Annotated in this window: 52 protein-coding genes and 1 pseudogene (2 of these 53 running past the window's edge); 42 read left to right on the top strand and 11 right to left on the bottom strand. The window is 45.9% G+C overall.

The window, feature by feature from the left end:
• The 9 genes from dnaB to B9T62_RS31815 form a co-directional block, all read left to right on the top strand.
• On the top strand, window positions 1–26 hold the final stretch of the coding sequence (dnaB, locus tag B9T62_RS31855; protein WP_087918937.1) for a replicative DNA helicase. The gene continues 1,336 nt to the left of window position 1, outside the view; the window shows 26 of its 1,362 coding nt (coding positions 1,337–1,362); its start codon lies off the left edge, out of view; the stop codon is at window positions 24–26.
• 211 nt (window positions 27–237) lie between these two features.
• Window positions 238–1,524: an adenylosuccinate synthase gene (locus B9T62_RS31850; RefSeq protein WP_087918936.1), complete on the top strand. Its 1,287-nt coding sequence runs from the start codon at window positions 238–240 to the stop codon at window positions 1,522–1,524.
• A 120-nt stretch (window positions 1,525–1,644) separates the two neighbouring features.
• Window positions 1,645–2,289: a hypothetical protein gene (locus tag B9T62_RS31845; RefSeq protein ID WP_087918935.1), complete on the top strand. Its 645-nt coding sequence runs from the start codon at window positions 1,645–1,647 to the stop codon at window positions 2,287–2,289.
• Between the two features lie 309 nt (window positions 2,290–2,598).
• Window positions 2,599–4,155: a M23 family metallopeptidase gene (locus tag B9T62_RS31840; RefSeq protein ID WP_087918934.1), complete on the top strand. Its 1,557-nt coding sequence runs from the start codon at window positions 2,599–2,601 to the stop codon at window positions 4,153–4,155.
• Window positions 4,156–4,426: 271 nt separating this feature from the next.
• Window positions 4,427–5,158, top strand: coding sequence for a response regulator YycF (gene yycF, locus B9T62_RS31835; RefSeq protein WP_087918933.1), 732 nt, complete (start codon window positions 4,427–4,429; stop codon window positions 5,156–5,158).
• Window positions 5,158–6,987 (top strand): cell wall metabolism sensor histidine kinase WalK, encoded by a 1,830-nt coding sequence (gene walK, locus B9T62_RS31830; protein WP_087918932.1) that lies wholly within the window; start codon window positions 5,158–5,160, stop codon window positions 6,985–6,987. The genes yycF and walK overlap by 1 nt, the downstream gene beginning before the upstream one ends.
• Window positions 6,984–8,276 carry a YycH family regulatory protein gene (locus B9T62_RS31825; RefSeq protein WP_087918931.1) on the top strand — a complete coding sequence of 431 codons (1,293 nt, stop codon included), beginning with the start codon at window positions 6,984–6,986 and terminating at the stop codon, window positions 8,274–8,276. The genes walK and B9T62_RS31825 overlap by 4 nt, the downstream gene beginning before the upstream one ends.
• 81 nt (window positions 8,277–8,357) lie before the next feature.
• A complete protein-coding gene (gene yycI, locus B9T62_RS31820) occupies window positions 8,358–9,098 on the top strand; it encodes a two-component system regulatory protein YycI (RefSeq protein WP_087918930.1) in 741 nt (246 codons plus the stop codon).
• 14 nt (window positions 9,099–9,112) lie between these two features.
• Window positions 9,113–9,919, top strand: coding sequence for an MBL fold metallo-hydrolase (locus B9T62_RS31815; protein WP_087918929.1), 807 nt, complete (start codon window positions 9,113–9,115; stop codon window positions 9,917–9,919).
• Here B9T62_RS31815 and B9T62_RS31810 read toward each other — a convergent pair.
• Window positions 9,888–10,094 carry a hypothetical protein gene (locus tag B9T62_RS31810; RefSeq protein ID WP_087918928.1) on the bottom strand — a complete coding sequence of 69 codons (207 nt, stop codon included), beginning with the start codon at window positions 10,092–10,094 and terminating at the stop codon, window positions 9,888–9,890. The genes B9T62_RS31815 and B9T62_RS31810 overlap by 32 nt on opposite strands.
• 361 nt (window positions 10,095–10,455) lie before the next feature.
• Between B9T62_RS31810 and B9T62_RS31805 the strand changes: the two genes are divergently transcribed.
• The 10 genes from B9T62_RS31805 (at window position 10,456) to B9T62_RS31760 (ending at window position 21,477) form a co-directional block, all read left to right on the top strand.
• A complete protein-coding gene (locus B9T62_RS31805) occupies window positions 10,456–11,700 on the top strand; it encodes a S1C family serine protease (RefSeq protein ID WP_087918927.1) in 1,245 nt (414 codons plus the stop codon).
• A 287-nt stretch (window positions 11,701–11,987) separates the two neighbouring features.
• A complete protein-coding gene (locus B9T62_RS31800; RefSeq protein ID WP_019914582.1) occupies window positions 11,988–12,188 on the top strand; it encodes a cold-shock protein in 201 nt (66 codons plus the stop codon).
• A 165-nt stretch (window positions 12,189–12,353) separates the two neighbouring features.
• Entirely contained in the window at window positions 12,354–12,584 is a 231-nt protein-coding gene (locus B9T62_RS31795; RefSeq protein WP_087918926.1) for a cold-shock protein, read from the top strand.
• A gap of 226 nt (window positions 12,585–12,810) precedes the next feature.
• Window positions 12,811–14,214, top strand: a complete 1,404-nt coding sequence (locus tag B9T62_RS31790) for a cytochrome ubiquinol oxidase subunit I (protein ID WP_087918925.1) — start codon at window positions 12,811–12,813, stop codon at window positions 14,212–14,214.
• Window positions 14,204–15,217, top strand: a complete 1,014-nt coding sequence (gene cydB, locus B9T62_RS31785) for a cytochrome d ubiquinol oxidase subunit II (protein WP_087918924.1) — start codon at window positions 14,204–14,206, stop codon at window positions 15,215–15,217. Before B9T62_RS31790 ends, cydB begins: the two co-directional genes overlap by 11 nt.
• Window positions 15,217–16,980: a thiol reductant ABC exporter subunit CydD gene (gene cydD, locus B9T62_RS31780; RefSeq protein ID WP_087918923.1), complete on the top strand. Its 1,764-nt coding sequence runs from the start codon at window positions 15,217–15,219 to the stop codon at window positions 16,978–16,980. The genes cydB and cydD overlap by 1 nt, the downstream gene beginning before the upstream one ends.
• Window positions 16,977–18,818: a thiol reductant ABC exporter subunit CydC gene (cydC, locus tag B9T62_RS31775; protein ID WP_087918922.1), complete on the top strand. Its 1,842-nt coding sequence runs from the start codon at window positions 16,977–16,979 to the stop codon at window positions 18,816–18,818. Before cydD ends, cydC begins: the two co-directional genes overlap by 4 nt.
• Before the next feature lie 189 nt (window positions 18,819–19,007).
• Window positions 19,008–19,175: a CxxH/CxxC protein gene (locus tag B9T62_RS31770; RefSeq protein ID WP_087920500.1), complete on the top strand. Its 168-nt coding sequence runs from the start codon at window positions 19,008–19,010 to the stop codon at window positions 19,173–19,175.
• Between the two features lie 596 nt (window positions 19,176–19,771).
• Window positions 19,772–20,332 carry a riboflavin biosynthesis intermediates N-glycosidase gene (locus tag B9T62_RS31765; protein ID WP_087918921.1) on the top strand — a complete coding sequence of 187 codons (561 nt, stop codon included), beginning with the start codon at window positions 19,772–19,774 and terminating at the stop codon, window positions 20,330–20,332.
• A gap of 140 nt (window positions 20,333–20,472) precedes the next feature.
• The gene (locus B9T62_RS31760; RefSeq protein ID WP_087918920.1) at window positions 20,473–21,477 is read left to right on the top strand and encodes a TIGR02452 family protein; all 1,005 of its coding nucleotides are present in this window, start codon (window positions 20,473–20,475) and stop codon (window positions 21,475–21,477) included.
• A 325-nt stretch (window positions 21,478–21,802) separates the two neighbouring features.
• Here B9T62_RS31760 and B9T62_RS31750 read toward each other — a convergent pair whose 3' ends face one another.
• Window positions 21,803–22,912, bottom strand: coding sequence for a competence protein CoiA family protein (locus B9T62_RS31750; protein ID WP_087918919.1), 1,110 nt, complete (start codon window positions 22,910–22,912; stop codon window positions 21,803–21,805).
• 247 nt (window positions 22,913–23,159) lie between these two features.
• Between B9T62_RS31750 and B9T62_RS31745 the strand changes: the two genes are divergently transcribed.
• The 4 genes from B9T62_RS31745 (at window position 23,160) to B9T62_RS31730 (ending at window position 26,704) form a co-directional block, all read left to right on the top strand.
• Window positions 23,160–23,453: a hypothetical protein gene (locus tag B9T62_RS31745; RefSeq protein WP_087918918.1), complete on the top strand. Its 294-nt coding sequence runs from the start codon at window positions 23,160–23,162 to the stop codon at window positions 23,451–23,453.
• Between the two features lie 152 nt (window positions 23,454–23,605).
• Window positions 23,606–24,148: a hypothetical protein gene (locus B9T62_RS31740; protein ID WP_087918917.1), complete on the top strand. Its 543-nt coding sequence runs from the start codon at window positions 23,606–23,608 to the stop codon at window positions 24,146–24,148.
• A gap of 40 nt (window positions 24,149–24,188) precedes the next feature.
• On the top strand, window positions 24,189–25,856 hold the full coding sequence (locus tag B9T62_RS31735) for a recombinase family protein (protein WP_087918916.1): 1,668 nt from the start codon (window positions 24,189–24,191) through the stop codon (window positions 25,854–25,856).
• 80 nt (window positions 25,857–25,936) lie between these two features.
• Complete coding sequence (locus B9T62_RS31730) at window positions 25,937–26,704, top strand: hypothetical protein (protein ID WP_087918915.1); 768 nt, start codon at window positions 25,937–25,939, stop codon at window positions 26,702–26,704.
• A 411-nt stretch (window positions 26,705–27,115) separates the two neighbouring features.
• On the opposite strand, the gene B9T62_RS31720 is transcribed toward B9T62_RS31730, so the two are convergent.
• Window positions 27,116–27,316, bottom strand: coding sequence for a YjzC family protein (locus tag B9T62_RS31720; protein WP_087918913.1), 201 nt, complete (start codon window positions 27,314–27,316; stop codon window positions 27,116–27,118).
• Between the two features lie 478 nt (window positions 27,317–27,794).
• Here B9T62_RS31720 and B9T62_RS31715 point away from each other — a divergent pair, with 478 nt between their 5' ends.
• Together B9T62_RS31715 and B9T62_RS31710 are read left to right on the top strand one after the other, a co-directional pair.
• Complete coding sequence (locus B9T62_RS31715) at window positions 27,795–29,156, top strand: reverse transcriptase domain-containing protein (protein ID WP_245864184.1); 1,362 nt, start codon at window positions 27,795–27,797, stop codon at window positions 29,154–29,156.
• A gap of 523 nt (window positions 29,157–29,679) precedes the next feature.
• Window positions 29,680–30,060 carry a hypothetical protein gene (locus B9T62_RS31710; protein ID WP_087918912.1) on the top strand — a complete coding sequence of 127 codons (381 nt, stop codon included), beginning with the start codon at window positions 29,680–29,682 and terminating at the stop codon, window positions 30,058–30,060.
• Window positions 30,061–30,173: 113 nt separating this feature from the next.
• Here the strand turns inward: B9T62_RS31710 and B9T62_RS31705 are convergent.
• Window positions 30,174–30,827, bottom strand: a pseudogene (locus tag B9T62_RS31705) (MATE family efflux transporter); the annotation flags it as partial.
• Between the two features lie 223 nt (window positions 30,828–31,050).
• Here B9T62_RS31705 and B9T62_RS31700 point away from each other — a divergent pair.
• The 8 genes from B9T62_RS31700 to B9T62_RS31660 all read left to right on the top strand — a co-directional run bounded on the left by B9T62_RS31700 (window position 31,051) and on the right by B9T62_RS31660 (window position 44,681).
• Window positions 31,051–33,471, top strand: a complete 2,421-nt coding sequence (locus tag B9T62_RS31700; protein ID WP_087918911.1) for a hemoblobin-interacting domain-containing protein — start codon at window positions 31,051–31,053, stop codon at window positions 33,469–33,471.
• Between the two features lie 121 nt (window positions 33,472–33,592).
• The gene (locus tag B9T62_RS39640) at window positions 33,593–35,413 is read left to right on the top strand and encodes an S-layer homology domain-containing protein (protein ID WP_169834464.1); all 1,821 of its coding nucleotides are present in this window, start codon (window positions 33,593–33,595) and stop codon (window positions 35,411–35,413) included.
• Between the two features lie 217 nt (window positions 35,414–35,630).
• Window positions 35,631–37,931 carry an S-layer homology domain-containing protein gene (locus B9T62_RS31685; RefSeq protein ID WP_169834463.1) on the top strand — a complete coding sequence of 767 codons (2,301 nt, stop codon included), beginning with the start codon at window positions 35,631–35,633 and terminating at the stop codon, window positions 37,929–37,931.
• A 230-nt stretch (window positions 37,932–38,161) separates the two neighbouring features.
• The gene (locus B9T62_RS31680; protein ID WP_169834462.1) at window positions 38,162–39,970 is read left to right on the top strand and encodes a sensor histidine kinase; all 1,809 of its coding nucleotides are present in this window, start codon (window positions 38,162–38,164) and stop codon (window positions 39,968–39,970) included.
• Window positions 39,967–41,100, top strand: a complete 1,134-nt coding sequence (locus tag B9T62_RS31675; RefSeq protein ID WP_087918906.1) for a response regulator — start codon at window positions 39,967–39,969, stop codon at window positions 41,098–41,100. The genes B9T62_RS31680 and B9T62_RS31675 overlap by 4 nt, the downstream gene beginning before the upstream one ends.
• A 178-nt stretch (window positions 41,101–41,278) precedes the next feature.
• Window positions 41,279–41,758 carry a 23S rRNA (pseudouridine(1915)-N(3))-methyltransferase RlmH gene (gene rlmH, locus B9T62_RS31670; protein WP_087918905.1) on the top strand — a complete coding sequence of 160 codons (480 nt, stop codon included), beginning with the start codon at window positions 41,279–41,281 and terminating at the stop codon, window positions 41,756–41,758.
• Window positions 41,759–42,019: 261 nt separating this feature from the next.
• Window positions 42,020–43,360: a DNA methyltransferase gene (locus tag B9T62_RS31665; RefSeq protein ID WP_157794091.1), complete on the top strand. Its 1,341-nt coding sequence runs from the start codon at window positions 42,020–42,022 to the stop codon at window positions 43,358–43,360.
• 16 nt (window positions 43,361–43,376) lie between these two features.
• Window positions 43,377–44,681 (top strand): DNA methyltransferase, encoded by a 1,305-nt coding sequence (locus tag B9T62_RS31660; protein ID WP_169834461.1) that lies wholly within the window; start codon window positions 43,377–43,379, stop codon window positions 44,679–44,681.
• Window positions 44,682–44,729: 48 nt separating this feature from the next.
• Here the strand turns inward: B9T62_RS31660 and B9T62_RS31655 are convergent, their stop codons facing one another.
• The 5 genes from B9T62_RS31655 to B9T62_RS31635 form a co-directional block, all read right to left on the bottom strand.
• Window positions 44,730–45,920: a hypothetical protein gene (locus B9T62_RS31655; RefSeq protein WP_157794090.1), complete on the bottom strand. Its 1,191-nt coding sequence runs from the start codon at window positions 45,918–45,920 to the stop codon at window positions 44,730–44,732.
• A gap of 105 nt (window positions 45,921–46,025) precedes the next feature.
• Complete coding sequence (locus B9T62_RS31650; RefSeq protein ID WP_087918901.1) at window positions 46,026–47,051, bottom strand: AAA family ATPase; 1,026 nt, start codon at window positions 47,049–47,051, stop codon at window positions 46,026–46,028.
• Between the two features lie 27 nt (window positions 47,052–47,078).
• Entirely contained in the window at window positions 47,079–47,558 is a 480-nt protein-coding gene (locus B9T62_RS31645; protein ID WP_087918900.1) for a hypothetical protein, read from the bottom strand.
• Window positions 47,551–48,423, bottom strand: a complete 873-nt coding sequence (locus B9T62_RS31640; protein ID WP_087918899.1) for a hypothetical protein — start codon at window positions 48,421–48,423, stop codon at window positions 47,551–47,553. Before B9T62_RS31640 ends, B9T62_RS31645 begins: the two co-directional genes overlap by 8 nt.
• Before the next feature lie 62 nt (window positions 48,424–48,485).
• Window positions 48,486–48,956, bottom strand: a complete 471-nt coding sequence (locus B9T62_RS31635) for a hypothetical protein (protein WP_245864183.1) — start codon at window positions 48,954–48,956, stop codon at window positions 48,486–48,488.
• 577 nt (window positions 48,957–49,533) lie between these two features.
• On the opposite strand from B9T62_RS31635, the gene B9T62_RS31630 reads away from it, so the two are divergent.
• Complete coding sequence (locus B9T62_RS31630) at window positions 49,534–49,911, top strand: hypothetical protein (protein ID WP_087918898.1); 378 nt, start codon at window positions 49,534–49,536, stop codon at window positions 49,909–49,911.
• A gap of 6 nt (window positions 49,912–49,917) precedes the next feature.
• Window positions 49,918–50,178 carry a hypothetical protein gene (locus tag B9T62_RS31625; protein ID WP_087918897.1) on the top strand — a complete coding sequence of 87 codons (261 nt, stop codon included), beginning with the start codon at window positions 49,918–49,920 and terminating at the stop codon, window positions 50,176–50,178.
• A 13-nt stretch (window positions 50,179–50,191) separates the two neighbouring features.
• Here the strand turns inward: B9T62_RS31625 and B9T62_RS31620 are convergent, their stop codons facing one another.
• Together B9T62_RS31620 and B9T62_RS31615 are read right to left on the bottom strand one after the other, a co-directional pair.
• Window positions 50,192–50,497 (bottom strand): hypothetical protein, encoded by a 306-nt coding sequence (locus tag B9T62_RS31620; RefSeq protein WP_087918896.1) that lies wholly within the window; start codon window positions 50,495–50,497, stop codon window positions 50,192–50,194.
• 50 nt (window positions 50,498–50,547) lie between these two features.
• Window positions 50,548–50,886: a helix-turn-helix domain-containing protein gene (locus B9T62_RS31615; protein WP_087918895.1), complete on the bottom strand. Its 339-nt coding sequence runs from the start codon at window positions 50,884–50,886 to the stop codon at window positions 50,548–50,550.
• A 217-nt stretch (window positions 50,887–51,103) separates the two neighbouring features.
• On the opposite strand from B9T62_RS31615, the gene B9T62_RS31610 reads away from it, so the two are divergent.
• The 7 genes from B9T62_RS31610 to B9T62_RS31575 all read left to right on the top strand — a co-directional run.
• Window positions 51,104–52,501 carry a stalk domain-containing protein gene (locus tag B9T62_RS31610; protein WP_087918894.1) on the top strand — a complete coding sequence of 466 codons (1,398 nt, stop codon included), beginning with the start codon at window positions 51,104–51,106 and terminating at the stop codon, window positions 52,499–52,501.
• Between the two features lie 90 nt (window positions 52,502–52,591).
• On the top strand, window positions 52,592–53,065 hold the full coding sequence (locus B9T62_RS31605) for a hypothetical protein (RefSeq protein WP_087918893.1): 474 nt from the start codon (window positions 52,592–52,594) through the stop codon (window positions 53,063–53,065).
• 313 nt (window positions 53,066–53,378) lie between these two features.
• Window positions 53,379–54,227 carry a hypothetical protein gene (locus B9T62_RS31600; protein ID WP_157794089.1) on the top strand — a complete coding sequence of 283 codons (849 nt, stop codon included), beginning with the start codon at window positions 53,379–53,381 and terminating at the stop codon, window positions 54,225–54,227.
• A 191-nt stretch (window positions 54,228–54,418) separates the two neighbouring features.
• Window positions 54,419–54,901: a hypothetical protein gene (locus B9T62_RS31595; RefSeq protein ID WP_087918891.1), complete on the top strand. Its 483-nt coding sequence runs from the start codon at window positions 54,419–54,421 to the stop codon at window positions 54,899–54,901.
• An 84-nt stretch (window positions 54,902–54,985) separates the two neighbouring features.
• Complete coding sequence (locus B9T62_RS31590; protein ID WP_087918890.1) at window positions 54,986–55,522, top strand: hypothetical protein; 537 nt, start codon at window positions 54,986–54,988, stop codon at window positions 55,520–55,522.
• A gap of 110 nt (window positions 55,523–55,632) precedes the next feature.
• The gene (locus B9T62_RS31585) at window positions 55,633–56,658 is read left to right on the top strand and encodes a DNA primase family protein (protein ID WP_157794088.1); all 1,026 of its coding nucleotides are present in this window, start codon (window positions 55,633–55,635) and stop codon (window positions 56,656–56,658) included.
• 676 nt (window positions 56,659–57,334) lie between these two features.
• Window positions 57,335–57,671, top strand: partial view of a hypothetical protein gene (locus tag B9T62_RS31575; RefSeq protein WP_087918887.1) — the 5' portion only. Its footprint extends 251 nt past the window's final position; the window shows 337 of its 588 coding nt (coding positions 1–337); its start codon is at window positions 57,335–57,337; its stop codon lies beyond the right edge, outside the window.

Raw genomic sequence — 57,671 nt, 5'->3', positions numbered from 1 at the left:
CACATGCAGAACCTTTTGCCGGATAAGCTAAATGCGACAATTTCCGAACGATTGCACTTTCAAGGGTGTAATCGTTCGTTTTTATTTGACTTTGAAAATAGCGGCTGTTACACTGGGTATTGTGCTTTAGCGGGTTAAACCGCGTGGGCATCCGGAGGGCTGCGTACATAAGGATCACGTACAGGGCCCATATTATAGAAAATAATGGTGCGCTCAAGCACCTGCGGAGGAATGAACATGTCAACGGTAGTCGTCGTGGGAACACAATGGGGAGACGAAGGCAAAGGTAAAATCACTGACTTTTTGGCGGAGAGCGCGGATGTGGTCGCCCGTTATCAAGGAGGCAACAATGCCGGTCACACGATTCTGATTGATGGCAAGAAATTTAAGCTCAGCTTAATCCCGTCCGGTGTATTTTATAAAGAGAAGACTTGTGTCATTGGTAACGGAATGGTTATTAATCCCGAAGCACTGATTCAAGAAATTAACTATATTCATGAGAATGGTTTCGATACGAAGAACCTGATTATCAGCGACCGTGCCCATGTCATTATGCCTTATCATATGCTGCTGGACGCGCTGGAGGAAGACCGCAAGGGACCGAACAAGATCGGCACTACCCGTAAAGGGATTGGTCCTTGTTATATGGATAAGGCTGCACGCAACGGTATCCGGATTGCCGATCTGATGGATGCCGAGGAATTCGAGCTGCGCCTGCGCCATCTGATGGGTGAGAAGAATCAGGTTATTACTCAGGTCTATGGCGCGGAAGCGCTGGATGTGGAGCAGATTCTGACGCAATATCTGGAGTATGCCGAAGTGCTGCGCCATTATGTCACCGATACTTCAGTCGTGCTGAATGATGCGATTGATGAGGAGAAAAGAGTACTGTTCGAGGGTGCGCAAGGAGTCATGCTGGACATTGACCAAGGCACGTATCCTTACGTGACTTCATCCAATCCATCGGCAGGCGGCGTCTGCATCGGCTCGGGCGTTGGCCCTTCCAAGATCAAGCAGGTTATCGGAGTTGCCAAGGCTTATACGACCCGTGTCGGCGATGGACCGTTCCCTACCGAGCTCAATGATGCCACCGGAGACTACATCCGCGAAACTGGCCATGAATATGGCACGGTTACCGGCCGCGCCCGCCGTGTAGGCTGGTTCGACAGCGTGGTAGTGCGCCATGCTCGCCGCGTTAGCGGTTTGACTGGACTGTCGCTGAACTCGCTGGATGTGCTCAGCGGACTAGAAACCGTCAAGATCTGTACCGGCTACAAGTTCCGCGGTGAGGTGATCACCCATTACCCTGCCAGTCTCAAGATGCTGGGTGAATGTGAAGCGGTCTATGAGGAGCTTCCAGGCTGGAGTGAGGATATCACAGGAGCCAAGACACTGGCTGATCTGCCGGAGAATACCCGCAGATATGTAGAGCGTGTATCCGAGCTGACCGGCATTCCCATTGCCATCTTCTCGGTGGGACGCAATCGTGAGCAGACGAACCAGGTTATGCCTATCTATATCTAAATAAGAATGATTTATCGGGGAGCCTCCATGAGGCTCTTTTTGCTATGTCCATCCAGCCATGCCCAGGTTTCCAGCAGTGAATTCTGGTCAATACTGGGAGGATGGAGGGAGAGAACAACTATGAATCTATTCAAGCGTGCGCTTGGCGTATGTCTGATTGTAGTGCTGGCAAGCACGTTATCGATTCTGACCACCGGTGTAGTCGTGAACGCCTATATCCAGTCTGTGCTGGCAAGCTTTGATATACAGCTGGACACGCCGGCGCCAGGCTTCAGCGGGATGATTCGCACCCTGACCGGGGCGGGAGCCCGCAATACCGTAGGCAGTGACAAGAGCAGCAATAAGGCTGAGTCTGGCAGCCCAAAACCTGGGACCGGCACTAATTCCAACCAACCATCCGGCAGCACAGATGAACCTGTAGAAGAAACGGTCCCGGAGAATTCTCTGCCCGTAATGGGTGAGATTTCAACCGGCGGGGATGAAGCCGCAGAACAAGACGGGGATCCTGCGGATCAGCAGCTGGTGATGACACCGGAGGCTTTGGGTGATTGGAAGGACCAGCTGCCTTCTGTGGAAAAGGTTAATATTTTCAACATATTAATGTCCAAATTACCCCAGGATGAGATGTTAAAGATTTCCACAGCAATGGAAGACGGATTGACGGAGAATGAGGTGAAAGAGCTGCAGCAGGTAATTGCCAAATACGTAGAGCCAGACGAGTATGATGCTCTAATGAAAATGCTTACAACCAGCAGTGAGCCATAGGCATTGTCTGGAAAAATTAGTTGATTTTCAGACACAAAATAGCTGTTGAAAATCCATATTTATGTAATAAACCCGCGAAAGAGGCGGGTTTTGTCGTTTTTAGAAAGTTGAAATTTTTCTCCTAGCTATGTTACAGTAAACAAGGATCGTAATGGGTTAATTTTTTGTAACCTTTTAGAGCGCCATATTATATATAAATTCATACTAATGCAGACAGAATATTCTAGGCGGCAGAACGATAGATCAGTGCACTTACAATAAGCTTGGCAGCTCTTAACGGGTGATGAGTAGATTGAAAGGGAGAGTTTCATGAGAAAATTCAAGATCATGAACCGGGTGGGGAAACTGGAGGGCAGTGAGCAGGCTGCCACAGAATCCGGTACAGAGCATCAGCGGCATGAGGAATCTTCCGGTGAATCCCGGGGGTTCTTGCAGCTTACCGGCTCGCGGCGATTCCGCCGCTCCTGGATTGCCGCAGCCGCAGGGGTTATCCTGCTGGGTGCTGTGGTGGTTGGTGCGCAGAAGAAATATGTCGGAGCAAATACGGTATCATATTACCGCGTAATGGTTCAAGGCCAGGAGATCGGAACCCTGGAGCAGGAGGCTCAGCTGAAACAGCTGTTTGATGCCAAACAGCAGGAGTACCAGCGCAAGTATCCGGATTCGGTGATGGTGCTGCAGACGGAAGGCATCTCTACCGAGAAGCAGCGTGCCTACAAGCCGGAGATCAATAGCGAATCCACGCTGGACAAGCTGGACGGTATGCTGAAGGCTTATGCAGTTGGCGTACAATTGACTGTTGACGGCAAAGCGATAGGCATCGTAAAGGATCAGGAAACGGCAAATGCCGTACTGCAAGGGGTGAAAGCGCATTACATACCGCAGACTGAGGCCTCTAAGGACAGCAGTATACTGAAACGAACGGCGGCATCTGGCTCGGCCATGGCAGTAGCGGCAGCAGGAGCTGAGCAGATCAAGTCGGTACAGATCCGCGAGCAGATCGCAGTGGTTCCAGTCAAGGCAGATCCCAACAAAGTGTTGAATGTGGAAGAAGCTGTAACGGTGCTTACCGAAGGCAAGGAGGCTCCGCTGCTCTATTCCGTGCAGGAAGGCGACACCTTATCGGGCATCGCAACGCAGTTTGAGCTCTCGCAGGCCGAGATCAAACGCAATAATCCTGAGGCGAAGGAGCTGAGCCTGCAGATTGGCGATCAGCTGCAGTTAACAGTACCGCAGCCTGATGTTACGGTAGTCAGCGTGGAGCAGGTCAGCGAGCAGGTGGTGACCGAGCCGGAGATTATCGTGCGTGAGAGCGATCAATTGCCGGCAGGCAAACGTAAGGTTGTCCGTCCGGGGCAGCCCGGTCTTAAGAGCATGCAATACCGCCTGACCAAGGAGAACGGACAGGTCGTGCAGGAAGAGTGGCTTGGCCAGACCGTGCTGAAGGCCTCACTGCCTGAAGTGGTGTACCGAGGCACTAAGGTGGTTGGCGAAGGGACAGGCAGCATCGCCTGGCCAGTAAGCGCGGCGAGAATTACGAGCAGCTTCGGAGAGCGCTGGGGCCGTGCCCATAAGGGCCTGGATATGGTATCCAGCGACCGCACGATCAAAGCAGCGGACGCCGGAACGGTCAGCTTCGCCGGAGTCAAAAGCGGATACGGCAATGTGGTCATTATCGATCACCGCAATGGATATGAGACCTATTACGGACATCTAAGCAGTATTGCGGTTACTTCAGGCCAGCGCCTGGAGCAAGGAGCCAAGATAGGTGTGATGGGGAATACAGGCCGCTCCACCGGCACACATCTGCACTTTGAAATCCGCAAGAATGGCACAGCTATCAATCCAATGAAGATTCTGAAATAGCATCTGCTTACCCTCTCGGCCGCCCGGACTTGTTCGGGCGGTTTTCTGTTTAAATATAAGAATTTATATGCTTCGCGCAATAAATTATCCTTCTATTTCTCGCTGAAACGGGTACCGTCCTTTTAAGGACGGCGTAGCCGTTTCTACTTGGTTGAAATATTTTATCTGTGCTCACGGGTTGTGCGCCGCAGCTGGGATGTTAGCCCGGGACAGGTATGTTAAAATAAAGGAATGAACCTTAAAGCAAAGATAGAAGGGTGAAGCGAAAGAGATGCAGATGGGAACGATTCTGGTAGTAGACGATGAACAGCCTATTGCTGATATATTGAAGTTTAATCTTGAAAAAGAAGGCTACGAGGTGATCTGCGCCTTCGACGGCAACAGTGCAGTCGAGCTGGCCTTGTCCAAACGGCCGGATCTGATGCTGCTGGATCTGATGCTGCCCGGCAAGGATGGAATGGATGTATGCCGCGAGATCCGCTCGGCCCATCTGGATATTCCGATCATTATGCTCACCGCAAAGGATGGCGAGATCGATAAGGTGCTGGGGCTGGAGCTGGGAGCGGATGATTATGTGACCAAGCCCTTCAGCACAAGAGAGCTGCTGGCGAGAGTCAAGGCGCAGATGCGGCGGCAGCATAAACCGGCGGCGGCCGATGCGGCAAACGAGCCTGCGGCGGGCAAGCAGGGGGTCCAGCATTTCGGCCTGTTCATTGATACGGATATGTATCTGGTGTACAAGGATGGCGAACCACTAGATCTGACCCATCGGGAATATGAGCTGCTGTATTATATGATCCGTCATGCCGGGAAGGTAATGACGCGGGAGCATCTGCTGCAGGCCGTATGGGGATTCGAATATTTCGGCGATGTACGGACCGTAGATGTCACGATCCGGCGTCTAAGAGAGAAAATTGAGGAGAATCCCAGCAAGCCGGAATATATTTTTACGCGGCGCGGGCTTGGTTATTTGATGCATAATCCCAAAAGCGGAGGGCTGTGATGAAGGGACTGTCCTTTTTTCGGACGATTCAGGCCAAGCTTATTATTATCTACGTGCTGCTGATTCTGATTGCGATGCAGCTGATCGGTGTGTATTTCGTCAGCTCCATGAAAAATTCACTCACAGACAACTTCACTAAGGACCTCAAAGCCCGTGCCGAGATGTTATCCATTCTAACGGCCGATAAATTCGGCAGTGAAGCGGGAACCGCTGATGAAGAAACTGCGGTGGAGAGCCTGCGCGGTATGGTGAACAATCTGTACATCAACGGGGCAGAGATTCAGGTACTCGATGCCAGCGGCAAAATCATCACCACTTCGGTGCCCTCGCAGAATGATTATGTGGGCCAGCGGAATACCCAGACTGTAGTCAGCCGTGCCCTGCAGGGTATCAGTGATAATGAGGAGTACATTATTGCCGATGACAATGTGCGCAAGAAGGTGGTGGCGAAGCCGGTCCTTTCGGGTGATAAGGTAGTAGGAGCGATCTATATTGCCGCCGACATGAAGGATCTGTATGCCACGATGAGCCGGATAAACAGTGTATTCATCTCGGGGCTGCTGCTGGCGCTGGCACTTACGGCTGTGCTGGGCGTGATTCTGGCCCATACGATCACCCAGCCGATCAAGGAAATGACCCGCCATGCCACAGCGGTGGCCGAAGGGCGCTTCAACCGCAAGATGCCGGTGTTCGGCAATGATGAAATCGGACAGCTTAGCCAGGCATTTAATTATATGACAGGAAGATTGCGCGAAGCATTGTCACAGAATGAGGAAGAGAAAGAGAAGCTGGCGTCCATTCTGACCAACATGAGTGATGGTGTGGTAGCTACGGATGAGAGCGGAGTGGTCATTCTGATGAACCGCCGCGCTGCATTGATGCTGGGAGCGGAAGGCCCGCTGCCCGAAGGATCGCCGCTGGACGTGCTGCTCGGGTTGGACCATGAGCAGACCGGGTCGCTGGCGAAGGGAAACGCCCAATCGGCGATGCTGAATCTGACCCAGATCGACGGAGGCGACTCCAATATCGTCCGGGTTACCTTTACGCCGATTCACCGCCGGGAGGGCGGAATCGCCGGAACTATCGCCGTCCTGCAGGATGTAACCGAGCAGGAGAACCTGGAGGAATCGCGCCGTGAATTCGTGGCGAATGTCTCGCATGAGCTGCGTACACCACTTACGACAATCAAGAGTTATGCCGAAGCGCTGGATGACGGCGCACTGGAGGACCCGCAGCTGGCGGTTCGGTTCGTGGGTGTTATCCGCAATGAGACGGAGCGAATGATCCGCCTGGTTACCGATCTGCTGCATCTCTCGCGCCTTGATTCCAAGGAAGCACGGCTGCGGATTCAGCAGACGGATATCGCCGAGATGCTGGAGGATGTAGCCGACCGCTTCTCGTTCCAGATCCGCCAGAAGCGGATTCAGATTACCACCCAGGTGCATGCGGATGTCTCGGATGCCTGGCTTGACCGCGATCAGATTGATCAGGTGCTGGGCAATCTGCTCTCCAATGCGCTTAAATACACGCCGGAAGGCGGGGTGATTCAATTGGAGGCATTGAAGAACGAGGACGGCATGCTATCGATCTCGGTACGCGATTCAGGTATTGGCATTCCCAAAAAAGATATCGAGCGGATCTTTGAACGCTTCTACAGAGTGGATAAAGCCCGTTCACGCAATATGGGTGGAACCGGACTTGGCTTGTCCATTGCCCGGGAAATTGTGAAGGCGCACGGAGGTTCGATTTCCCTCCAATCAGAGCTTAATGAAGGCTCACAGGTCACCTTTACACTGCCTCTGAACATCCAAAGGGGGAGTGAGGCATGAAGGAAAGAGTGAAATCGTGGCTGCTTGCCCTGCTTGTGCTTGGAAGTCTTATAGAGAGCTATTATCTGATCTATCGGCTGCCGGGCAGCGACTCTGCGGTTATGTCCGAGACGCTGTATGTTAAGGCTGATAACATGGGGCCGGAAGAAAAGGTGGAGAATCTGCTCTATCCGAACAAGATGATTATTCATATGGGCGACGGCAAGCACAAGCTATTCTATCCGAGCTCTACCTTCTACAGCCTCATCTTCAACAGGCTGAAAGGTCGCAGCTTCGAGAGCTTCCAGCGCCGGGCTGTGCAGGATTTCGACTGGGAGAAGATTCGCAGCGAGAATCCGGGCATTGAGCTGTCCTTCGGATCAGGCATTCCGGTAACCCTGCTGCAGCGTGTGATGCAGCTGTCTCCGGATTCGCTGTTTGAGCGGGAGAGCATTGACCGCATCTGGATTTACAATATTAAAAATGATTCGAAAGCGCATGTCATCTTCTTCAGCACACGCGGAGATATCGTATATGAAGCGGCTAAAGCGGACCTGACGGTCCAGGATGTGCAGCAGCATGTGGAGCTGGGTCAGAATCTGACCTCCTATACCTCAGTGATGGGCAAATATTATGTGCCGGAAGCCAAGATACCGCTGGTTGAGGCGACGCTGCCTTCAGCCTTCTATACGATTGAACAAATGCAGAGCAATCTGTTCTTTGATGCCGGCAGTACCCGCTATATCCCGGAGAAGGATGGTTCCGAGATTTATACGGACAGCAAGCGCAGTCTGCAGGTGGACCGTGAGCGGAATTGGATGAGCTACAGCGATCCGGCCGCATTGCCTGCGGGAGAGAGCACCCCGGCGATGGATGCGCTGGAGGCGGTGGATTTCGTCAACCAGCATGGCGGCTGGAATGGAACGTATCGGTTGGCGGCAACGGAAGAGGGCAGACAGGAACGGAAGGTTTCGTTCCAGCAATATTACGGCTCCTATCCGAACGGCTCCTATCCCATTATCAGCAAGCCGCAGCTGCAGTATGGCACGATCCATGTGGAGCTGCAGCAGGGCACGGTCTCCCATTATGAACGTTCGCTGATGTATGTCGACAATACGAAGGCCGTGAAAAAGATTGTGGAGTTATCCGGAGGTGAAGAACTGCAGAATCAGCTGGACCAGCTGGGCAAGGTGTCGCCTGTGGAGGACATCATTCCTGCATATGTGCCGGTGCTGAAGGAAGACAAGCTGCAGCTGCTTCCGGTCTGGAAGGTCACACTTGAAGATGACAGTGTTTATACATTGAATTAAGTGCGGATTATGCTTACGAAGTAGTTTTGTACGAAGATAAATCAGGATGAACGGCTCACAAAACTTTGAGGAGGAGTAACTATGGACTGGGGAAGAGCCAAAAATGTGCTGATCTTCGCCTTTCTGGGACTGAACCTGCTGCTGTGCTACCAGCTGTGGATGGATCTGCGCGAGCAGGTCAGCGCGAATCTTGATTTCACTTCCCTGTCCAAGGAAACTCAGGCCGTTATGGAGCAGAAGGGAATCCGGATTCTGTCTCCGATCCCGGCGGCCACGCCCAAGCTGCCTGCGATTACTTACAGCTATTCCAGCGAGGGGCAGAATGAGCCGCTGGTGAAGCTGGAGAATCCGATCGACAGCAAGCTGATCTATTCGTCCTTCTCTGAGCTGAGCAAGGCGCTGGAGGGACAGATCCCGGATATCGCAAGCTACCGGTTCGACTCGCAGGAGAGTGACGTGGGCACTTTCGTGCTCCACCCGCTGGTGCAGGAGAAATGGTCGTTGTTCCGGGTGAGGCTGGAGCTGATTACCAGCGAACAGAAAATTGTTGCCTACCGCTGGCCGAAGATTGAGCTTGGAGCGAGCAGTGGGGAAGGCGAGCAGAAGGTGCTTCCGGCCTCGCAGGCGCTGAGCAGCCTGATCGAGAAGTACTTCCCTCTAGACGCCGTGGTGAAAGAGATTGAGCTGGGGTATTACGGCGAATTGTTCAATTCGGAGAGCCAGGTGGCTTCGCCCATGTGGCGGTTCATTCTGGAGGATGGCAGCACCTATTATGTGGACGCGATCAGTGCGGACATTATCAGTCCCAAGACAACAGAGTAGAAGGAGCAGGAATTATGGGAATATCATTTACAGTTCTGTCGAGCGGTTCTACCGGGAATGTGACGGTGGTCCGCAACGGGGAAACCACACTTATGATTGACGCGGGGCTGAGCGCCAAGCGGATCGATGAGCTGCTGGCCATGCGCGAGCTGACGGGGAGCGATATTGACGGCATTCTCGTCACCCATGAGCATTCGGACCATATCCGCGGACTTGGAGCCATGGCACGCAAATATGATCTTCCCATCTATGCCAATACCAACACCTGGGGAGCCATTGAGAAGGGGATCGGCAAGATTGCCGAGCATAACCGTGTCATTCTGGAGTCGGGGGAGCAGAGGGATTTCGGCAGCTTGCGCGTGGAGTCCTTCGCCATCTCGCATGATGCGGCCGAGCCGGTCGCTTATAATTTCTATGACGGCAGCGAGAAGCTGTGTGTGGCTACCGACCTGGGCTATGTGAGCGATAAAGTGAGAACGGCAATCTCGGATGCCGATGTGCTTGTGCTGGAGGCTAATCACGATATTGAAATGCTGCGGATGGGACGTTATCCGTGGAATACGAAACGCCGTATTCTGGGCGATATGGGTCATTTATCTAATGATGCTGCAGGGGCAGCACTGAGTGAGATTCTGACAGGACGCACCAAGCGGGCCTATCTGGCTCATTTAAGCAGAGACCATAATATGATTGATCTGGCCAGAATGTCGGTGCGCTGTGCGATGGAGGACCGGGGCACTTTCTATAAGGACACTGAGTTCAAGCTGTGCGACACTTACTTTGACCGTCCTACGCCATGGGATAAGGTGAGCCAGTCATAAGCTGGTTCAGCTCTGCAGTCTTATGCTCCAGCTCCTGGCGGGTAACCAGCCCTTTTTCGATCAACAGCTCCATCATGGCATTGAAAGCCAGCGTCATATGATAGTGTTCATCCTTCAAATCACCAAGTTTACCAATGAACTGTACCAGGTCCATGCTGGTGGAGAACGATTCCATGGTTCAGCAGCTCCTTTTTACTGAAATCATTATTTTGGTGTAAAAGTTTACAGTTATTTTACCTGAGAAAGTCAGTGTCTTGCCATCTGGCTGTGATACAATTGTAAACAGACGAGAAGCAGGGTAGCGTTCATGGCTTATACCCCTAGTCTACTCTTTCAAGCTGTGAAATATTCCGTGAAACCAAGGAAATTACAAGTATTTCAGAGTTGGCAGCTTAGTTAATACCATTTTGTGGTGAATGAATAAAGTGAAACTTTTTAAGGCTTAGTGGAGTCTAATAGATAAGAGGAATATCTGCGCGTGGGTACTTGGCTTTCGAGGCTTGAATGCACTGGCGATAGAGGGGAGAGGATTACCGGTGGGATTGTTTGATGACGATTTCTATTCAACCAAGGTATCACGGCGCAGAGAACGTGCGGAAACATCAAGTTCGTCGAATAACCGGACATGGTCGGTGCGCAAGAGCCGGCGGGGTCTGTCCACCTTGCAAATATCCGCGATCAGCTCCTTGATCAGTGCGGTGGTTGCCGTTCTGCTATTCAGTCTGGTAACCGGTCAGCTCTCACAGGAGAAAGTGGCAGAGCCGGTAAGGGTCCAGAATGTGGCACCAAGCAGCGGTGATCCCTATGAACGCATTATTCAGGCTGCTGCGACGGTTCGTCCGGCGGTGGTCAGCATTATCAACCACAAGGAAGATAATAAGGAACTGGAAATTCTCGATGAGTCGGCACTGGGCTCAGGCGTAATTTATAAAAAGGACAACAAAAAGGCTTATATCATTACCAACAATCATGTTATCGACGGCTCGGGTGACCTGGAGGTTGTGACCGTTGACGGCGTGACGCGCAAGGCAGAGCTGGTGGGCACAGACAAGGTGAGCGATATTGCCGTACTCTCCATCGATGTCAAAGGAATCAACATGGTTGCGCAGATAGGTGATTCCTCCAAGCTGCGGCTTGGGGAAACGGTAATTGCCATCGGTAATCCGCTGGGTCTGGGCGACACATTGACCTCCGGGATTGTCAGCTACACCGAACGTACCATTCCCGTCTCTCTGAATCAGGATGGGGTATACGACTGGGAGCAGGAGGTCATCCAGACGGATGCCGCCATTAATGAAGGCAACAGCGGCGGTGCGCTGGTTGATCTGAACGGCAAGGTGATTGGCATCAACACCATGAAGATTTCCGATACCGGTGTGGAGGGATTGGGCTTTGCGATTCCCGCTAACCATGTTATGGATATCGCCGATGAGCTGTCTGCCAAAGGCAAAATCGCCCGTTCTTATCTGGGTGTATATTCGATAGATCTTAACAACCCGTATGTGCCGCTTGCAGAGGATCAGCGCAAGGAGCTGAATCTGCCAACCAGCGTAACAGACGGCGTAGTGGTACTGGATGCCGTGGGTCCGGGCAAGGAAGCCGGCCTGCAGCTTAATGATGTGATTACCAAGTTTGACAATCAGCCAATACATTCTACACTGCAGCTGCGCAAATATTTATACGACAAAACGAAGATTGGCGACGAGCTGAAGATCACATTTTACCGCAACGGAGAAGTCAAGCAGGTTACCGTAAAACTTCTTGAGAAACCCGAGGAATAAATGCTGTAAAGGCCGCATATACTAGTACAGCAGTCACGGAGAAGGAGGCTGATAACCCTTACATTGGGAAGTCAGCCTTTTCAGGGGAAATAAGGTTAAATTCGGATAAGCAAGCTTGCCTTTGTTATAAAGGTGTGGTAATATGAAAACATTCATACAATTGATACCTAATTCTGACATTGAAAAGGGCTGTCGATTCAGAAATACAACCTTTCTCAATGTGTGAATTTTTTCTTTGTTTGAAGATAAAAAGAACATATTAATTTAAATTTGTGGAGGTAACACACATGCAAACAGGTACAGTTAAATGGTTCAACGCAGAAAAAGGATTCGGTTTCATCGAAGTTGAAGGCGGAAGCGACGTATTCGTTCACTTCAGCGCAATCACTGGCGACGGCTTCAAAACTTTGGACGAAGGCCAACGCGTTGAATTCAACGTTGTTCAAGGCAACCGCGGACCACAAGCCGAAAACGTTGTAAAACTGTAATAATAGAAGATACCGTCCCTGCTTTTTTAAGTCGGGACGGTCTTTTTTTATAATATCAAATAGATGAACATCTTGGATTAACTTCCTGATATTTCAAGAAAAGAAAGACGAATTACGACTGGATTCGACGTTTACCTTTGGAACATAAAGGAAGGAGGAACGGCAATGAACTACCGGAAGAAACCTTTGGAGGAAATACCGGAAGAAAATACTGCAATCTGGGCTTGTACCAATGAGGGTTGTAATGGATGGATGAGGGATAATTTCGCATTTGAACATGCGCCTTCTTGTCGTCTCTGTCACTCTCCTATGGAACGTAGCATGAAGATGCTTCCGCTGTTGCTCAATTCTAATGGCGACCTCAAATCGTTGAAGAAGGGTATCTCGATTACCTGATGATAAGACCTTAACGCATAAAGCTTGCTATAGCATCAAGAACCAATCCAAGACGGGAAAACCGTCTTATTTTTTTTGCATTCTAACGCTATATTGTGATATTTGTCACAAATTTATTGTTTTTAAGCCCTGAAAGCCCTGTTTGTTGTGACATATATCACACTTACTCCCTCGAATTTTTGACAGAATAGATCTATTGAATTGAGGGAACAGGAAGGGGAGAAATATGGATACAGTCATGCTGTCACGGTTTCAATTCGCATCGACGACGATTTTTCACTATTTCTTTGTGCCGGTATCCATTGGACTAGCGCTCCTGATTGCGATTATGGAGACCATGTACGTTAGAAAAGGCAATGAGGAATACAAAAAAATGGCGCAATTCTGGGGGAAGCTGTTTCTCATCAATTTTGCAGTCGGTGTAGTAACAGGGATTCTGCAGGAATTCCAGTTCGGGATGAACTGGTCGGACTATTCGCGTTTCGTAGGAGATGTGTTCGGGGCTCCGCTGGCAATAGAAGCGCTGCTGGCTTTTTTTCTGGAGTCTACCTTTATCGGGCTGTGGATCTTCGGTTGGGATAAGGTGTCCAAAAGAGTCCATCTGCTCTCGATCTGGCTGGTAGCCTTCGGCACGATGCTGTCGGCCTTCTGGATTCTGGTGGCGAACTCCTTCATGCAGCACCCGGTTGGCTTCGCGGTTAATAATGGGCGGGCGGAGATGAATGATTTCTTCGCGCTCATTACGAACGGCCAGCTGCTGGTCGAGTTCCCGCATACGGTGCTGGCGGCTTATGCCACAGGCGCATTCCTGGTGACGGGGATCAGCGCGTATAAGCTGCTGAAGAAGCAGGAGGTTTCTTTTTTCAAAAAATCGTTCGAGATTGCAGCTATTGTAGGGATTATCTCTTCTATTGGTGTGGCAGTAGCCGGACATGCCCAGGCACAATACCTGGTTGGGACCCAGCCGATGAAGATGGCAGCCACTGAAGCACTATGGGGCAAAAGTGGTGATCCGGCTCCTTGGACCGTATGGGCTAATATAGATCCGGTCAACAAAGTAAACACTAACGAATTCCAAATTCCCTATATGCTGAGCTTCCTGTCGTACAGCAAGTTCTCCGGTGAAGTTAAAGGGATGAATCAGCTGCAGGCAGAATATGAACAGCAATATGGACCGGGAGATTATATCCCGCCCGTGCGCACGACGTTCTGGAGCTTCCGGATTATGGTGCTGGCTGGTACATTGATGATTGTGCTTGGCTTGTATGCGATGTATCTGATGTGGCGCAAAAAGATGGACCGTCCGAATACCTGGTTCATGCGCTTTATGCTGTGGGGGCTGCTGCTTCCACCGATTGCTAATACCGCAGGCTGGATTATGACTGAAATTGGCCGTCAGCCTTGGACGGTATTCGGACTGATGCAGACAAAAGACAGCGTATCGCCTAATATTACAAGCGGTCAGGTGCTATTCTCGGTGATATCATTTACAACGATTTATGCGATTCTGGGTGCCGTATTGGTTGGCTTGTTCATTAAGGTAATCAAACAAGGTCCGTACAACATGGATCAAGATCACGGTCAGCCACATGATCCGTATAACAAGGGGGTCGGGCCACATGTCTCTTAATGAATTATGGTTCCTGCTGATTGCGGTGCTGTTTGTGGGCTTCTTTTTCCTGGAGGGCTTCGACTTCGGGGTAGGGATGCAGACACAGCTGCTGGCCAAAAACGACAGTGAAAAGCGGGTGCTGATCAACTCGATCGGCCCGTTCTGGGATGCTAATGAGGTCTGGCTGATTACAGCGGCGGGTGCGATGTTCGCAGCGTTCCCCGAGTGGTACGCGACGCTGTTCAGCGGATTCTACATTCCGTTTGTGTTCGCACTGCTGGCGCTGATTGCGCGCGGGGTGGCTTTTGAATTCAGAGGCAAACGCGACTCACAGGCCTGGAAAAAAACCTGGGACGCCTGCATCTTCTTCGGCAGTCTGCTGCCGCCGTTCCTGCTTGCCGTAGTCTTCGCCAGCTTCATTAAAGGGCTGCCGATTGATGCGGACATGCAGATGCGTGCCGGATTTACCGACATCGTCAATGTCTACACCGTACTTGCGGGTGTGGCTGTAGTGATGATGTGCCTGGTGCATGGACTAATGTTCACAACGCTGCGCACGACCGGCGATCTGCAGCTGCGCGCGCGCAAGCTGGCCCAGAAGCTGCTGCTGCCGCTGGGCGCGCTGCTGGTAGCTTTTGTGGTAATGACATATTATATGACGGATATCTTCGAGCAACGCGGAACCTGGCTGCTGATTATTATTATTCTGGGTATCGCCGCTTACGTGGCGGCCGGATATTTCATGACCAAGGAGAAGGACAGCTGGGCGTTTGGCATGACCGGTGCGGTGTTTGCCCTCTCGGTAGCGTCCATCTTCGTGGGACTATTCCCGCGCGTGATGATCAGCTCGATTGATCAAGCCTTCAATCTGACAATTACCAACGCGGCTTCGGGCCATTATTCGCTGAAGGTGATGACGATTGTGGCGCTGACGATGCTGCCGTTCGTACTGGGCTATCAGATCTGGAGTTACTTTATCTTTCACAAACGGATTCACGAGAAGGAGCATCTTGAATACTAATGGATAAAAATTTGCTTGGGTACAAAGGAGTAAAGCCGGTCTTTCTGATCGTGGGCTTCCTTACCCTGGTGCAAAGCCTGTCCATTCTTCTGCTGGCAAAATCGCTGGCAGAGGTTGTATCTGCGCTGTTCGCGGGAGAACCGCTGGAGGAACAATGGGCGACTTCGCTCTTGTTCCTTCTTGCGTTTCTGCTCCGCCACATCTGCGCCCTGCTGATGAGCCGGGTATCTTACCGGTTCGCAGAGGCGACAGGCAGCAGCATGCGCAGGGCCATGATGGACAAGCTGTTCCAGCTGGGGCCGAGACTGGCAGGGGACCGGGGAACCGGCACTTTGGTTACTCTTGTCTTAGAGGGAGTGACCAAGTTCCGCACTTATCTGGAGTTGATTATACCGCGGATGGTTGGTATGTCGGTGACGCCATTTCTACTGCTGTTCTATGTCTATACGCTGGATACTGCCAGCGGTATTATTCTTACCTTAACGATGCCGATCATCATCGTGTTCATGATCCTGATTGGCATGACGGCACGCAAGCAGATGGACCGCCAGCTGAAGTCCTACCGCACGTTGTCGAACCATTTCGTCGATTCACTGCGCGGGCTGGAGACGCTGAAATTCTTGGGCCGCAGTCGCAGCCACAGCGAGAGCATTGCGCTGGTAAGCGACCGCTACCGCTCGGCCACGATGAAGACGCTGCGGGTGGCCTTCCTGTCCTCGTTCGCGATGGACTTCTTCACGATGCTGTCCGTGGCGTCAGTGGCGGTGAGTCTGGGCCTGCGGCTGGTCAATGAGCAGATGACGCTGGTGACAGGGCTGACCATCCTGATTCTGGCCCCCGAGTATTTCCTGCCGGTAAGGCTGGTCGGGGCCGACTTCCATGCTACGCTGGACGGCAAGGAAGCGGGCGAAGCGATGAAGAGCATCATTGACCGCGACACGGCGCAGGCCGTACTGGTTGAGCCAAGCGGTACGGAACAGGGGACAGCAGCGTCGATTCCGGCATCCGTCTTCAGCTGGAAGCCGGAATCGGAGCTGACGCTGAGCGACATCGGTGTGAAATATGAGGAAGAAGGCGGCCCTTCGCTGGATGAGGTTAACCTCAGCTTCAAGGGAGCCTGCCGAATCGGCATTATCGGGGAGAGCGGAGCCGGCAAATCGACACTGGTTGATGTACTGGGCGGCTTCCTTCACCCTGATTCCGGCCAGATTAGAATCAATGGCACGGCTGTCAGTGCGTTGACGGATGAGGCCTGGCGCAAGCAGACCTCTTATATTCCGCAGCGGCCTTATATCTTCAGCGGCTCGCTGGCGGAGAATGTGCGCTTCTACTACCCGGAGGCCTCCGATGAAGAAGTGGCCGGAGTGGTAGCTGCCGCCGGATTAAGCAAGCTGGCCGCAGCCCTGCCGCAAGGCTTAGCAGAGCCGATTGGCAGCGGCGGCCGGGTGCTGAGCGGTGGACAGGAACAGCGGGTGGCGCTGGCCCGTGCGCTGCTCAGCCGCAGACCGATCCTGCTGCTGGATGAGCCGACAGCCCACCTCGATATTGAGACGGAATATGAGCTGAAGGAAACGATGCTGCCGCTGTTTGCAGGCAAGCTGGTCTTTCTAGCCACCCACCGCCTGCACTGGATGACCGATATGGACCTGGTGGTTGTCATGAAGCAGGGACGGGTGGCGGAAGTCGGCACACCTCAGGAACTGATCGCCCGCAAGGGTGCTTATTACGAGCTGATTCAATTGCAACTGGAGGGAATCCATTGAAACGTGAAGGGTGGTTTGCTCCTTATTTCTCGGCCTATTTCTGGCGTTTCCTGTTGATTATTCTGCTGGGTGCGCTGACGGTATTCTCGGCTTCCTCGCTGATGTATACCTCAGGATTCCTGATCTCCAAGGCGTCGATTCCGCCGGAGAATATTCTGATGATCTATGTGCCGATTGTCGGTGTGCGTACGTTCGGCACCAGCCGCGCTGTTATCCACTATGTGGAGCGGTTGGTTGGACATGATACGATTCTGCGCATCCTCTCGGGAATGCGTGTCCGCCTGTACAGCATCCTGGAGCCGCAGGCGTTATTCCTGTCTTCGCGCTTTAAGACCGGAGACATTCTGGGCATGCTTGCTGATGATATTGAATATTTGCAAAATGTATATTTGCGCACGGTGTTCCCCAGTATTATCGCGCTGCTGATCTATGCCATTGCCGTGATCTCGCTCGGTACCTTTGATTGGGCCTTTGCCTTACTGATGGCACTATATATTCTCGTGCTGGTCGCTGTGCTGCCGCTAATCTCGCTGCTGTTCACACAGAAGCGCCAGCGCCAGGTGAAGCAAGAGCGCAACCGGCTCTACCAGAAACTGACCGACGCCGTGCTTGGCATGGGGGATTGGGTGATCAGCGGACGGCAGAGCCAGTTCGTGGAAACCTATGAAGCAGATGAGCAAGCGGTGGCCCGTACGGACGCTGCCCTGCGCAGCTGGGCCCGCCTGCGGATGCTGATCGGGCAAGCCGTTGTGGGCATCGGCGTGCTCTCCCTGCTCTACTGGGCAGCAGGGCAATATGCCGACGGTGCGATCGCCGGAACGCTGATTGCCGCGTTCGTGCTGGTCGTGTTCCCGGTAGCGGATGCGTTCCTGCCCGTCTCGGAGGCGGTGGAGAAAATCCCGCAGTACCGCAACTCGCTGGAACGTTTGTCTGGCGTGGAAGCGGAACCTGCCCTGGCCGCCGGGCACGGGCCGGACCCGCTGCAGGGAAGTCTGGACCCGGCTGTCCTGCGCAAAATGGCCGGACTGAACGAGGCAGGACAGGAGCAGCTGCATCCTGAGGTGTACAGCACCCACATTCAGCTGCGCAGTGCCAGCTTCCGCTATGACAAGGAAGGGGATTGGTCGATTCACGATCTGACGCTGGATATCCCGCAGGGCCGCAAGATCGCCATCATCGGCCGCAGCGGCGCGGGCAAGTCGACGCTGCTGAAGGTGATCCAAGGCGTGCTGAAGCCGTCTGCGGGAGAAGCGGTGATCAACGGGATTGATGCCGCCGCCTACGGCGAGCGGATCCCTTCCGTGATCGCGGTCTTGAACCAGAGCCCGCATCTGTTCGATACCACAGTAGCGAACAATATCCGGCTCGGGGACCCGGAGGCATCGGAGGAAGCGATTCAGCAGGCTGGCCGGCTGGCCAGAGTGGATGAGCTGATCTCCTCGCTGCCGCAGGGTTACGCTACGCCGGTGCGCGAAGCCGGCCAGCGGTTCTCGGGCGGGGAGCGCCAGCGGATTGCGCTGGCCCGTATCCTGCTGCAGAATACACCCGTGGTGATTCTGGATGAGCCTACCGTGGGCCTCGACCCGCGCACCGAGCGCGAGCTGCTGGCCACGATGTTTGACGCCATGGCTGGCAAGTCACTGATCTGGGTAACGCATCACCTGGTGGGCGCGGAGCAGATGGACGAAGTCATCTTCATGGAGAACGGTGCTGTGGAGATGCGCGGTACTCATGCGGAGCTGATGAAGCGGGAGCCGCGCTACCGGCGGCTGTATGAGCTGGATCGGCCGGTGGAGCTGACAAGCATAGCTCCGAAGGCAGCCCCGGCGACCGAATAAGCTGAACGCGAATTCAGCGCACAGCATGTAATCAGGAACTCCCCTTACGACCCTTGAGGTCAGGGGAGCTTTTGTGTGATTACGGCGGGCTGAAATTCGGGGCGTAGGGAGTTTTCTTTTGGCGGAAAGTATGGTAGAACAGTAGAAGGAGTATAAGCCGCAGCGGCACAGAAAGGGATGCTTGAAGGAATGTATGTAGTGTGCAAAGAACATGTGGAGCTGGCCATTGAGCAATTTGTAGATGAGTACGAGGATGCCCCGGATATTGTCGATCTGAAGGAGACGGTGTTCTCGGATTGGGACCCGCCGGCCCGTTGTGCAGAATGTGAGAAGAATGCGGAATATCTGGTGATCTAGAGGTGTGGAATAGCATAGGCTGATTAGAGGGACGTGGCTCACGTCCTTTTTGTTGTTCATTTCAGGTAACTTGGAGGGCGCGGTAGGATAAGTAGAGTTGTGGGGAGTATCTGCTGCTGCTGCTACTGATCGGTGCTGAACTAAAGGGTAACTGTATTTGGTACAGCTATTTCGAGTACATATGGGCCTAAAACAACTTTAAGTGTATTCTGTACAGCTATATTCCGTCAAAAGGCTACTTCACCCCTAAATAGAGAGAAATAAATGTACGAAATGCAGCTATATTTGTTTTGGCCGCTCAATTCACAAATATAGATGTACGAAATACAGTTACAAGCTGGGTAGGCTACTTTTGGTTGCTGCTACTGGCACTGTCGCCAACGTAGAGGAGTTGTGATCTAGAGTAGTTGTCGCTCCACAGTAACGGTACTCTGAACATATAAGCAACAGGTTGCTCGCCGTGTATGCAGAAGCGGATGACCCATGAAGGAGTGAATATCACCGCTTGACAAACAATGGATAATTATATATTCTGATAATAACAATTAGATAATAACTAATAATCAATAACATAAGCTATAGAGAAGGGGATTCCGATGAGATATACGTTAACAGACTTGCAAGCGGCGTGCCGGGCCGGACAGAAGTTCAAGTACCTGCTGTTCTGGGGACACACACCTCCATCGGACGGTAGTATCAATCAGAGCTGCTTCAGCCAGTGGTGGCCGTGCCGGTTCACGGCGGATGGTGTGGAATATAGCTGCACGGAACAGTATATGATGGCAGAGAAAGCCCGGCTGTTCAACGATAGCGGCGTGCTGGCCGAGATTATGGAGGCGAAGCATCCGAAGACGATGAAGGCTCAGGGGCGGGTGGTGCAGGGCTTCGACAACGAAATCTGGGAGAAGCACTGCTATGACATTGTCAAAAAAGGCAATCTGGCTAAATTCTCGCAAAACGCTGAATTGGGCTTATACCTGATCAATACGAATAAACGCATCCTTGTGGAAGCCAGCCCCGTCGACCGAGTCTGGGGAATCGGGTTGTCCAAGGATCATCCCTCTGCTGAGGACACGCTGAAATGGCGGGGCAAGAATCTGCTGGGCTTCGCGCTCACGGAGGTCAAGCAGCTGCTGCAGATGCCGCAAGCGGAATAACAAACAGCCCTTGCCGCCAGTCATGCGGGGAAAGAGTTATAGGACATTTATCGTATTTAAACAAATTATTGGTGTTTAAACGGTTTATTCGGTATAAAGACGAAAAAATTCAATAGATCAAGAAATGAGGACAAAACCTTATGAATAACAAGAATCGTAAAGAAATTGCTCAGGACACTCTGCGCTATATGAATGAAGGGAAATATCTGTACCAAGGATCATGGGTGGACTTCTCTTCGGCGCAACAGACTTCGGAGGATCAGAGTGAAACGATTACGCCGGAGAAGGGACTTCAGCTATTGGCGCGATTTAGAGCGGAGGCTGGGGCTGCGAAGTTGAGGATGGAAATGCAGGCCGAAAGAGGGGCTGGGCAGGATGAGATAGGGTCAGCCCAGAACAGGCTGGAACAACAAGCTGAGGTAGAGGTTGAGCAGGTTCTAATAGGCTCAGAGTCAGCTCAGTCCAGGCTGGAAAGCGAACCTGCCGATGTGGAATTGTCCACGGCTAGTATTAGAGTAGCGGGGGAAGCGACGGTCAGAACGATCCTGGATCTGGCTGAGGCCGGTACGAAGCAGGTAGGCGTGCTTAATTTCGCCAGTGCGAAGAACGAAGGCGGTGGATTCCTGAACGGGGCGATGGCTCAGGAGGAGAGTCTGGCAGCTTCAAGCGGCTTGTACGCCACCCAGCTGCGCAATCCCGACTACTATAAGACCAACCGGAATACGCCATCTATGATGTATACCCATTATGCGATCTATTCGCCGGATGTGGTGTTCTTCCGTGATGAACATTTTGAGCTGCTGGCTGAGCCGGTGACGGCTTCGGTGCTGACATTGCCAGCTGTGAATTACGGGCAGGTGCTGCTGAAGGGGGAAGACGCAGCGCAGTCGAAGCAGATTATGCAGGAGCGAATGGAGCTGGCCCTGGCCCTCTTCGCCGCCAGCGGCGACCGGCATCTGGTGCTGGGAGCTTACGGCTGCGGCGTCTTCCGCAATAATCCCCTGGAGGTGGCCCGCTGGTGGAAGGAGCTGCTGGAGCAGGAGGGGTATGGCCTGCTTTTTGAACAAATTGTATTCGCGGTACTGGATCATTCCAAGACTAAGGAGACGATTCGTGCATTTGAGGATGTGTTTGGAACTGCGTGAGAGGTGAAGCGAGTGATCTCCATGGATATTCGGTGATGTGATGGATGGGGAATTGATAGGAAGGGATAATGACAACATATCAAATTTATATCAATCTTGCCCTGGGAAAACATACTCGCTTCAATACTCTGCAAGGAAGTCTCGAAAAGAAAAAGAGTATTTATTTCATAATAAAAAAACAATTATTGAATCGTTTGATAAAGTAATTTTCGAAGAGGAATTATTATAATCTACCTAGTAGATTTAGAAAAGAATACGAAGACATTAACTGACCCTTCTATTTTTGTTGTGAGAAGGGTCTTCAGTATGAGCTTATTAATTTTATTCATTTGTATTTACTGGTCCTCGTTCTACTCGGTTTCTGACGGAATCCAATGACCCCTTCTTTTCCTTGTAGAGACTTACCAATAATCATTTCAGCGGGGTATGCAACCGATAATACCTTTAGCAATTCGGCAAGAAGGATCTTTTCATTTAAAATAAGAAATTCTCGATTTGAATCATCCAATGCAAAGACCATTCTATGCTCCCTGACCTTTTTATAATTGGCTCCAAACATCTTAACTTTTCTTATTTCATGATCCCAGAGGGGCTTAACAGTTATACTTTTCATTTCATCTTGTATTTCATCAGGTACCCATGCACGTAAATCATCCTTGTAAAGAATATGGTCAACTACCCAATCCCACGCTTTAAGCTTTAGAGCTTTTTCAACTTTTTGAACTTCTTCTATTTGAATATTCTTACTAACAATTTCGCTTATTTCACGGTGGAAAGTATCTGTACTCGATTGTATGAATTTCGTTTGAAGGTCTGAGAAATAATCAGGAATACATAACCGTTGAACTAGAAATACAAAGGTATTGTCGTCAACTGATTTAGGTACAAGTTCAAGGAAATTGACATTATGATCAATGAACCATTTCTGCTTTTCCTGTTCCATTTCATGAGTTACAAAAATCTCGAAAACGAAGCCGGTCTCTGATGCATCTTTCATTATATTTTTCTCATGCAGAAGCATAATGACATCAGCAATATAAGGTCCAATTCCTTTTTCAACTCTTGTCCCACGACTTTTATAAAATGAAGCAAGGGAGATAAGAGACAACGGATATTCCTTCATACCGAGGCTGGAAAAAATGTTTTTTAGTTTAGGTGGAATGACTTCTAGTGGTGTATTAAATACAATATCAATTTTATTTTTTATACAATAAGCAAGGTAGTGTTTTGCATTAAAGTGGAGGATAGTTTCCTCGTTTGCTGAGCAATTAGAGCCTGGAGCATGAGCAAAGTGATGCTGACGCTCTTGTCCTTTTTTACTTTGGACTACTGCCGAACAAATAGGACAAGTATATGATTTTGAGTGGTCTATTCGTTCACTTATATGCCTAAATACTTTATTGTCTTCCAGAGCTACTGCAAGTTTGATCGACATATAGTTCCTTCCAATCCACAAGGTAGTATTGCAATGATAACATTATCAGATCAAAGGTTGGATATGATTTTGTATAATTTACCCATAACACTAGGCTCAACCGAATTGTAACAAAGTATAAGTAGATATTATTATCATGTTAAGTAAGGTACTTGCAAGAAAGGAGGACTAACCCCTATTCCTAAATCGGAGTAGGGGTCTTTTACATTTATACCTTCTCAAAAATATCAAAAAATGGAGGCTAACTATGAACAAGCAACAGCAACAACGGATCTTTGATTTTCTCAAAACATCATTAGATCCTGAAGGCACGATTCACTTTCTGGCATTAGCAGCAATAGAACAGGAAAGAGTTGAGCATCTCCAATCCACCACCATCAAAGTCAGGGTAGCTCTAACCTACCAAGAAGATCACTCCATAAACACTTATTTTGACGGAAGCGATATGTTTATCATGATGGCCCCGACTGAAATCCAGTTTACCAAAGAGGACGAGTGGGCAGACGGTAGAGCAAGGAACCACTTCATCCGGAAATATTAAAAGAAATACTATTCGCGGTCCAAGCGATTGCAGCGCACACGAAGAGCTATAACAAAAACGGGACAATTCGGAAGAACTACTACTATGTATGCTCGATCTATAGGAGTAAGGGCTCCGCTGCGTGTAGCTTAAACGCGATTCGTGCAGATGATATGGATCGTTGGTTCTCTCAACAAATTCAGGAGCTTGTGACTAAACCTCCTTTACTGAATCAAATTATCGCGACGGTGAACGATAAGCGGGATCTAAGCCGTAAACCTCTTGAGGATGAAAAGAGAGGTCTGATTAAGGAGTTGGCTGCATTTGATCAGCGGCAGCAGAGATGCTTTGAGTTATTTGAAGAGGAATATATCCCTCAGGAAACTCTAGTGGTACGGCTTAAAGAACTCGAAGAGCAGAAAGCTGTTAAGCAAGAGGCCCTGCGAGGTGTTGAAGAAAAGCTCGCCAATCAACAGATACAATTGGTTGATAGCGATAAAATTCTTACCGCATTGAAGAATTTGTGGGCTATGGTCCAAACCTCCCCGCATGAACAGCAAAAGAAGCTGTTTAAGAGCTTATTTGATAAAATCACGCTTCCCCCTAACAGGGATATATCAAAAGCTGTCGTACATGGCAGTGCATCGTTAAATCAAATATTATTCACAAATAACATGGAGGAATTACAATGCAAAATCAACAGCAAATCCGTTTAAATCAAGGTAGGGTCGTGCTGGAACTAGAGCGATCATTCTCATGTTAACTATTGCAGATAAGGTGCGTCGTGTTGCTATATACGTTCGTGTAAGCACGGAAGAGCAAGCTGAGCATGGCTATTCCATCGATGCACAGCTCAAAACGCTGACAGACTACTGTAAGCTCTACAACCATGAAATCTACCGTGAGTATGTGGATAGAGGCATCAGTGGCAAGAGCAGGGATAATCGTTTTGAGCTGCAGCAGATGCTTCAGGATGCAAAAAATAATTTATTCGATACTGTCCTGGTGTGGAAGTTTAATAGATTGGCGAGAAATGCAGAGCATCTTTCACAAATCGTTAATATTCTGAATAAGAGTAACGTCGCTTTTATGTCCATGACTGAACAGTTCGACACCTCAACGTCACACGGCAAATTCATGTTGCATATCATGGGGGCTGTAGGACAGCTTGAACGTGATACCATAGTTGACAATGTTAAGATGGGTCACAAACAACGTACTAGGACAGGGAAGCACAATGGTAAGCTATCGCTAGGGTATCGAAGTGTAGAGGACATCGTGAATGGCGTTCGGAGTCGGGAATCAAAAGTAGAGATTGTTCCTGAGGAAGAAGTCATTATTCTCAAGATATTTGAACGATTCGCTACCGGACGAGGATTTAAGTCGATTGCGAACGAACTCAACCATGAGGGTTATGTTACCCGAGCTGGTGGAGCCTTCTCCATCAGTGGTGTGAGGGAGATTCTGGACAATCCATTCTTTGTTGGAAGGATACGTTACGGAAGGTATGAAAACTGGAGTGAGAAAAGGCGTAAGGGCCTTAACGCCAAACTGGAGACTTTTGATGGGATTCATCCCGCTATTGTTTCGGAAGAGCTATGGAACAAAGTGCAGTATTTACGTAAGAAAAAATCAGTGGTCTCCCTGAAGCGCTTCGATGGCGAGTTCCTGTTAACCTGGCTCATCCGCTGTCCAAAGTGCGAAGCGCCGATGGTAGCTAATCGGACTCAGAATCGTAAGAAGGACGGCAGTAAGGTCATGCGTCTATACTACTCCTGCAGCAACTTCTGTAACAAGGGGAGCAAGGTATGCAGCGCCAACAGCATTCGGAAGCTGGAGGCAGAGAATTATGTAATCGAACGGCTTAAAGAAGTATTAGCAAAGCCTCAAATTCTCAAGGCTATCGTGAAAAACATCAATGAAAGGAAAACGAAGCGTGTCAAACCCCTCCAGCAGGAGCTTGAGCATATTCTGGTTAAGATAACAGAGCTGGAGGGGAAGCGGCGAAAGTATTTTGACATGTACGAAATGAACGGTTTAGATAAGACGATGTTCTCCAAACGGCTTGATGATATTGGTGAAGAACTTGAACGATTACATGTCAAAAAGACAGAGCTGGCTGAGGAAATGAAAGACGACCATGCGGAGCCCGTCTCCTACGAAGTTGTCCGCTCTCTTCTGAACAAGTTCGATAAGCTGCTGGACTCGTCATCCTTTGACCAACGAAAGACCTTAATGCATTTGGTCATCAAGCAAATTACAATCAAGGATTCAAAAACCATCGACCGAATCGATATGAACTTCGATGAGAATACGGTACACCATTTTTTAAACGCTGACCCTTCTGCGACCCATGCAGAGGGGTCTTTTGCTGTCCAGATGAAGCGAGAGATCCAGGGCCAGTGTATTTCGATTGCCTTATAGGAGAGTAGTTGCAATTGACCTACTATGGGGGCTTGTGAGAGATTGGACCTACTAAGAGACAAGAGACGGAGGAACAACAAATGATAGCATTAACAAAGAAAGAGATAGAATCCATCTCGAAGTTGATTTCCGAGCATTTTAACGAGTATATATCCAAATATGAGGCGGCAAAGTACCCTGAGGAACCCTATAAGAAATGGCTGTCCGCTTTTTCTGAGCCCAAAAGCGTAGAAATAGATGACATTAGACAAGTGATGGAATGGAAGCATGGACATTATGGAAAGACATCCTTTGTCCCTGCACACAAGGTCATTGCCAAACTACAGAAGTATTGGCCGGAGTTTGCTGATGTAGGGCAATGTGATCTTAATAGTACCTTTACATTTTGGGATGCCCAGCTAACTGGGCATCAATCCTTCACTACAGTAGCATTCTTGGCCCACCTAATGAATTCTGAACAAGTAGGTCTTATAGATCCTCATAGCTTTCGAACTATGAATTATCTCATGTCAACGATCAGAGAGGACTGGGTTTGGAAACGCAATCCGATGGGCATGGACGACGTCCAGTCTTTCTCTCAATTTCTGAGAGCACTCAATCCTGCTGTCAAAGAACTAAAAAGCAATATACGGGAGCTGAACAAGTTCCTCATGATGTTCGGAAAGCATAAAATCAAGACCGTTCCAGTATCCAGGTCCAAAGTGGCACCGGCGCTCTCAAAGAAACATGATTGGAGTATATTCAAATCTGACGTGTTTGATCTTGATAAAATTACCCTAAGGGCGAACGCTGATTTGTTATTTGTTATTTGTATTGCTTTTACAATCTTTAGAAGGGGACAATGCTGAGCTTGAGGCTTCATTTACAATAGAAGAGATACAAAAATATATCCCCATGCAGAAGACAGGAATTGCTATTGGCTCAAGCTACAATTATGCGATGGTTGCATTGTTCGGAAATCAGAGAGGGAGGGATTACTTACTTTTTGAGAACAGCAACATGGGAACATATTTTACTGAACAGGCAAATGATCCATCTAGGGATAATACTTGCTGGAAGAAGTATATAGATGAAAAGGTATCTATAAATTTAAAGTACGTGTTGAACAGAAAGAGAGATAGCAAACTTATTTAGAAGACACTTGCGTTTTAAAGAATAAATGGCTAGACGGTAGAACCAATGGAATACTAAACACAGAAGTTACCACGTGAAAAAGAGAAGGTCTTTTTCATGAAAAAAGCTCTTCCCTTTTTCGTATTTTATGCGTATGAAGTCATCTTCCAAAAGGCACCTTTGTCACAAGAGTTTATAGGTGGAAATACTTCAGTGTTCTCAAGCTTGATTTTCTGTTCTTCTGAGGTAGGACTAGGTGAAGATGTACCATCTGTGTATCCATCCCAAGCATAATAAGCATTTGCTGGGGACCTCTGCCCCGTTTTGTAACGATCACCAATCGCCATTTTTTCAGCCTCCATATAGGGAATGTTTGTTCGCATTTAACTTAGCATATATTGGTATAAGATTGCAAGCGTTAGCTTGTTAATATCAATAACAATTATATTTTTATGTATATTTTTGAAATCTTTAAATCTTCCATTGTGGAAAATATATGAACTAGTGGTATAATAAAAAGGCCTCATAGAAATTGTGTTGAGGGTTTATGGTGAACAGTTGTCAAGCTTTATCCAAGCGGCATTTCTTGCGATTCCTATCAAGCAGGCAATAGCGACGGACAAGGTTAAGCAACTCTGCATATGGACATCGACACCTCCATGTGTATCTAACCGCCATTCTACTATACACTCTATAGTATAGCTAATAAGTGAATTAAGTAGCCTTGTTGTGTGATAGAAATTGAACACAACGAAAATGGTTCTTTTGAAGTCTAGAAATAGAATCCAATTGAGACTAATGTATGCAGGTGAGGGGTAACTGAGTATGATTCAGAGTAATAGGCTACGATTACAAACCCTTACTTGCTCTGCGAAAATTGATGCAAGTAGATTTCGGACTAAACGATATACTCATTTCGACAATAAAATATCCATTAATAGAGTAATTAATGACATAACTAATCCATGTTGGGTAACAAAACATGGATTTTATCCATTTATCCATTTCAAAATTGAATTCTTTAAATATAATAAGGAAAAAAAGGAAAGAAAATCCAAAACACGAGATATATATTATGCTTCACATATTGATAGTTATATTTACAAATATTATGGAGACAAATTGAATGAAAAATATAATGATATAGTAAAGAAGTTAGCTATAAATGAGGTAGCTACTGCATACAGAAATAATTTGAGTGGAAAGAGTAATATTCACTTTGCTAAAGAAGTAATTGATTTTATTAAAAGTCAAAAAAATGCCTTTATCTATGTTGCTGATTTTACTAAATTCTTTGATGAACTAGACCATAAATATCTAAAAAACCAAATGCAAGTAGTTTTAGAGGAAGATAAATTACCGGATGATTATTATTCTGTATTTAAAAATATTACTAAATTTAGTTGGGCCGAAAAGGAAAAGATAGAAGCTGTCTTGAAAAAGAAATATAGAAATAAAGATAAAAAAAAGAAGTTAACTAGGTATTTTGACGAGAAAGATTTTAGAAAATTTAGAAGCTCAGATAAAGAAAATATTAAGTTTAACAAAAATGAATATGGAATTCCTCAAGGAGCCGGTTTAAGTTCAGTTTGTTCAAACATATACCTTTTAGATTTTGATAAAAGTATTAACGAGTATGTAAAGGCCACGAATGGCTTATATAGAAGATACTGTGATGATTTAATTATTGTGATACCCTTTGATGGGGAAATGGAGAAATATGATTATAATATGCATATGGAATTTGTAGAAGATATAAAAAAACAGACCCCTAGATTAATTATTCAACAGGAGAAAACAAAAAAGTTTATTTATTCGGATAATCAGATTTTTGACGAGGATTTTAATAGAGGAACACTTGATTATTTAGGTTTTACATTCGATGGGCATAATGTGAAAATTAGAGAAAAAAGTATATTTAAGTTTTATAGCAGGGCATATAGAAAAATTAGATTGTGTAATTGGAAAGCAGATGAGCATGAGAGGAAGAAGCATAGAAAAAGTCTTTATAAAAACTATACCCATCTTGGGAAGACAAGAAAAGAAGGATATGGTAACTTTATAAGTTATGCTTCGAGAGCACAAAAAACATTTGATGTTGATGCTGCAACGCACAATCTAATGGAAACTCAGGTTGAAAATCATTGGAGGAACATAACAAAGCGATTAAACGATCCATCAAAATAAAAATCTGTCGGAACGATTTGATTATTATTTTGTACGAAGGTTTAATTGAGAGTACATTTCTAGATCGTTTTTTCATCCAGCAAGCCCGAGTTAGATTCATAAATTAAGTATTAGAGGCATCCATTTATGGGTGCCTCTAAATTTAGCCGTTACAGTGTGTAAGGTGAACCGTATCATAAATAGCGGCAAGTTTTTTGAAGAAAAGCTCGCAGGAGCCTGTATTTACAGCATACCGACCGTAGGAGCAGGGTAAGTCAAACTTTGGTCGAAATGTCACGTAGATATTTTTCCTGCGAGCTTGTTTATACTACAGAATAATGATTTACATTGAAGGGACTTTTACCGTCCTCGGTGGGTCTTTGGTATGGTCGAAACAAGCGGCCGACTGAGACTATGCGACGATTATTTTCCGAAATGCGTTTGGGATGTTGTCATGGCGGGGGCGGCTGGGTAATAGGAATGATTAGAACTTTCAAATTTGGCTGAATTTGGAGTGGGGGCCAAGGAAACGGAGGGACAGATCATGGCGGCACAGACAGTATCAGGCATCAGCCCGGTACAGGCCATTGCAGCTTACGGTGGCACACAAAGCGATGTCAGTTCCCTGGAGAAGCAGCGGAACCGGTTGCTGATGGAACTGGACAAGGTGAATGCAGCGCAAGGCGGAGAGATGCGGACTCCTTATCGCCGGGAGCAGCTGCAGCGGCAAATTCGACTGATGGAGGCCCAAATGGTACAGAAAAGTGGGAGTAGCACCCCGGTCGATTTTGTACTAGCTCCTCCGCTTCAAGACCATCTTCCGCTCTGGCGGACTGAAGGAAAGGGAGGCCTCAAGGGCATCGGTCTGACCGATCCCCGGACGGCGACGGTAAACTCGGAGGGCCATTTCAACGCGTTGATTTAGACAAGAAAGCGAAGGTGCGAAAAGCGTTCGGTGATGAACCGGCTTCTCGCACCTTCTTTTTTTAAAGAGGCGGCAGAACTCCAAGGTTGGCTGATCTGGCTGTTATATAATTTCTACTGTACCAAACTATCCAATTCCGGCTGCAATTTGTTCCGCAGAACATACAGCATGACGGCACCGACAAGGAATGCGGCGGCATCCGCAATGACAATCGACCAGACCACCCCGTGGAAGCCGTTCATTTGATTGGCGATATAAAGCACAGGAATCAGCGTAACTCCTTGAATAATTGACATAATAAACGCGGCTGTTCCTTGTGCTGTTGCCTGGAAGACCCCGGTAAACAAAGTGGTCATTCCTGTAATGAACAAGGATAAGAACGTCACATGCAGAATGTAGCTGCCCATTTCAATTAATTGCGGGTCATTTGTAAATAGACCAATTAAATGGTCGGAAACTAAATAGACGATGATGCCGAATACGGCTGCTAACCCCACAATCACTTTGGTCGTAAATCCAATGGTATTCTTCATGCGCAATTTATCCGCTGTAAAAGAGAAGGCAATGAGCGGCACGACCCCCTCGCATAAGCCCATTAGAATAAACTCAGGAAATTGCAATAAACGTGATGAAATTCCGTAAGCCGCTACGGCCGAATCCCCGTATTCGACAAGAAAATGGTTGAAGATAAGCGACATTGCCCCCAAAAAGATGCTCATAATAAAGACGGGAACCCCGATTTTGAATACATTGCCCAGAATGTCTTGTAGGTACCGCTGATTTTGGGCGGATAGTTTATGGGGTGTAAAAAGTGGTATCAACGGAATTAGGGCCAGCGACCGACATGGCTCTTTTTTCTTTGTCGAAGTTTGTCATTTTCCTGTCATTGGGGGGAGATATACTAGATTTTAGTAGCAATTTTAAATAATAAAAATTTAGGAGTGAGGCATTCAGATGGCAGAAAGAAATAGAAATAACAGGTTGAGATTCATGGCGACTGTGTCAAAAATGATGGCAATCGTAATCACCGCTGTAACCGTTCTAACCGTTTCACCCAGTGAAAGTCATGCTGCAAGCCCTATAGCCCCATTAACCTCGGCAACAGCAGAAGTGGGCAGCGACAATACAGCCGTAACCGTAACCTTCAATACTTATACCAATCCAACCGCCAGCTTGGCAGATCTAATGTCGAATATTCAAATTGAGCGTTCCGGTTCCAATGCCTTCGTCGATCTTTCAACGGATCATGGCAATAACACAATTAGTAGGACTGCTGATGGCGCCTTAGTCCTTACCCTCCACACGGCACTAACTGGAACAACTAATGCAATCAACGTGAAGGCTGGCTCCATCATGAATAAGGACGAGGTCCCCTCTGCTAATGATATCACGATCTCTGGGATCTCAGCACATGATATTACGCCTCCCGCTTATGTAGGCTCCTCGTCCAGCAATGGTAATCAAGTGAATTTGAATTTTGATGAGGATTTTACGATCAATGCCCCGGATGGCGCCACTCAGGATCAAGTCAACGCTTATCTAAAAAGTAAATTGAGTGTCGCGGTAGACGGAGAACACTTTGTCCCGGTAACGGAACAAGAGGGCGATATCTATCAAAATGGCTCAAGACAAATCTATCTGAATTATCATAATGACATGAAGGTGATCCTCGGAGCCCGTACGCTGGTTCAAGTCGCCGCCGGTACCCTGAAGGATGCAGCTGGCAACCTCAATGAGGACATGATTCTGCATGTCAGTCCGCCAACGATTCAGAGCGCAACCGTCAGCAGTGACAACCATGAGGTAATCCTTACTTTTTACGGCGATGTGCTGGATCTTACCAACAATTCTTTAGGCAATTATATCCGTTTATACAAAGGTACCGGGAACTGGAAGAGCTTGGTCACAGGGGATGCCGCATCCATAGTTGACGGCAAGCTGCATATCCACTTTGCTGAAGCCTTGGCAGGAACGACTAATCAAATCATGATCGATCGTAGAGCGCTAAAGGACACTTATGGAAATGTTCAAAATGATGTCGTATTGACCGCTCTGTTGCCAGCGAATATTGGGGGAGTAGACCCGTCCCCGGCAGATACCACCCCTCCAACCTATCTCTATTCCTATTTATCGAATTCTGTACAGGATTTGAATCTTGTTTTTGACGAAGATGTAGAGAATGCCAGAGCGGATGTTGCCAGCTTCCTGCAGGGCGTCCAATGGTACGATTCCGTGATCGGAAGCTGGCGCTATAGCCTTCCTTCAGACATCACACTAACCTTCGCAGGTCCGCTGGTGACGATTCATTTTGCTGCACCGTTAACTGGGAATCAATACCTTTTTGAATTTGACTCCAATCATTTCAAAGATACAGCCGGGAACGCTGTGAATAACAGTGTGGGTACGAATTGGTTCTTTCCACAAAGGCAAGGTATTAGTTATAGTGAAGGGTACTTCTCGCACGATGGCCGTCAGTTGAGCCTGGGGTTTAATAACAACAATTCCAATTTAAGTCTGGTAGATCAAACCCTGGTGGATGGCGTATCCCAGTTAAAAGAGCATATTACTCTTTCGACCGATTATGGTGTAACCTATGCACCTTTGGATGAGCAGGATGTAGTCTCTGTTTCAGGGAATAGAATCAACATCTTTTTTCATGAAGCGAAACAGGTGGGTTCCGTAAAAGTGAGAGTGGATGCAGGCGTGGTAAGCGATTCATACGATACGATTCGGAATGTCGCAGTAGATGCAGTGGTTGCCTACAACACCCCTGAAATTACAGGTTATTTCTTAAGCAATACAGCCAGCGAATTTGTTTTTGCAGACAATGCAGCTTGGAGAAACCGTGTGCAAGCGGTCAGAATCTATGAAAACAATGTCGGCACGGAACGGGTATTGAACAGCTCGGAATATTCCCTGAGTGAAGGGAAGCTTACGGTCACGAATGGAGTATTCCAGAAAGGTCATTACTACCGGATCAGTGTAGACGCCGCAGGATACAGCAGCAGGAATTTTGAAGGCAGAGCTTATGTATCTTCTGAAATCTTCTATATCACAGCGCCGGTTGTGACTGCAGAGAATGGAATCACAGCCAAAATTAATTTGTTCAACAATGTGGATACAGATAACAATAATTATTCAATCGGTAATCAAGTGGTTCTATTCGAGTTATTCGATGGTTCCACACCAGTCAGCATTGTTGCCGCCAATCTGAAATTGAACACCGGAACGTACTCCGCGAACTTCAATGTGATGGATGGAGCTACGAATCCTAATTACACGGTCAGAGCTTACGTTGTTAGTAAATATAGCAGTGATTCTACGAATCTTGGACTGAACCTGGCTACAGTTAAGACGCAGCTTGAGCTTGATCAAGCTAACAGCAGTAATGATAATAATAATGAGGAATAGATAAGATGAAATGAAAGCGGGGAATGTCAAAGTGAAGTTACGCAAGTTGAGTTTGATGTTAATTGTAACACTTTGTTTATCACTCGTACCGGCCTCGGTATTTGCAAGCAGTCCGGTTACGTTGAACACCATAACATCGATTGAGCCCGGCGGAAATGTAGTGATTTCCGGGACTTCTACTCTAAATGAAGTAATCATCAAAGTGTTGCGCCCAACGAACAGTACGGTATTCTACGATATCACTCAGGTAAAAGACGGGCAGTTCTCCAGTTCGTTTACTTTGGCTAAAAGTGAGGCCGCCGGAGCCTATAAAGTTATTGCCGGACAAGCGGATCAAGTCGCTACACAGGAGTTAGTTGTAAAAGCAGCAACTACTGGCGGTGGAACGGGTGGTGAACCTGGCGGTGGAACGGGTGGTGAACCTGGCGGTGGAACGGGTGGTGAGCCTGGTGGTGGAACGGGCGGTGAACCTGGCGGTGGAACGGGTGGTGAACCTGGCGGTGGAACGGGTGGTGAACCTGGTGGTGGAACTGGCGGCGAACCTGGCGGTGGGTCTAGTGATGGATCTGGCAGCGGCAGTGGTACGGGTACAGTCACTGGCAGCGGCAGCAGTACTATTCCTGTTGGAACGATCTCGACTCCTGGTAAGCCGATCACTCCACCTGGGACTAAGGCGGAACCCGTCAAGGTCAATACCAGTAAAAATGTTGCCGTGTCTAAAGCAGCGGCGGATGGTCATGTAACGGTCAGCGTTACACAAGACGCGGCTGCGCTCGCTGATGCGCTTGCCCAAGCGGCCAAACAGGATAACCATGGAGATGCACCCATGATCTTCATTACTTACAATAATCCTGTGGGTGAGGGAGTTCAGTTTAAGCTTTCGTTATCCGTATTGGCGACTGCGGCGTTGAATGCGCCTAATACAGTCATTTCTCTGCAAACCAATGACGGGGAGTATTCCTTGCCCCTGAATGTGATTGATTTTACCGCAATCGCGCAAAGTTTAGGTACTGCAAATGCTGATGCGAGTATCCAAGTGAATATCTCGGCAGCAACAGCAGACCTCAACGCTAAAATCCAAGCGAGTGCACTGAATATTACGGCTTCCCAATTAGGAAGCGCCATTGAATTCTCTGTGATTGCAGCAGGCAACGGGAAGACGATCGAGTTAAACCATTTTGGGTCAACCTATGTGGAACGGTCTATGGTCTTGGCGAATCCTGTAGATGAGACTCATGCGACAGTGGTGCTCTATGATCCATCAACCGGTCAGTTCTCTTTTGTACCTGCAGTTTTTGAAAAGCAGGCAGATGGCTCCACGAAGGTTACCTTCAAGCGGAACGGCAACAGTATTTATACGGTTCTTTCCTCCAACAAGTCGTTCAATGATCTCAGCAAGCATTGGGCAAAAGGGGATATAGAGCTGCTGGCTTCCAAGCTGGTCGTAAAGGGTGCCACCGATAGCAGCTTTGCACCGGATAGCCACATTACAAGAGCCGAATTCGCAGCATTGCTGGTCCGCTCTTTAGGGATAACCACGGATGCAGTTCCAACTGCCTTCACAGATGTGAAATCCACGGATTGGTATGCCGGGGCCATTGGCGCGGCCGTTCAATCCAAGCTGGTGGAAGGTGTAAGTGGCAACAGCTTCAAACCGAATGACACGATTACCCGTGAACAAATGGCGGTTATGATCTCAAGAGCGATCACTACTGTAGGTAAAGCAAGGGATAGCATCGGGAATCAAAATCAGCTGTTAGCACAATTCCAAGACAAAGCTTCGATCAGCAGTTGGGCGCAAGGGCCTGTAGCTCAAGCTATTGAAGCAAAGATCATCACAGGCATGACCCCTGAGAAATTCATCCCATCCGCAAAGGCCAGCCGGGCACAGGCGGTTGTCATGTTATCACGGTTCATGCAGTATGTTGGCTTTATGAATTAAGCACTACTGATTGTGAAAGAGCGCCAACCTTCGGGTTGGCGCTCTTTTCTCTAAAGTCTGCGTGGTCGCCACTTTGCTTTACATAAAAAAAGACAATAACCCTTGAGCCCGCACAGGGCTTTTTTTGCCGTTGAAATTTGTCATTTTCCTATCATTGCGTAGAGATATAATTATTTTAAATATGAGCTATAAAAATTTAAGGGGATGTGGAATACAGATGAAAAGATCTTCAACATGGAAAGTATTTATGATTTTGGCCTTGGTTTCGGCTTTGTTAAGCGGGTGTGTCCTAACTGCCAGCTCCATAACGATTAATTATACGAATGAGAAGCCAAGCTCTTCAGAACAATTATTCTTCAGATATTTGGATGGAACAGTGGTGCAGGTGCCTGATGCCGGATCGGGGAATAGCGTAACTGTTCCGACTAACAGTACTAAAACGATTGTAGGCGGGTACGTGACCGACAATGGGATCAGCTGGGTTCCGGACTATTCGTATGGACCTTTTGGATCCTATACATTAAATGTGAACGGACTTCAAATCCATAAACCTACAAGTGCTGTAGACCATATAGTGCTTGCTAAACAACCGGAGATGGATGCCAACCAGCCAGGGTATTTAAATATCACTCTTGCGGTTTATGATAGCGATGGCGAGCTTGTGAAAGGGCGGACAGAGATCTTCGCGCATGCCAGTGATCCCAATTTAGTATTTTACAACACAGACCCTGATGTCAATAATAAGGGCGAAGCAGTAGTAAAAGAAGGTTTCTCCTGGTATACAGTCGACGGGCTGGTTACTTTTCTGATCCAATCGGGGACTACGGATATCCCGACTCCTATTGCTGTCTATTCGGGCGCACAGTTAATTACGGATAATGTCTTGCATAAAATAACTGGCGTTAAGGTGGGCACTCCTGGGGATGTCTATTCCTTGCATGTGGGTGATTCCGTAGCTATGAATGCAGAAATTTCACCAGCAGATGCGGCTAACCCGGTCGTTACTTGGTCCGTTCTGGATGGAACAGGATCGGCTGCAATCGATGCGGATGGCTTACTGACAGCTCTTTCAGCCGGAACTGTAACGGTACAAGCCACAGCTAATGATGGAAGTGGAGTAGTAGGCAGCACACAAATAACTATAACGGCAGCACCAACGCCGACACCAACGCCAGCAGCGACAGCAACGGCAGCACCAACGCCGACACCAACGCCAGCAGCGACAGCAACGGCAGCACCAACGCCGACACCAACGCCAGCAGCGACAGCAACGGCAGCACCAACGCCGACACCAACGCCAGCAGCGACAGCAACGGCAGCACCAACGCCGACACCAACGCCAGCAGCGACAGCAACGGCAGCACCAACGCCGACACCAACGCCAGCAGCGACAGCAACGGCAGTACCAACGCTGACACCAACGCCAGCAGCGACAGCAACGGCAGTACCAACGCTGACACCAACGCCAGCTACAGTTACTGTTCTGGTGTATTCTATTACGGTAACTGGAGATTCGTCGGTTCAAGCGGGTCAGTCTATTCAACTGGCTGCGGCGGTTGCACCTGCAGAGGCCACAGACAAAGCTGTTGCATGGTCTGCTCAAAACGGAACAGGCGCAGCCACTATTGATGCGAGCGGTGTGTTAACAGGCACATCAGCAGGGACAATCATCGTTAAGGCTGCGGCTGTGGATGGCTCTGCTGTCTATGGGACTAAAGCTGTTGAAGTCATAGCGGCTTACGTAGGCGGTAATGGGGGAGGTTCCTCTTCTACACCAATACCAACCACGGTAGTAGTATCAACACCGATGCCAACACCAATGCCTGTGGCGACCCCGGCAGCAACGCCTGGACCAAGTACACAGCCTAAAGCGAATTTTAATGACAAAGTGGTCAACATCGAGAATCTTATATCCAGCCTCAGCAAAAAAGTAGAGGAAGCCAAAGCTCAACCGGCTGCGGTGAAATTTACCGATACGACCTCCCATTGGGCGGCTGCGACTGTTGACATTTTCATTAAATTAGGAGTGGTTAATGGTTATAAGGATGGGACCTTTCACCCTAATGCAAGTATCACACGTGCGGAGTTTGCTACGATTATTGCCAAAGTATTCGATCTTTCCAGTACCGTTACTGGGAGTGAATTAACTGATATTTCCGGCCATTGGGCCGAGGCTTCCATTCGTACTTTGCGGGACAAGGGAGTGATCTCAGGCTACCAGAATGGCACATTCAAGCCTAATCAGGAAATCAGCCGTGCGGAGATTATCTCTATTATTGCAAAAATTGTTAACCTTAACAGCGTGAACACTGCTGGAGCCCCCGCTTTCTCGGATATTGATGCTGTGTGGAACAAGGACCAAATCGAGCAAGCTGCAGCAGCAGGCATTATTAGCGGAGATGCTAAGGGAGATTTTCTTCCCAAGAAGCAAGCTTCCCGCGCGGAAGCATTAACTATTGTGCTGCACGTCCTGCAGAGCAATCCGGAGCTTAATACTCTCCTGGAGTCCATTAAGTAGTTCTACTGCTGCCTACCAGTGGGCAAGTATCGCTGCAATTTGCTGATAGCCCGCTTCAGCCCTTCTTAGAGGCTGAAGCGGGCTTTTTCTATATGAGAGCAACTTCTATAGACATAGCAAAATATAAAATTTGAAATATCCCTTGCAGATGCGTATGTTTTTCAACCTGTTTCTGATAACATAGGAGGCACAGAATGAACGAATACTTCCTGGATAGGGGTCAACCATCTATGAGTTATAACCTGTATTTGTTTGTACTGCTGATGGCTGCAACCTGCTGTTCACTATCGATGACTTACCTATCTTGGAAAAGAAGAAATCTGCCAATTGCCATAAGCTACGGCCTCGGCATGCTGGTCAGTTCTTTTTATTCATTCGGCTATGCCTTTGAAATTATCAGTACCACGCTGGAGCATATACGCTTCTGGCTTCATATTGAATATGTCGGCATTGTATTTGGTCCTGTCCTGTGGTTTATCATGGTGCTGCAATATACAGGACACGAAGCCTGGGTACGCACAAGAACCGTTGTTCTTCTGCTGGTTGTGGCTGTGCTGACGCTTGCAATTCAGTACACGAATGAGTGGCATCATCTGTTCTACAAGAGTATGACGATCAATCACTCAGAGGGCTTTCCTCTGGTAACCTTGAATAAAGGACCCTTATATAGCGTTCATGTTATATTTTCGTATTTACTCTTTGTGATAGGCATGGGGCTCATGATACAAATGTTCCGTGCAGCAGCTCCCCATATGAAAAAGCAAATCGCTCTGATGATCGTAGGATCTTGGGGTCCCTTCGGTTTTACGCTTGTTTATTTGAGTGGGGTCTTCTATATGCCAATTGATTTATCTCCGTTCGGATTTGTATTCTCTGGTGTCTTCTATTTGTGGGGTATCTATCAATTTAATCTGCTGCGGTTGGCTCCCCTGGCACTGCAAAAGGTGTTCGAATCCATGCAGGATGCAGTCATAGTATTTGATCTGGAGAACAGTCTCATTAGCTATAACCGCTCAGCTGCACGGGTGATTGGGGGGCTGAATAACAAGAGTATAGGGTGTTCGGCGTCCCAAGTCTTCTCCCGCCATCCTCTACTAATGGACAAGATGCTGCAAGAGCCTTCATCGGCAAGCAAGGTTCAGCTGTCAGATCCAGAAGACGATAGATTCTATAATGTCCAGCTCACCTTTGTTAGTAATAATAACAATAGGCCTGTTGGCAAAATGCTTCTCCTAACAGACGTAACAGATACGGTGCGCGTCGAGGAAAAACTCCTTGAGAATGCCAGACAGCTCAGTGAACTGAACACGTTCAAGGACAGAATGTTCAGCGTAGTGGCTCACGATATTCGTGATCCCATCGCGGTGCTGGTCAATCTGATGGAGTTACTGGAGGAGGAATTACAGTCCGGCGGAGAAGACCATGAGGAGATAGTTAACGAAATGGCGCAACAAGTGCAGAATACATTTGCACTGGTAGAAGGCCTGCTGGATTGGTTTCGGAGTCAAACGGGGGGAATGATTTCTGAGCCCGTGGTAAGAGATCTGGCCCAGATAGTTCAAGCTAATTTACGTATGTTGCTGGTTCGTAGTGGAAGTAAGCGCATTAGAATGATATCTGAGATCCGCCAGGACACCTTTGTCTATGTCGATCAAGCAATGCTGAATCTGATCCTTCGGAACCTGTTGTCCAATGCCATTAAATTCACAGACTACGGAGGCAGCGTTACCCTAAGGGCAGAGCGGATGGAGCATACAATGATTATCTCAGTAAGCGATACCGGGGAAGGCATGTCAGCAGAGCAAGCCGAGTCCTTACTGCAGGATGATTACCCAGTCTCTCTAACAGGAACAGCCGGAGAGCGCGGCATCGGTTTGGGATTAAGCTTGTGCAGGGAGTTCGTCCGCTTAAATGGGGGAGAATTATGGTTTGACAGCATACTGGCGGAAGGAAGCACCTTCTATTTCTCGGTCCCTGTTCTTCCGCAGACTACATCTGTTCTAAGCGGCAGCAGCATGGAAAGGGGCATTCGTGCATGAAAGTTATCATTGTGGATGATGAAAAAGCGATGCATTTGATATTGAAGCGAATGCTGGCGAAAGTTCCAGATATCGAAATTATGGGGAGTTTCCTGGAGACGGCAGCAGCGTTCACTTATTTGGCTGAGCATGAGGTGGACTTGATATTCGTGGATATCAGTATGCCCAGAGAGAGTGGCCTGGAGTTCGCCGAGCGGCTGAGGGGGAGCGGCAGACAAACGAAGATCGTATTCGTCACATCTCACAAAGAATATGCGCTGGCAGCCTTCGATGTCTACGCCTTCGACTATATTGTGAAACCGGTTCTGCAAGAACGGCTTCACATTACTGTGCAGAGAGTCAGTGCACAAATACGTGTGGAACGCGTTGTAGAAGGGATGCCGGAGCGCGAATCCAATGATGTCCAGTTTAATGGCTTGGGCGGAATTGAAATTCAGAGCGCGCGCGGGATGAAGACGAAATGGAGGTCAAGGAAAAGTGCGGAACTCTTCGGCTACCTATTGATCCACAAGGGCAGACTTGTATCCAGAGCAAGGTTGATTGAGGATATTTTTGGCGAGATGCCGCAAAAAAATGCTGAAGTGTATCTCAACACCACCGTCTATCAGCTGCGTAAGCTGCTGGGTGTGTATGGACTGAAGGAGAGCCTGCACACAGACAGCAACCATTATGCGCTCATTCTGAACGATATTCGTGTGGACCTCCTGAGCTTTGAAGAGGGCTGCAGAAGGATGGCGATCATCGATGAAGCCAATATTGAACAGGCGATGGAGCTTGAACAGCTATATATGGGGGATTTGTTCGGGGATCACGTCTTTACCTGGGCATGGAGCGAGGTTGAACGGCTGTCTTTGATGTATACTTCTCTTACCCAGCGCCTTTGCGCCGCTTTATTGAACAGAGGGGAGATCAATGCCGCCATCCGGCTCCTGATGAAGCTCCTGTCCCGTAACGAGCTGGACGAAGAATCCCTTATGCTTTTAATGAGGGCCTTGGCAGTGCAGAAGAACAAAGAGGCCTTGACCCGGAACTACCTGAAATTTACAGAAACACTACATAAAGAGATCAACACGCTCCCCTCGTTTGAAACCGCTATCTTGTATGAACAATTGCTGTTGGAGCTGGAGTAGACAGGGGCCTTGAGAGTAAGCTGTGCAGATCAATGGTATACATAAGTAGAGAAAATATGCGATGTGTTAAACTAGAGAAGCGGATAACAGAGCTATAGTCAGAGGTTAGGGTTTCGTTTATGAGAGTATTTTCCAATTTATTGCGCTATTAATATAGAGGTCATTAGTGGAGGGTTATATGTTTATTCAGATTATTGGCGTAGGCAAATTGAAGGAAAAGTATTTGGTGGATGGCATCGCGGAGTATGCCAAACGGCTGACGCCTTACCTCAAGTATCAGGTGATTGAGGTGGCGGATGAAAAAGCACCTGACTCGCTGAGCGACGCTGAGGTCGTGCAGGTTAAAGCGCGCGAGGGAGAACGTATTCTCGCGCACATCAAGAGCGAGGCGCATGTCATTGCGCTCGCGATTGACGGCAAGCTCTGGAGCTCGGAAGAGCTTGCTGCAGAGATTGACCGGCTCGGTACCTACGGGACGAGCCATGTCGTCTTCCTCATCGGAGGGAGCCACGGGCTCTCCGATGAGGTCATGCGCCGCGCACAGCAGCGCATGAGCTTCGGGCGTATGACGCTGCCCCACCAGCTCATGCGCCTGGTCCTCACCGAGCAGATTTATCGCGCGGTGAAGATTAATCGGGGGGAACCGTATCACAAATGACGGCTAAATTTTTGGCTGACGTAGGACAGGTATTCAAGGATGTCAAAGGCTGTAGGGTTATGGTTAGTAAGAGAAAGCCTAATATAGATGTTATAAGATAGTAGTTCGCCTCGACTTCAATTTTTCACAAAGGGTATCGTGGAAACATTTGTTCCGGTATAATGAAATTGTTCCACTTTATCTATTAATGAAGATGTAACTGGGTTATACTTAAGGGATATGGTTCCATATGAACCTATAGACTGGGGAGGCAAGAACGTAGTGCAAGATCAAATGGTAAATTTATCCTTAATTCCAAATGAAGAATTCTATCAAGAGTTTGAAAGAGGATTTAATGTCGTCAACGGTGATCTAACATCGGCCACTTATAGAGCACTTGTAAATTTTACGGAGAGTGTTAATTATCCTAGACATAGATGGTTTTACTATCGGGAAGGCTTTTCACCTGAGTTGGTAAATGCATTAATTAAGGAATTTGATGTACCAGAGGATGGGCTGATTTGTGATCCTTTTTGTGGTGCAGGGACGACTTTATCTGTGGCCCATGAAAGAAATTTGCGATCAATAGGATTTGAGGTAAATCCTTTCTCGGCGTTTGTTGGCCAAGTAAAAACAAGGGACTACTCAGAAAAGGAGCTAATGCTTTTAGAGCAAGTCATAACAGAATTAGTTACAAACGAGTTTGATTACGAAGTGGCGTTACCTGAAAATGATTACTTAACAAAAATATTCGGCCAGGAAATGCTTTTTGAATTATTAAGAATTAAAGAATTCATTATTCAAATTGATGATGCTAAAGTTCGTGATTTGATTTTTCTGAGTTGGTTGAATTCCCTTGAACCCGTAGCTAAATATAGGAAGGCTGGTAATGGGCTCAAGATAAAAAAAAAAGCGAACAAAAACAGTGCGCTCAGCCCGAGAGATCAAATTTTGCATCAAATGAATAGTACATTGGAAATGATTAAAGTTGATTTGGCTTCCACGAGTTCCTTTAGGACAGAACCGATAATTTATGAAGAATCTGCAATGGATATGCATCAGTTTTTGCAAGGAGAGCAATTGGATGCTGTAATATTCTCCCCTCCGTATGCTAATTGCTTTGACTATACAAAGATCTACTATATGGAACTCTGGATGGGAGATTTTATTAAAACAAGATCTGATCAGAAAGATGTACGTATGAAGTCAGTACGATCTCATGTTCATGCTACTTGGCCTACAAGATATGAAAATTATTACTTATCCGAGCTTCATGATGTTCTTTTACCAGCTGTTAGATCCCAAAAACTATGGACAAATAGAATACCAGATATGCTAAAAGGTTATTTTGAAGATATGAATGTTGTTTTAAATAATATATATAAGGCGCTTCGACCGGGAGGTTCTTGTGCAATTGTAGTCAGCAATTCCTCGTACGGTGGTATTATAATCCCCACTGATGTTATTTTAGCAGCGAGTGCTAAGAATATAGGTTTTACGGTAAAAGAGATTGAAGTTGAACGGTTGATTATAACAAGTTCACAGCAATATAAAGTAACAGAAGGCTTACGTCGTTTCCTAAGGGAAAGTACTGTTAAAATCCAAAAGCCTTATGAAACTTGAAGGGAGTACTAATACATTGCAACTAGCTGAGATCACTTATGTACCAGAACTTCCTAATGATGTTATACAGGATGCTACCTACGAGATAGCTGCTAATAAAGCTCTAGTAGTGGGAAATAGCCATAGATTTTTTAATAAATACCCCGCCAAATACATTCCTCATATTCCAAGATGGGCAATTTCTAAGTATTTGGGACCAGAAGATGATGGGATTCTTGATCCATTTTGTGGGTCAGGGACAACTTTAGTAGAGGGAATGTTACAAGGGAAAAACGGCTATGGCATTGATGTTGACCCATTTGCTCGGTTGCTCACAAAAGTCAAGACAAGGCCCTTTTCTAGTGTGGAATTACGTACACTAGATCGAACGGTTTTAGCTATTAGAAATCGAATTGAACAATCAGTTCCGATAACTATTGAGTTACCTCCAATCCCAGATATAACAAAGTGGTTTAGAGAAGATATTATAGATAAATTAATTAAAATAAAGCAGTTGATTATAGCAGAAACTGGCGGAGAAGGTGTGATATTTGATTATCTGTCTATTGTTCTCGCAGGTATTATAAGAAAAGTGTCCAATGCCGAAAACGGTTCGCCGAAACCATATATCTCAACAAGGTTTCCAAAGGACCCGCAAGACCCATACCTGTATTTCTTTAAAATACAAGAACTGTACAGAGAAGCATTGGGTCAGTTTTCTCATGAAATCTTCAATCAGACTAATTTTGGACTCCAACGAGTTGTACCTGATATAAAACTTGTTGGTACAGATGCAAGAGATTTTGTTTTGGATAAAAAAATTAAGTTAGCAGTGACCTCACCCCCATATATTAATGCTTTTGATTACGTAAGAAGTTTGAAGTTTGAGAATTTGTGGCTTGGTTTAGCCGATCCAGATGATTTGCTGGAAATAAGACGTCAACATGTTGGAACGGAGTCGTTAGGGGAGAGGGGAAGAAACGATAATTTAACAGAAGTATTTAATATTCCCTCCTTAGATAGTGCCATTTATGAACTTAGGGAATCGGATTCAAAAAGGGCCTCTATTGTTACTGCTTTCTTCGAGGATATGAGGAAGAACTTGGGAAGAGTGTATAATGCTCTGGATGACAATGGAACATATGTAATTGTCATTGGAGATAGTTTAATAAGAGGTGTAGAAATACCGACAGCAGATATTCTAGCATCAATGGGTAATGAATTTGGATTTAAGCTTGAATTGAAATTTCAATATGTCATCAGGGATAGATACCTCCATATTCCGCGAGGCGGTAAAGGAGGACTTATTAAGCTAGATCGAATCATTGTGCTTAGAAAATGATCCCAAAACAGACAAGCATGGCAGCGTGGCTATCATGCTTGTTTTGTATTAGACTAATGCATCAAAAAAGTCTAGTAACGAGCTTCGCAAATTTCTAAAGTCTGACAACCAAATGTCGTTTTGCTTTTCATTAGTGGGTCTTTGACCTATACCTGACCATACAGTAAGCATTGCTTTCGGTGTTTGGTTAAGAGCAAATTGGAAGTCTGCAAGGTAGGATAAAACATCGTGAACTCCCTCCCCAATGTAATGGCGATCAGACGAAAATTTCACTTCAACCACAGCGTTCTTTGAGATAGTTCCTGCAGGTGTAGATTTCTCTACATTGATTATGATATCTGGCTGTCGTGTTTTAACATTACCGATTTGATATAGTTTAAGTGTATCAACGTATTTACTATTCCGGCTAAATGTTCGTGGTACATACTGATACATTGCTGAAATAGTTGTATTATTTGGAAGCAGATAATTGAAGATTGTCTTGTTTTCTGCTCTTAATATGGTTATTTTTCTTTTTCCATTCTGCTTAACTCTGATTTCTTCAAGTACAGAAATTACCTCGAAAAGAACAACAAACTCATACAGTTTATCAGGTTCTTGTGGACTGAGTAATTGTTCGCGAAGGACACTAAATAATGCTTTTTGATCTTTATTAATGAAAATCTTAAAGTATAGGTCACCAAAAGCAGATAGTTCTCTATAATATCTATTTCTATTTTTTGAGGTGAGTTCAATTAATTTGTAGTTTATTACGTTAGATTTTGATACTTCCCTAAGATGAGGGTGCAGCCGCGCTTGCCTTACGGTTTGAAAGACCTCATTCAAAAGGTATGTCCAACCTTCAACTTTCCCGGGCGCAATTTTTAAGGCTTCTGGAATTTTAACGTACAAAAACTCCAAGAAAAACTTTAGGAATTGGTTTGCCGAAGTATCATAAACCCTATTGGAAGGGCGTGTAACAAACAATGATCTGTCGCTGAATCCTGCAGCAGCCCTTCGTCTAAATGTCTCCCCCCAATCAACAACCCCCTTTATAGAACCTCTATTTTCTACATAATCTTGTTGAGTGTTTCGGTCTAAATTACGCATCACTTGCTGGATGATATCGATGATACCGCTACGGTAACACTTAATAACAAAATGCACGGTGGCTAGATTCACAAAATCTTCAACCTCAAGGTCATTTTCGAATGCCAGAGCTGAGGTAACGCCATTTAACAGATCACTTTTACGGTACAAGTTCAAACCTAAATAAGTAGATTCCACTCGTTTAAGCATTAATTTATGTCGAAGTTGAGTGTTTGTAGTGTTGATAGCTCGAAATTTAATACAAATCCCCCCATATTACCTCAGGTTATAACCTGTTACTGACCTGATATTTGTTAGAAGGTAATCGGCGGCGTTAGGATCTGTTACAATAGCTGGTTTAACAAATTCCCACAACTGGGATATCTCCGAGTCATCTAGTCCTTGAAATTGAGGTAACAAGTACATTGTCAGCCCTTCCGCAAAGTGTTGTGCATAATTAATATCAAAAGTAAGTCGGCTGCGAAGATATGCGATTAAGCCTTTAAACATGGCTGGACCAACTTCTCGCATAGTTGCTTTTTCAGTCGCAATAGCAATTAGTTTGAGACAATCAACAATTGAGGCTTGTACTCCTGCGGCCGAAGCCCAACTTGCAATTAAAGAGCCATAGTTAGAAGGCACACCCACTCTAATTACAGCAAATCTACGCATAAATGCATAAGACATATCAAAAAGCGATGTTTTGTCAAATTCATTCATTGTGGCTATGAGGCGCCAATCATCATTTTTATAATAGACTTCGCCTGTGCTTAGTCCATTACCAGAAACGATACTTATTCTATTGCCTGTAAGAGAATTTCTATAAGGTAACAATACATCACCATCTGAGAGAACTGTAAATAACTGACCGATGGCTTTATCAATCTGAGCACGATTAATTTCGTCAATGATTAGCCATTGGCCGTTTTTAATGCTCTGAAGAACTACCCCTAGCTCGAATTTTAAAGCATTTGGATTATGGGAAGCCAAGTCAGGCATGTACCCTCCAACTGTATCAAAAGTAGTCCAATCTGCAGTAGCAGTAGTGATTAGCGGTGATACCCCCCTTGCAGCAAGGGCCACAGCATTTGCAAGAGTGGTTTTTCCGGTTCCCGGGGGACCACTTAAGATAATATGATTTCCTGCATTAAGTGCCGCACAAATTTGATTTATTACTAAATCTGAAATGAAAAATGAGCTTCCCAGAATAGCTTTAACCTGTGCTGGAGCAACATTTACTTTAGCCGGAGTTGTCGCCATTTTCATTAAAATGTCAAAGTCATTAGAGTTAATTATTGGCATCTGATTAATTCATTCCTTTAGTTAATCTTATTCATTCATCAAAGCAGTTTTAAGCTCGTCAGACAACCATTGATTAGCTAGTAAGTCAGATAACTTGATAGGTTGAATGAACTCTGATTCTAGCTCAAGATGTAAAAGTAAAGAACTTCCGTTATCTGTGACATCGGCAGAAATCTTGTGAATCCCTCTGCATTCTAGTTCTGGTTCAGTAAAAAGAAGAACGTATTCATCTTTTTGAGGTAATACACTATTGAACTTAGTCTTCAAAGGAGTCCATTCAGTTATTCCATTGGTATTATTGATTTCATCAAGTTTTATAGCCTCAATCCATTTATTTTCAGAGTTTATAGCCAGGCTAGCATTGTATGCGCCTGTTCCCTCTTGTATCAGTGAAGGCTGTTCCTTTCTAGACTTTACTCCTAAGAGATTAATGAGTTTTGTTGCATTTTCAACAATGGTTTTATCAGCTAATTCATTTGCTTTCATCAATGGGTTTGTGTCACTCATAATTTTCTAATCCCTCCGCGTGCTCATCATCATCCCAATCAATTTCCTCATTTAGGACAGATAAATTGTTGTTAAAAAAGCAATTTATGAAATTTGTATCCAAAATACAATTAATTATATCTGTATAATTTCCCCCGAGTTCCATGCGTTCCCACGTCCTGCCAACCTTTTGGAATGTAACCAAGCCAGAGAGACCTAAGTATTGAGGGAAGTATTGATGTCCTTTCTCATTTTCAGTTATATCAGCCTTTGAAAAGGTAACAGTATGAGCACGATATTGATTTATTGCATTATCGAACTGCTGTTCTTGAGTAGGATTTTCATTTTCAAGAATAAACGTATTTAATAGATACCATTCCCATTTATCTAAAGAATGATATTTATGCAACGCTTTGATAGTCGCATGCAAAGGATGAAAGGGCGTTCTGCTGTCGCTCTTTCTAGCTCCATCAGGGAAATGATACTGAATCAATGCCTTAACATAAAAACTTTCATACATGGTTTCAATGCTTTTTCTTATTTGGTGATTTTCCGCTGCTATCTCCCCTATTCGTTCTTCAATTGAAACCAAGGCGAGTAACACTTCCCCTAGCGGGGTGATTACTGAATTAGAAGTAGGGATAATTCTCATGTTGAGAGAATTAATCTTAATTATCCCCATTTTTTCCAAAATGCTTTTTATTGTTCTAACCTGTCCAGGTGATTTAACACCTATGGCCGCTGCAACATCAATCTGTAAACTATTATTCCAAGTTCGACCATTTACTAGAATTGGATCTGCAAGAAATTCCATGAGGCCTTTAAACTGATGATGAAGTGTATCATCCAAGTTTCTGCCTAAGTTGTCCCAGCCCTTTAATTCCATATAATCCTCCGGTGATGCAATGGTTATTTTATCCTATTTATATAGTACACCTTTTTATTAAATTATTCGATGGAGAACATAGGACTTTTTAGCATTGTGTTAACGGCATCCTTGTTAATTCGCTTACCAGAAACTGTTGATTTAGAGAATTCAACAAGTAGCTGGTTAATAGGTAAGGGGGAGAGTGACCAGACCACGTTCTTTACCAAAATGCAGCCTAGTAGTTGCTGGTGACTGATTTCTTGATTTGGAAAGTTGAGTGCACCTAGGAATTCTTCAAAAGTAGCAGCTCCATTCGAAGATCCGTACTTATTCCAGCAATTAATTGTAGAGTTTATTTCAAACTTTTCAAATAATCCAAATCCTCGTATTAACCTGCTTCCTTTCTCTAAAAAGAATATTGGAGACCCTATGGTTACCGCCTTGAAGACAGGTTTTCTAATCCAAATGTTAACTTTTGATTTGTTTTCAGTTTTACATAGAGTAGTCCAAAGGGAGTTAACTATTGCAATGTAGCCCTCATGATAATCCATATACTCACCCCGAGATCAGAATTGTACTTAATGAGGATATGACTATCGCCGATACAACAGAACCAATTTCGTTCAAAGTTATTTCATTCCGGCATTGAAAAAACCATCAGTGACCTTCCATATCAACATACAGTTTATTAGCCACAGGATAAAAGTTAATTTCATAAGTTTTTGCATTCAAGAACAGTATAGAGTCAATTGCTTTGCTATTGAAGGCATTTTGCAAGGTAGAGTATTGAGTCATTATTGCAGAAATTTGTGCTTGTTCAGCTATTTCTATTGAAATAATGTTCCGTATAGTGCTGTTGAGATAGACATCCGACATACTTACCATAATTTATGTTTGTTTCATTGTTTACCCGTAATATTGTATTTCTATTATTTTGAAGCTTAATCGCTTATAAAAGTCAAATACGCCTGCCACTCATATCATTCTTCAGTCTTTTTGTTATATACACAGACACTCTTTAAAAAACTAAAAACTGAAGTGAGTAATATAGCACTATCCCTATTCCTATTTAAATAGGGGTAGTTTCAATTTAAATTATCTAAAATCAATCAATAATGGAGGCTAACTATGAACAAGCAACATCAACAACGGATCTTGGATTTTCTCAAAACATCATTAGATCCAGAAGGCACGATTCACTTTCTGGCAGTGGCAGCAATGGAACAAGAACAGATTGAACATCTCCAATCCATCACCATAAAACTAAGAGTAGCCTTAACCTACCAAGAAGATCAATCCATTAACCCATATTTTGACGGAACCGATATGTATATCTTGATGACCCCGACCGGAATTCAATTTGCCCGAGAGGAAGAGTGGGCAGATGGACCTCCAATAATGGAGGGGAGCCCAATTGAACTAGCGCTAGGCTGGGTCTCTCAATTAAATGTACCGTTCTATGTTTCTTCTGAAGCTCATGAAGCGGCACATAAGGAAAGGGGGTGAAATCTAATGCAGAATAGATCCAATTACGAATCACTCGTAGAAAGTGAGGATACGCTGGTTAACCGTATCGAGACCTGCTCCGAGACCATAGACGCTGTGCTTCAGATGCTCTTCAAAAAGGACGGGCCGATTCACCTCCCGACCGTACGAGAGATCGCTGCTGCGATGCACGAGGTTCAAGTCAAGTTGGAACGTGAACTGCTACTTGTTCGAATAGAAAAAAGACTCACAGCCCGATACATGGACAGCAAGCCTATAGTCGACTAAATGATGGAATATTTTATTCCTCTGGAACAGCAATGCCCTTTATCTCTAAAAACTCCAACTCTGCCTCCAGTATTTCCTCCACTTCTTTCTCAGTTAAAGCAATGTCCTGCTGTTTTAAAATATGAACTATGAGCTCGTCATTATCGATTTGAACTTCGCCATTCTCATCTTCTTCTTTGTTGTTAATGTACTCGTCTGAGTAACCAATAACAGTTTGAATCAGGTCAGCATCATGACCCGTTTTTCGAGACACGAAGCTGTTCAATTCATTAATATCAATATAGGGCTTTTCACCGTGCATATCGTTTTCAGTTGTCATTAATATCATCTCCTATTGTCTTAGTATACCAAGGAACCCAATGTCTAACTCTAATCCTTTGATTTCTCCCAATCTAATACGGTTTGTAGCACTCTTAAGGCCATTACCTGGTCTTGCGCAGAACGCTCGGACAGCATCTCCACAATCTGTCCCAAAGTATCCTTACGCTCCATCGGATCAAGGTATCGGAATAGTTCCTCTAACGACACTCCCAATCCACCAACAATCTTCTGCAATGTCTCGATCGTTAGATTCTTCTCCCCGCGCTCCACCTGACCCACATAATTCGTATGTAAACCGGATAACTCGGCTAACTGCTCTTGGGATAATCCTTTATCCTTACGCAGCCGACGTATCCTATCTCCGACTCTCTTCACCACATCAGACACAAATACCACCTCAAGAAAAGCTTACCTGAGGGGCTTCTTGGACTTAACACACTACAAATGGTATTTGACTAAAATATAACATCCATAGATAATAAAAAGGATACAAATTACATCTTTTAGTGTGGGTACAATGCCCTAACTATATTTTAAAGTATTACCGAATCATGTTTTATATTATTTTATACTACTTTATCAGAACTAACGGAGGAATCTATCAATGCAAATGAAAAACCGAATCATCACCACTCTTACCGTCGCTACAATGCTGCTCGCACAAGCTGGGACTGCTCTAGCGGACAGTACGATCAACGTGTACCTGAAAGGAAAACTACAAACCTTCGAACAATCGGCAATCATCAAGGACGGATCAACATTGGTTCCCATGCGGGCCATTTTCGAGGCACTAGGTGCAACGGTCAAGTGGGATGGCAAGCAGCAAATCATCGACGCTACAAAAGGTGAAAAGGTCATTCGCTTGCAGATTGGTTGGAAAGGCGCTTGGATCGGGGAAACCAAAGTGGCATTGGACGCTGCTCCACAAATCATAAATGGCAGTACAATGGTGCCGCTACGCTTCATCGGTGAAGCTCTTGGTGAGAAGGTCGAATGGGATAGCACTTCTCGTTCCGTCCTCATTTCAACTGACAAATCCCAGCTTCCGAAAGCGGATAGCGGGGTGTATAAAGGCTATGCCACTGTCATGCGGGACGTGATAAAGAGCGAAACGTCAACAGGTGTTAAGATGCCAGATGCTACCTATAAGATTCTGGAGAGTAACAGTGACGCGTTCTTTGCGACTAATCGGGACAAGTTCTCTCTCTACGACAAAGCTAAACAGGTAAGTTCAGCTAATATGTCAAAGAATCCAGCCCAGTACAGCTCCACAATTACTGAGGTTAGTCGAATCCGAATCTTTGACGTACAGGATTTGACCGCAAAAAATGGACAGATCACGACTATGGCCTATGGAGAGAGTGAAAGCGGTGGCCTGTTCTTCCAGATTTTCTACGCCGGTTCTAAGAAGCTGGCTAAAGAAGATGTCATCGAAATGGTGGGAATCTCCGCAGGCAAGTCGCAAATCAGTGTGATCAATCGTCAAGGCAACCAGTACGATGCCCCTGTGACAGTTTTTGTAGCCGGTAACATCTTTACTGCATTAGAAGAGTATCAGTTGCAAGCAGAACGCGGCAAAGGTGAGACCATCGAGTTTGACGATGAGGCACAGGCGCGTCTGGATAAAGGCACAGTGACGAGTTACACAGGCGAGATGGGTCTCGTACAGGCGGCTGAGGACGGAGTGCTTAGCGAGGTACAGCGTCTAGTCGGAACAAACCATGTCGATGCTAACGCTCTACCCCAAAACCGGACTCCGCTGATGGCAGCAGCTCTTAAAGGCAACGACGAAATCGTCACGTATCTGCTCTCGCAGGGTGCCGACCCGAATTTAGGCTATTCCTTTACGTCACCGCTTAGTTCAGCAGCATACAGCGGAAAAGCTTCAACCGTGAAGCTGCTGCTTCAAGCAGGTGCAGTTCCAAATGACTTTGCTCTAAGTACGGCAAGGGATAATGGATATGCTGACATCCTAACGCTTCTGGAAGCTGCTACGAAGTAACCAGTCTTTATAAATTTACAAGTCCCCATGTCGCTTCTAAAGGACATGGGGAATCTATAAATAATAGATAGTGGAATGGAGGCGTAGCACTTGGCAATTCTTTTTTTTGACATGCTGAAAAACAAAATTGATATGACAAAATCGGAAGCAGCGGTGAGAAGAGCAGAGAAACAAGACAACAAGCGATTCCGGCAAGCACAGACGTTCTCAGATCGGCAAGTCACGATCAGCACCAAGGCGGAGCTGGAGGATGCTGTAAGCAAGAGATACGGTACAATCATCGTTGTAGGAGAGCTAGCTAAACATGTCAGCGCAGGTTATAAGGCCAAGCATAAACTGGCTGCGTTGGAGAAGGCTCCGCCAGTAGTGTCGGCCGGAGCCTTAGTTGCTGTCGGCATAACGGAGTCTATTGTCATAACCGCAATTATTGCGCTAGCCGTTATTCTAGTTGTTGCATTATTCAAGAATTACGATATCGATACCGATATTCAAATAACCAGTGAACAAGGGGAGTTACAGCCGAAGCTTAAGCTGAAACTTTTAAGGAAAATGGAGTCCCAGTAGATTTCTTTCCCTCATATGAGAAATTCATTTTTTGTATGGTATTGTTTATTCTTTGGTAAAGAAACATCGTGGTTGGAGCAATACCCCGAATGTGAATCAACGCCTTAATAGCTCGTAATAAAACTGTGGCGTCCAATTTCTATTGGGCGTTTCTTTTTTTGAGATAAGCTGGGCTATAATAGTATGTAAAACCCATCTCGAGGTGATTGGATTGGACCATTGGTGTGACCACAAAATCAATGAGTGTAAGTCTCTTACTGACTTTGTAAAGGATTTGAGGGATTATCGTAAGATAAGCAGCAGGAAAGATGAAGTGTATAAGCAATTTGTGCATCTGTTAAATTTTGTGTCAAATCTGGATATTGATCCGAAGGAAAAAAAGGAAATATATTTTGATACATCTGAAGAAGTAATAGTGAAGGAAGTCATAATCGAACTTGAAGGCCCTTTTTTAAAGAGGTTGGAAAAAGAGACAATAAGCGACACGTTTAATGAAAAGGATACAGATGCGGTCGCCTTTAGAGATAGGATGCTTAAGTTAGCTGAGGCCATTGGCGATCCGGAATTGAGTGGTATTTGGACAGAAATCATTGAAACGCTGAGCCGATTAGAAAGCAGAAAGTACCTTTTTGAAATCATGGGGGAACTAAGCAATCAACTATTTCTAAGCAAAGATACGCTTTATGATAGATTTATGGATTTGATGCGTTTTGGGGATATGAATATGAAGAATTTAAAGGAAAACGGAAGACAATACTGTTTCTTTGTGGAAGAAGAAAGGTTTATCAAAGATCTGGTAACTGAAATGGTGCAAGGCAATTATCTTTCCAAGTTTACAAAAGGAAAACCAGCAGGAAAGAGCATAGAGGAAGACGATAAGATTGCTTTAGAGTTCCGTGAGCGAATGCTTGAAAAGTGTAAGAATATTGAAAATGAGGATTTATACAAATCATGGCATGGGATTATAGAATTACTTAGTCAACATGAGCTTCGACTACAGAGAAGGAAGACTATGGAGATTCTGAAAGAAGGCATGGAGGGACTAGTGACAGTTACTAGCGACAAAAATAAGACCTATGAAGAGCGCATTGATACATTATATAGATTAAATGGCGTTCTCAATGCCATATTTAAGCAGTATACTACCCCAAAAGATAAGTAAAAAGATAAATAGATATTATTATCATAATCCGTTGACAATGTCAACGGATTATTTTGCATTTCCATTGGGTTTTTCCTCATCTGATTTTGCCCAAATGCCTAAATATCAATGTCATGGCACAATACAAAATGTAAAGAGAAAACACACCTTCCAGACCCCGAGGGCCTGCAAAACAAAAGGAGCAATCTACAATGCCAAAGAAGATTGAGATTCAAATTCGTGACCGCAATAACCAAAACCTTTTTGAAGAAGCTTACAAACCATTGTATGTTCTCATCCGCGAAATGGGCATCGAAGGAGCTTCTTGCAAGATTAGTGAGATGATGAAGAGCGAAAGACATTCTGCCATGATCCGTCTTACCCATGAAGTGGACGGAAATACTGAAATGATGATGCCAGATTTCGAGCTTGTCTTCAAGGTTGCTGGAGATTCCCAAGAAAGAAAGGAATCCATTCGTCAAACCGTTCTTAGTACTTTTAAAGTCATTGAATACGAAGAGGCCAATGATGAGATGCGGTTTACTAGCTACAGAGGTGAAGGGCCGCGTCTTTACGACATAAGAGATGTTATCACGGTCGCCAATGGAAAGTATGGGCAGGAAATTGACAAGAGAATGGCTTCAGTCGATTTGACCGACTATAAAGTCATTTTCACTGTTTGTGATTGCTGGTGAATTCCTCTCAGCTATGAGCTTCAAGCAGCGTAAGTACTTTATTTTCCGAATACAATACTAAACCATTAGGAGAGTGCGTTAACCATGTTTACAAATAACCTGCAACCGAAGGCACAATTGAAACTGAGCTTAGAAGATTTCGGCGGAATCAAACATTTGTGTGATGGGAAATCACCGATGTACAGGCTTAATGCTGAGTTTGACAACTATCAAGACACGAAGTTGTCTCAATATCCAAATAAAGAAAAGGCACTACAAGACTTAACGCAAGCTCTAAGCAATACTAGCTGCCCTCCTGACCGAGTTTTTATTTCAGATATTTCTGACTTGCACGTAAGTGCTGACTGGTACCCTCCAATTCCGCTATTGTTTACAGATGTTGAGCATTATTGGATGTTGATCAATAACTTTTCGAAGTATATTGGTACGTTTGATTTTACAAAAGGACAGTTTAATACGGGAGTATTTGCTGATAGCCCAAACGAATTAAGTGAACGTGAGGAGCAATTCATCACTACATTTGGCATAGGTGTTCAGATTATGTCGAAAAGAAGGCTTGATTTTTATGCACAAACTAAGAAGTACTCGCCGCAAAAAATTGAAGTGGTTGATGCGAGATAACACATTAAAGTCTTCATTTAATTAAAAATATGCCTCAATTAGCGTCTGTTGCTTCTTACACAATTGACGCTAATTGCGGGACTTACAATCGAAGGGTAGTGATAGCAACCATGAGCAGCAAAAATTCTAAATTTAAACTTCAAGATTACGCCATTCCAACTGACGAGGATCCCTTAAATGATGACGTAAAAAAGAAGCTAGAGGTACGTGGCTTTTATCAAGATGAACAAGGTAAAATACGACTTAATGCAAACATATTTGTTGACTATGTGCTAAAGCGCCTTCGTTTACTTTACAATAACAGTTTGTTCCATATTTATCATATCAGTCGTGGTCAATGGATTGATATCACGGAACATGAGTTGCTCATTCTTACTCGTGAGATCATCCATGAAGCCCAAGAAAACTTGTACCATAGCAGTTTCAGCAGAGAGTATATGCAGGTACTCAAGCTAGAAACGCCGCAGGTAGATCGGTTAAACCCTAATAAACATCTTATAAATCTGAAGAACGGAATGCTTGATATGGTGACGAAGGAGCTTCTCCCGCACTCGCCTGAGTACTATTCGACGGTCCAGATTGATTTGAATTACGTTCCGAAGTTTATTGCTCCGAGATTTATTCGTTTTGTAGAAGAGATTACACAAGGAGATACTTCACTTATGGCTCTCTTACAAGAGATATTGGGTTATATTCTTTCAGCTGAAACATGCATTCAGAAAGCATTTTTCTTTGTTGGAACTGGTTCCAATGGAAAAGGTGTCCTTACAAGGTTAATCACGTTACTAGTAGGGGGACAGAATGTCTCTAATCTTTCGCTTAAGGATTTAGGAAACCCCTTTCGATTAGCAAACCTTGTTGGTAAAACGGTGAATATCGCGGCTGAAAATGAGGTTGGTCAACGTGGATTCCAGAGCGAAATTTTTAAGCAGCTCATCGGGGGGATGACATTACGGTTGAACGAAAGTATGAGAATTCATTCAGCTATTCTCCGACATCTAAATTTATCTTTGCTGTCAATACGTTGCCTTTTACCAATGATCGCTCATATGGGCTCTACCGAAGGCTCCTCCTATTTCCTTTTAGCCGAAAATTTAAGGATGACGAGCAGGATCTTAAACTTATTGATGAATTGACGAAGGAACTGCCTGGTATCTTAAATTGGGCTCTTGAAGGTCTGAATCGACTTCGTGAGCAAGAGTTTAGGCTAACAACCTCTGATAGAGTAGATGAGCTTTTGAACCAATATAAACAAGAGCAGAATCCGCTGATTTACTTTGTTCAAGCCTATATATCAGTAGGTGATGATTCAGAAAGGTTGAGCCGCGATGAGATACGTACAGTTATAGAAACATGGTCGAGAAGGAATGGGTATGATGAAATAACGAAAATGTCAGGGCAGCGGCTGTGGTCACTATTCAGATCGGTGCTCACTGAGATGGAAATACCCGTTTTTACACAAGACAGTAATGGGAAGAGGTACTTTCGCCGCATTAAGTGGAAAATAAAACCTCCAACAGCTATTACTCTCAATCGCTAATAAATTGTAGGGCAGAGCAGTGCAGATGCAGTGCATCTAATGTTGACTCTAAATGCTTATGCCATATAGGAAAGTGCAGAAGTGCAATTACATTAAAGAATAATATTTATAGAAAATGGTAGGTTCAGAATCATATTTAGAAAGTTTTTTCTATGATCCGCACTTCTGCACTATCCCAAACGCTTCAAGGTCTTTTGAATGATTCAATCAGCGCTTTATCCGTACTTTCATTGTACTAAGTTACTAAATACGACTAATCGGGGGAATCTTTCATGGCTATAATCCGGAGATCGGCTCAACCAGAAGATAATAAATGCTATCAAGGTGAAGTGGATAGGGTGGACTATCTCCCCAACACGACAACCAACTTTGGAACCAGAGATATACTGAGAATCGTATTTAAGCTGGACGATCAGGGCATGCAAACAAATGTAAGTGAACGGTACAATCTCCCACTTATCCCAGAGAGTAGGTTGGGACGGGTAATAACGACCTTGCTTGGTGGCATACCCGAAGAGTTGGACACGGATCAACTTATAGGTCTGTCATGCCGCGTTTTGATTGAACACAGGTATCTTTCCGATGGCAATTTGTGGAACGGAGTTAAGG

It is taken from the genome of Paenibacillus donghaensis, assembly GCF_002192415.1.
GTDB lineage: Bacteria > Bacillota > Bacilli > Paenibacillales > Paenibacillaceae > Paenibacillus_AQ > Paenibacillus_AQ donghaensis.
The sequence above is the reverse complement of the archived record's forward strand: the minus strand, read 5'-3'. Positions and strand labels throughout refer to the sequence as shown.

Excerpts from the sequence above, each read along its gene's own strand:
- B9T62_RS31730 (WP_087918915.1), top strand. The coding sequence starts at position 25,937 with ATGATAGCATTAACAAAGAAAGAGATAGAATCCATCTCGAAGTTGATT.
- B9T62_RS31710 (WP_087918912.1), top strand. The coding sequence starts at position 29,680 with ATGGCGGCACAGACAGTATCAGGCATCAGCCCGGTACAGGCCATTGCA.
- B9T62_RS31735 (WP_087918916.1), top strand. The coding sequence starts at position 24,189 with ATGTTAACTATTGCAGATAAGGTGCGTCGTGTTGCTATATACGTTCGT.
- B9T62_RS31675 (WP_087918906.1), top strand. The coding sequence starts at position 39,967 with ATGAAAGTTATCATTGTGGATGATGAAAAAGCGATGCATTTGATATTG.
- B9T62_RS31625 (WP_087918897.1), top strand. The coding sequence starts at position 49,918 with ATGCAGAATAGATCCAATTACGAATCACTCGTAGAAAGTGAGGATACG.
- B9T62_RS31700 (WP_087918911.1), top strand. The coding sequence starts at position 31,051 with ATGGCGACTGTGTCAAAAATGATGGCAATCGTAATCACCGCTGTAACC.
- cydD (WP_087918923.1), top strand. The coding sequence starts at position 15,217 with ATGGATAAAAATTTGCTTGGGTACAAAGGAGTAAAGCCGGTCTTTCTG.
- B9T62_RS31740 (WP_087918917.1), top strand. The coding sequence starts at position 23,606 with ATGGATCGTTGGTTCTCTCAACAAATTCAGGAGCTTGTGACTAAACCT.
- B9T62_RS31790 (WP_087918925.1), top strand. The coding sequence starts at position 12,811 with ATGGATACAGTCATGCTGTCACGGTTTCAATTCGCATCGACGACGATT.
- B9T62_RS31765 (WP_087918921.1), top strand. The coding sequence starts at position 19,772 with ATGAGATATACGTTAACAGACTTGCAAGCGGCGTGCCGGGCCGGACAG.
- yycI (WP_087918930.1), top strand. The coding sequence starts at position 8,358 with ATGGACTGGGGAAGAGCCAAAAATGTGCTGATCTTCGCCTTTCTGGGA.
- B9T62_RS31815 (WP_087918929.1), top strand. The coding sequence starts at position 9,113 with ATGGGAATATCATTTACAGTTCTGTCGAGCGGTTCTACCGGGAATGTG.
- B9T62_RS31595 (WP_087918891.1), top strand. The coding sequence starts at position 54,419 with ATGCCAAAGAAGATTGAGATTCAAATTCGTGACCGCAATAACCAAAAC.
- B9T62_RS31840 (WP_087918934.1), top strand. The coding sequence starts at position 2,599 with ATGAGAAAATTCAAGATCATGAACCGGGTGGGGAAACTGGAGGGCAGT.
- B9T62_RS31715 (WP_245864184.1), top strand. The coding sequence starts at position 27,795 with ATGATTCAGAGTAATAGGCTACGATTACAAACCCTTACTTGCTCTGCG.
- B9T62_RS31635 (WP_245864183.1), bottom strand. The coding sequence starts at position 48,956 with ATGGATTATCATGAGGGCTACATTGCAATAGTTAACTCCCTTTGGACT.
- B9T62_RS31680 (WP_169834462.1), top strand. The coding sequence starts at position 38,162 with ATGAGTTATAACCTGTATTTGTTTGTACTGCTGATGGCTGCAACCTGC.
- B9T62_RS31620 (WP_087918896.1), bottom strand. The coding sequence starts at position 50,497 with ATGACAACTGAAAACGATATGCACGGTGAAAAGCCCTATATTGATATT.
- B9T62_RS31800 (WP_019914582.1), top strand. The coding sequence starts at position 11,988 with ATGCAAACAGGTACAGTTAAATGGTTCAACGCAGAAAAAGGATTCGGT.
- B9T62_RS31640 (WP_087918899.1), bottom strand. The coding sequence starts at position 48,423 with ATGGAATTAAAGGGCTGGGACAACTTAGGCAGAAACTTGGATGATACA.
- B9T62_RS31850 (WP_087918936.1), top strand. The coding sequence starts at position 238 with ATGTCAACGGTAGTCGTCGTGGGAACACAATGGGGAGACGAAGGCAAA.
- B9T62_RS31795 (WP_087918926.1), top strand. The coding sequence starts at position 12,354 with ATGAACTACCGGAAGAAACCTTTGGAGGAAATACCGGAAGAAAATACT.
- cydB (WP_087918924.1), top strand. The coding sequence starts at position 14,204 with ATGTCTCTTAATGAATTATGGTTCCTGCTGATTGCGGTGCTGTTTGTG.
- B9T62_RS31720 (WP_087918913.1), bottom strand. The coding sequence starts at position 27,316 with ATGGCGATTGGTGATCGTTACAAAACGGGGCAGAGGTCCCCAGCAAAT.
- B9T62_RS31810 (WP_087918928.1), bottom strand. The coding sequence starts at position 10,094 with ATGGAATCGTTCTCCACCAGCATGGACCTGGTACAGTTCATTGGTAAA.
- B9T62_RS31760 (WP_087918920.1), top strand. The coding sequence starts at position 20,473 with ATGAATAACAAGAATCGTAAAGAAATTGCTCAGGACACTCTGCGCTAT.
- B9T62_RS31590 (WP_087918890.1), top strand. The coding sequence starts at position 54,986 with ATGTTTACAAATAACCTGCAACCGAAGGCACAATTGAAACTGAGCTTA.
- B9T62_RS31745 (WP_087918918.1), top strand. The coding sequence starts at position 23,160 with ATGAACAAGCAACAGCAACAACGGATCTTTGATTTTCTCAAAACATCA.
- B9T62_RS31825 (WP_087918931.1), top strand. The coding sequence starts at position 6,984 with ATGAAGGAAAGAGTGAAATCGTGGCTGCTTGCCCTGCTTGTGCTTGGA.
- B9T62_RS31630 (WP_087918898.1), top strand. The coding sequence starts at position 49,534 with ATGAACAAGCAACATCAACAACGGATCTTGGATTTTCTCAAAACATCA.
- B9T62_RS31650 (WP_087918901.1), bottom strand. The coding sequence starts at position 47,051 with ATGCCAATAATTAACTCTAATGACTTTGACATTTTAATGAAAATGGCG.
- B9T62_RS31750 (WP_087918919.1), bottom strand. The coding sequence starts at position 22,912 with ATGTCGATCAAACTTGCAGTAGCTCTGGAAGACAATAAAGTATTTAGG.
- B9T62_RS31645 (WP_087918900.1), bottom strand. The coding sequence starts at position 47,558 with ATGAGTGACACAAACCCATTGATGAAAGCAAATGAATTAGCTGATAAA.
- rlmH (WP_087918905.1), top strand. The coding sequence starts at position 41,279 with ATGTTTATTCAGATTATTGGCGTAGGCAAATTGAAGGAAAAGTATTTG.
- B9T62_RS31585 (WP_157794088.1), top strand. The coding sequence starts at position 55,633 with ATGAGCAGCAAAAATTCTAAATTTAAACTTCAAGATTACGCCATTCCA.
- B9T62_RS31685 (WP_169834463.1), top strand. The coding sequence starts at position 35,631 with ATGAAAAGATCTTCAACATGGAAAGTATTTATGATTTTGGCCTTGGTT.
- yycF (WP_087918933.1), top strand. The coding sequence starts at position 4,427 with ATGCAGATGGGAACGATTCTGGTAGTAGACGATGAACAGCCTATTGCT.
- B9T62_RS31610 (WP_087918894.1), top strand. The coding sequence starts at position 51,104 with ATGCAAATGAAAAACCGAATCATCACCACTCTTACCGTCGCTACAATG.
- B9T62_RS31845 (WP_087918935.1), top strand. The coding sequence starts at position 1,645 with ATGAATCTATTCAAGCGTGCGCTTGGCGTATGTCTGATTGTAGTGCTG.
- walK (WP_087918932.1), top strand. The coding sequence starts at position 5,158 with ATGAAGGGACTGTCCTTTTTTCGGACGATTCAGGCCAAGCTTATTATT.
- B9T62_RS31770 (WP_087920500.1), top strand. The coding sequence starts at position 19,008 with ATGTATGTAGTGTGCAAAGAACATGTGGAGCTGGCCATTGAGCAATTT.